The sequence below is a fragment of the Caldanaerobius fijiensis DSM 17918 genome, from assembly GCF_900129075.1.
Classification (GTDB): Bacteria; Bacillota; Thermoanaerobacteria; order Thermoanaerobacterales; family Caldanaerobiaceae; genus Caldanaerobius; species Caldanaerobius fijiensis.
Genome location: NZ_FQVH01000013.1, coordinates 1 through 57,671 on the forward strand (window position 1 = coordinate 1; position 57,671 = coordinate 57,671).

General features: G+C 38.6%; 56 protein-coding genes, 7 tRNA genes and 2 riboswitches (1 of these 65 running past the window's edge). Of the genes, 16 read left to right on the forward strand and 47 right to left on the reverse strand.

Features of this window, described 5'->3' with window-relative positions; genetic code table 11:
• Positions 1-177 precede the first annotated feature (177 nt).
• The 17 genes from BUB87_RS06740 to BUB87_RS06820 form a co-directional block, all read right to left on the reverse strand.
• Positions 178-1,065 carry an aminotransferase class III-fold pyridoxal phosphate-dependent enzyme gene (locus BUB87_RS06740; RefSeq protein ID WP_084110987.1) on the reverse strand — a complete coding sequence of 296 codons (888 nt, stop codon included), beginning with the start codon at positions 1,063-1,065 and terminating at the stop codon, positions 178-180.
• Between the two features lie 178 nt (positions 1,066-1,243).
• A complete protein-coding gene (locus BUB87_RS06745) occupies positions 1,244-2,464 on the reverse strand; it encodes a PucR family transcriptional regulator (protein WP_073343193.1) in 1,221 nt (406 codons plus the stop codon).
• A 57-nt stretch (positions 2,465-2,521) separates the two neighbouring features.
• Positions 2,522-3,634 (reverse strand): iron-containing alcohol dehydrogenase family protein, encoded by a 1,113-nt coding sequence (locus BUB87_RS06750; protein ID WP_073343196.1) that lies wholly within the window; start codon positions 3,632-3,634, stop codon positions 2,522-2,524.
• Between the two features lie 356 nt (positions 3,635-3,990).
• Positions 3,991-4,062: transfer RNA gene (locus BUB87_RS06755), tRNA-Gln, on the reverse strand.
• A gap of 20 nt (positions 4,063-4,082) precedes the next feature.
• A tRNA-Arg gene (locus BUB87_RS06760) sits at positions 4,083-4,156 on the reverse strand.
• A 39-nt stretch (positions 4,157-4,195) separates the two neighbouring features.
• Positions 4,196-4,269: transfer RNA gene (locus BUB87_RS06765), tRNA-Gly, on the reverse strand.
• An 8-nt stretch (positions 4,270-4,277) separates the two neighbouring features.
• A tRNA-Leu gene (locus tag BUB87_RS06770) sits at positions 4,278-4,361 on the reverse strand.
• 14 nt (positions 4,362-4,375) lie between these two features.
• Positions 4,376-4,449: transfer RNA gene (locus BUB87_RS06775), tRNA-His, on the reverse strand.
• Positions 4,450-4,456: 7 nt separating this feature from the next.
• Positions 4,457-4,530: transfer RNA gene (locus BUB87_RS06780), tRNA-Arg, on the reverse strand.
• Positions 4,531-4,535: 5 nt separating this feature from the next.
• Positions 4,536-4,606: transfer RNA gene (locus BUB87_RS06785), tRNA-Gly, on the reverse strand.
• A gap of 183 nt (positions 4,607-4,789) precedes the next feature.
• On the reverse strand, positions 4,790-5,302 hold the full coding sequence (locus BUB87_RS06790; protein WP_073343199.1) for a hypothetical protein: 513 nt from the start codon (positions 5,300-5,302) through the stop codon (positions 4,790-4,792).
• Between the two features lie 15 nt (positions 5,303-5,317).
• Entirely contained in the window at positions 5,318-5,965 is a 648-nt protein-coding gene (locus tag BUB87_RS14970) for a J domain-containing protein (protein WP_073343201.1), read from the reverse strand.
• A complete protein-coding gene (locus BUB87_RS06800) occupies positions 5,935-6,831 on the reverse strand; it encodes a DUF5685 family protein (protein ID WP_073343205.1) in 897 nt (298 codons plus the stop codon). Before BUB87_RS06800 ends, BUB87_RS14970 begins: the two co-directional genes overlap by 31 nt.
• 1 nt (position 6,832) lies before the next feature.
• Entirely contained in the window at positions 6,833-7,315 is a 483-nt protein-coding gene (locus BUB87_RS06805) for a metallophosphoesterase (RefSeq protein ID WP_073343208.1), read from the reverse strand.
• Complete coding sequence (locus tag BUB87_RS06810; RefSeq protein WP_234945984.1) at positions 7,312-7,911, reverse strand: XTP/dITP diphosphatase; 600 nt, start codon at positions 7,909-7,911, stop codon at positions 7,312-7,314. The genes BUB87_RS06805 and BUB87_RS06810 overlap by 4 nt, the downstream gene beginning before the upstream one ends.
• Positions 7,847-8,656, reverse strand: a complete 810-nt coding sequence (rph, locus tag BUB87_RS06815; RefSeq protein WP_073343340.1) for a ribonuclease PH — start codon at positions 8,654-8,656, stop codon at positions 7,847-7,849. Before rph ends, BUB87_RS06810 begins: the two co-directional genes overlap by 65 nt.
• Positions 8,657-8,729: 73 nt before the next feature.
• A complete protein-coding gene (locus tag BUB87_RS06820) occupies positions 8,730-10,487 on the reverse strand; it encodes an N-acetylmuramoyl-L-alanine amidase family protein (protein ID WP_159432374.1) in 1,758 nt (585 codons plus the stop codon).
• 225 nt (positions 10,488-10,712) lie between these two features.
• Here BUB87_RS06820 and BUB87_RS06825 point away from each other — a divergent pair, with 225 nt between their 5' ends.
• The 3 genes from BUB87_RS06825 to BUB87_RS06835 all read left to right on the forward strand — a co-directional run bounded on the left by BUB87_RS06825 (position 10,713) and on the right by BUB87_RS06835 (position 11,890).
• On the forward strand, positions 10,713-10,904 hold the full coding sequence (locus BUB87_RS06825; RefSeq protein ID WP_073343215.1) for a hypothetical protein: 192 nt from the start codon (positions 10,713-10,715) through the stop codon (positions 10,902-10,904).
• Between the two features lie 89 nt (positions 10,905-10,993).
• The gene (locus BUB87_RS06830; protein WP_073343218.1) at positions 10,994-11,584 is read left to right on the forward strand and encodes a thioredoxin family protein; all 591 of its coding nucleotides are present in this window, start codon (positions 10,994-10,996) and stop codon (positions 11,582-11,584) included.
• 24 nt (positions 11,585-11,608) lie between these two features.
• Positions 11,609-11,890, forward strand: a complete 282-nt coding sequence (locus tag BUB87_RS06835) for a co-chaperone GroES family protein (protein WP_073343221.1) — start codon at positions 11,609-11,611, stop codon at positions 11,888-11,890.
• Between the two features lie 23 nt (positions 11,891-11,913).
• Here BUB87_RS06835 and BUB87_RS06840 read toward each other — a convergent pair whose 3' ends face one another.
• The 4 genes from BUB87_RS06840 to BUB87_RS06855 form a co-directional block, all read right to left on the reverse strand.
• Positions 11,914-13,065 (reverse strand): MFS transporter, encoded by a 1,152-nt coding sequence (locus tag BUB87_RS06840; protein ID WP_073343223.1) that lies wholly within the window; start codon positions 13,063-13,065, stop codon positions 11,914-11,916.
• Between the two features lie 161 nt (positions 13,066-13,226).
• Positions 13,227-13,871 carry a corrinoid protein gene (locus BUB87_RS06845; protein ID WP_073343226.1) on the reverse strand — a complete coding sequence of 215 codons (645 nt, stop codon included), beginning with the start codon at positions 13,869-13,871 and terminating at the stop codon, positions 13,227-13,229.
• Positions 13,872-13,903: 32 nt separating this feature from the next.
• Positions 13,904-15,142, reverse strand: coding sequence for an AraC family transcriptional regulator (locus BUB87_RS06850; protein WP_073343229.1), 1,239 nt, complete (start codon positions 15,140-15,142; stop codon positions 13,904-13,906).
• 12 nt (positions 15,143-15,154) lie between these two features.
• A complete protein-coding gene (locus BUB87_RS06855) occupies positions 15,155-17,650 on the reverse strand; it encodes an ASKHA domain-containing protein (RefSeq protein WP_073343232.1) in 2,496 nt (831 codons plus the stop codon).
• Positions 17,651-18,117: 467 nt separating this feature from the next.
• On the opposite strand from BUB87_RS06855, the gene BUB87_RS06860 reads away from it, so the two are divergent.
• The 3 genes from BUB87_RS06860 (at position 18,118) to BUB87_RS06870 (ending at position 22,637) form a co-directional block, all read left to right on the forward strand.
• Positions 18,118-19,863, forward strand: a complete 1,746-nt coding sequence (locus BUB87_RS06860; protein WP_073343235.1) for an ABC transporter ATP-binding protein — start codon at positions 18,118-18,120, stop codon at positions 19,861-19,863.
• Position 19,864: 1 nt separating this feature from the next.
• The gene (locus tag BUB87_RS06865) at positions 19,865-21,652 is read left to right on the forward strand and encodes an ABC transporter ATP-binding protein (RefSeq protein WP_073343238.1); all 1,788 of its coding nucleotides are present in this window, start codon (positions 19,865-19,867) and stop codon (positions 21,650-21,652) included.
• A gap of 118 nt (positions 21,653-21,770) precedes the next feature.
• Positions 21,771-22,637 carry a sugar phosphate isomerase/epimerase family protein gene (locus BUB87_RS06870; RefSeq protein WP_073343241.1) on the forward strand — a complete coding sequence of 289 codons (867 nt, stop codon included), beginning with the start codon at positions 21,771-21,773 and terminating at the stop codon, positions 22,635-22,637.
• 80 nt (positions 22,638-22,717) lie between these two features.
• Here the strand turns inward: BUB87_RS06870 and BUB87_RS06875 are convergent, their stop codons facing one another.
• From BUB87_RS06875 to crcB, 7 genes are all read right to left on the reverse strand, one after another.
• Positions 22,718-23,902 (reverse strand): MFS transporter, encoded by a 1,185-nt coding sequence (locus BUB87_RS06875; protein ID WP_143156634.1) that lies wholly within the window; start codon positions 23,900-23,902, stop codon positions 22,718-22,720.
• Positions 23,903-24,048: 146 nt separating this feature from the next.
• The gene (locus BUB87_RS06880) at positions 24,049-24,492 is read right to left on the reverse strand and encodes an OsmC family protein (protein ID WP_073343247.1); all 444 of its coding nucleotides are present in this window, start codon (positions 24,490-24,492) and stop codon (positions 24,049-24,051) included.
• Complete coding sequence (gene lipA, locus BUB87_RS06885; RefSeq protein WP_073343250.1) at positions 24,473-25,333, reverse strand: lipoyl synthase; 861 nt, start codon at positions 25,331-25,333, stop codon at positions 24,473-24,475. Before lipA ends, BUB87_RS06880 begins: the two co-directional genes overlap by 20 nt.
• Positions 25,333-25,980 carry a lipoyl(octanoyl) transferase LipB gene (gene lipB, locus BUB87_RS06890; protein ID WP_073343252.1) on the reverse strand — a complete coding sequence of 216 codons (648 nt, stop codon included), beginning with the start codon at positions 25,978-25,980 and terminating at the stop codon, positions 25,333-25,335. The genes lipA and lipB overlap by 1 nt, the downstream gene beginning before the upstream one ends.
• A 19-nt stretch (positions 25,981-25,999) precedes the next feature.
• Positions 26,000-27,655, reverse strand: a complete 1,656-nt coding sequence (gene lpdA, locus BUB87_RS06895) for a dihydrolipoyl dehydrogenase (RefSeq protein WP_073343255.1) — start codon at positions 27,653-27,655, stop codon at positions 26,000-26,002.
• Positions 27,656-27,764: 109 nt separating this feature from the next.
• Positions 27,765-28,133 (reverse strand): DUF190 domain-containing protein, encoded by a 369-nt coding sequence (locus tag BUB87_RS06900; RefSeq protein WP_234945985.1) that lies wholly within the window; start codon positions 28,131-28,133, stop codon positions 27,765-27,767.
• Positions 28,134-28,149: 16 nt separating this feature from the next.
• Positions 28,150-28,527 (reverse strand): fluoride efflux transporter CrcB, encoded by a 378-nt coding sequence (crcB, locus tag BUB87_RS06905; RefSeq protein ID WP_073343261.1) that lies wholly within the window; start codon positions 28,525-28,527, stop codon positions 28,150-28,152.
• A 51-nt stretch (positions 28,528-28,578) separates the two neighbouring features.
• Positions 28,579-28,639: riboswitch (Fluoride riboswitch) on the reverse strand.
• 154 nt (positions 28,640-28,793) lie between these two features.
• Here crcB and BUB87_RS06910 point away from each other — a divergent pair.
• The 3 genes from BUB87_RS06910 to dmpI all read left to right on the forward strand — a co-directional run bounded on the left by BUB87_RS06910 (position 28,794) and on the right by dmpI (position 30,872).
• The gene (locus BUB87_RS06910; protein WP_073343264.1) at positions 28,794-29,570 is read left to right on the forward strand and encodes an alpha/beta hydrolase; all 777 of its coding nucleotides are present in this window, start codon (positions 28,794-28,796) and stop codon (positions 29,568-29,570) included.
• A gap of 21 nt (positions 29,571-29,591) precedes the next feature.
• Positions 29,592-30,542 carry an AEC family transporter gene (locus BUB87_RS06915; protein ID WP_073343267.1) on the forward strand — a complete coding sequence of 317 codons (951 nt, stop codon included), beginning with the start codon at positions 29,592-29,594 and terminating at the stop codon, positions 30,540-30,542.
• A 135-nt stretch (positions 30,543-30,677) separates the two neighbouring features.
• Positions 30,678-30,872: a 4-oxalocrotonate tautomerase DmpI gene (gene dmpI, locus BUB87_RS06920; RefSeq protein ID WP_073343270.1), complete on the forward strand. Its 195-nt coding sequence runs from the start codon at positions 30,678-30,680 to the stop codon at positions 30,870-30,872.
• A gap of 89 nt (positions 30,873-30,961) precedes the next feature.
• On the opposite strand, the gene BUB87_RS06925 is transcribed toward dmpI, so the two are convergent.
• The 8 genes from BUB87_RS06925 to BUB87_RS06960 all read right to left on the reverse strand — a co-directional run bounded on the left by BUB87_RS06925 (position 30,962) and on the right by BUB87_RS06960 (position 39,165).
• A complete protein-coding gene (locus BUB87_RS06925) occupies positions 30,962-31,846 on the reverse strand; it encodes a nucleoside hydrolase (protein WP_073343273.1) in 885 nt (294 codons plus the stop codon).
• Between the two features lie 11 nt (positions 31,847-31,857).
• Positions 31,858-32,676 carry an MBL fold metallo-hydrolase gene (locus BUB87_RS06930; RefSeq protein ID WP_073343276.1) on the reverse strand — a complete coding sequence of 273 codons (819 nt, stop codon included), beginning with the start codon at positions 32,674-32,676 and terminating at the stop codon, positions 31,858-31,860.
• Positions 32,677-32,796: 120 nt separating this feature from the next.
• The gene (locus tag BUB87_RS06935; protein WP_073343278.1) at positions 32,797-33,186 is read right to left on the reverse strand and encodes a hypothetical protein; all 390 of its coding nucleotides are present in this window, start codon (positions 33,184-33,186) and stop codon (positions 32,797-32,799) included.
• A gap of 214 nt (positions 33,187-33,400) precedes the next feature.
• Positions 33,401-34,990, reverse strand: a complete 1,590-nt coding sequence (locus BUB87_RS06940; RefSeq protein ID WP_073343281.1) for a ClC family H(+)/Cl(-) exchange transporter — start codon at positions 34,988-34,990, stop codon at positions 33,401-33,403.
• A gap of 161 nt (positions 34,991-35,151) precedes the next feature.
• Positions 35,152-36,576: a [FeFe] hydrogenase H-cluster radical SAM maturase HydG gene (gene hydG / locus BUB87_RS06945; RefSeq protein WP_073343284.1), complete on the reverse strand. Its 1,425-nt coding sequence runs from the start codon at positions 36,574-36,576 to the stop codon at positions 35,152-35,154.
• Between the two features lie 22 nt (positions 36,577-36,598).
• Positions 36,599-37,642, reverse strand: a complete 1,044-nt coding sequence (gene hydE, locus BUB87_RS06950; protein ID WP_073343287.1) for a [FeFe] hydrogenase H-cluster radical SAM maturase HydE — start codon at positions 37,640-37,642, stop codon at positions 36,599-36,601.
• Positions 37,643-37,646: 4 nt separating this feature from the next.
• On the reverse strand, positions 37,647-37,892 hold the full coding sequence (locus BUB87_RS06955; protein ID WP_073343289.1) for a TM1266 family iron-only hydrogenase system putative regulator: 246 nt from the start codon (positions 37,890-37,892) through the stop codon (positions 37,647-37,649).
• Between the two features lie 160 nt (positions 37,893-38,052).
• Positions 38,053-39,165 carry a GerAB/ArcD/ProY family transporter gene (locus BUB87_RS06960; RefSeq protein WP_073343292.1) on the reverse strand — a complete coding sequence of 371 codons (1,113 nt, stop codon included), beginning with the start codon at positions 39,163-39,165 and terminating at the stop codon, positions 38,053-38,055.
• A gap of 85 nt (positions 39,166-39,250) precedes the next feature.
• On the opposite strand from BUB87_RS06960, the gene BUB87_RS06965 reads away from it, so the two are divergent.
• The 3 genes from BUB87_RS06965 to BUB87_RS06975 all read left to right on the forward strand — a co-directional run bounded on the left by BUB87_RS06965 (position 39,251) and on the right by BUB87_RS06975 (position 42,240).
• Positions 39,251-40,828 (forward strand): spore germination protein, encoded by a 1,578-nt coding sequence (locus BUB87_RS06965; protein WP_084110996.1) that lies wholly within the window; start codon positions 39,251-39,253, stop codon positions 40,826-40,828.
• Positions 40,825-42,015 (forward strand): Ger(x)C family spore germination protein, encoded by a 1,191-nt coding sequence (locus BUB87_RS06970; RefSeq protein ID WP_073343295.1) that lies wholly within the window; start codon positions 40,825-40,827, stop codon positions 42,013-42,015. The genes BUB87_RS06965 and BUB87_RS06970 overlap by 4 nt, the downstream gene beginning before the upstream one ends.
• A 15-nt stretch (positions 42,016-42,030) precedes the next feature.
• Positions 42,031-42,240, forward strand: coding sequence for a hypothetical protein (locus BUB87_RS06975; protein WP_073343299.1), 210 nt, complete (start codon positions 42,031-42,033; stop codon positions 42,238-42,240).
• Positions 42,238-42,321, reverse strand: a riboswitch (cyclic di-GMP riboswitch). Its footprint overlaps the gene before it by 3 nt.
• Before the next feature lie 37 nt (positions 42,322-42,358).
• Here the strand turns inward: BUB87_RS06975 and BUB87_RS06980 are convergent.
• From BUB87_RS06980 to BUB87_RS07015, 8 genes are all read right to left on the reverse strand, one after another.
• The gene (locus BUB87_RS06980) at positions 42,359-43,390 is read right to left on the reverse strand and encodes a DUF4129 domain-containing transglutaminase family protein (protein WP_073343301.1); all 1,032 of its coding nucleotides are present in this window, start codon (positions 43,388-43,390) and stop codon (positions 42,359-42,361) included.
• Positions 43,377-44,495, reverse strand: a complete 1,119-nt coding sequence (locus tag BUB87_RS06985; RefSeq protein WP_073343303.1) for a TgpA N-terminal domain-containing protein — start codon at positions 44,493-44,495, stop codon at positions 43,377-43,379. Before BUB87_RS06985 ends, BUB87_RS06980 begins: the two co-directional genes overlap by 14 nt.
• Before the next feature lie 15 nt (positions 44,496-44,510).
• Positions 44,511-45,470 carry a DUF58 domain-containing protein gene (locus BUB87_RS06990; protein WP_159432375.1) on the reverse strand — a complete coding sequence of 320 codons (960 nt, stop codon included), beginning with the start codon at positions 45,468-45,470 and terminating at the stop codon, positions 44,511-44,513.
• A 181-nt stretch (positions 45,471-45,651) separates the two neighbouring features.
• Positions 45,652-46,599: an AAA family ATPase gene (locus BUB87_RS06995; protein ID WP_073343308.1), complete on the reverse strand. Its 948-nt coding sequence runs from the start codon at positions 46,597-46,599 to the stop codon at positions 45,652-45,654.
• A gap of 101 nt (positions 46,600-46,700) precedes the next feature.
• Positions 46,701-47,243: an inorganic diphosphatase gene (locus BUB87_RS07000; protein ID WP_073343311.1), complete on the reverse strand. Its 543-nt coding sequence runs from the start codon at positions 47,241-47,243 to the stop codon at positions 46,701-46,703.
• Between the two features lie 56 nt (positions 47,244-47,299).
• Positions 47,300-48,328: a bifunctional heptose 7-phosphate kinase/heptose 1-phosphate adenyltransferase gene (locus BUB87_RS07005; protein WP_073343314.1), complete on the reverse strand. Its 1,029-nt coding sequence runs from the start codon at positions 48,326-48,328 to the stop codon at positions 47,300-47,302.
• A complete protein-coding gene (locus BUB87_RS07010) occupies positions 48,325-49,308 on the reverse strand; it encodes a GSU2086 family protein (RefSeq protein WP_073343316.1) in 984 nt (327 codons plus the stop codon). The genes BUB87_RS07005 and BUB87_RS07010 overlap by 4 nt, the downstream gene beginning before the upstream one ends.
• Positions 49,309-49,384: 76 nt before the next feature.
• Positions 49,385-50,215 (reverse strand): HAD family hydrolase, encoded by an 831-nt coding sequence (locus BUB87_RS07015; protein ID WP_200792775.1) that lies wholly within the window; start codon positions 50,213-50,215, stop codon positions 49,385-49,387.
• A 217-nt stretch (positions 50,216-50,432) separates the two neighbouring features.
• On the opposite strand from BUB87_RS07015, the gene BUB87_RS07020 reads away from it, so the two are divergent.
• From BUB87_RS07020 to tlp, 3 genes are all read left to right on the forward strand, one after another.
• Entirely contained in the window at positions 50,433-51,320 is an 888-nt protein-coding gene (locus BUB87_RS07020; protein ID WP_073343319.1) for a DMT family transporter, read from the forward strand.
• Between the two features lie 253 nt (positions 51,321-51,573).
• Positions 51,574-52,569, forward strand: a complete 996-nt coding sequence (locus BUB87_RS07025; RefSeq protein ID WP_073343322.1) for a Gfo/Idh/MocA family protein — start codon at positions 51,574-51,576, stop codon at positions 52,567-52,569.
• Between the two features lie 133 nt (positions 52,570-52,702).
• Positions 52,703-52,990 (forward strand): small acid-soluble spore protein Tlp, encoded by a 288-nt coding sequence (tlp, locus tag BUB87_RS07030; protein WP_073343324.1) that lies wholly within the window; start codon positions 52,703-52,705, stop codon positions 52,988-52,990.
• Between the two features lie 45 nt (positions 52,991-53,035).
• Here tlp and pepF read toward each other — a convergent pair whose 3' ends face one another.
• Genes pepF through BUB87_RS07045 form a run of 3 tightly spaced genes read right to left on the reverse strand, consistent with a single transcriptional unit; the run spans position 53,036 to position 56,300 of the window.
• Complete coding sequence (gene pepF, locus BUB87_RS07035) at positions 53,036-54,829, reverse strand: oligoendopeptidase F (RefSeq protein ID WP_073343327.1); 1,794 nt, start codon at positions 54,827-54,829, stop codon at positions 53,036-53,038.
• A 24-nt stretch (positions 54,830-54,853) separates the two neighbouring features.
• A complete protein-coding gene (locus BUB87_RS07040) occupies positions 54,854-55,288 on the reverse strand; it encodes a hypothetical protein (RefSeq protein ID WP_073343330.1) in 435 nt (144 codons plus the stop codon).
• A 10-nt stretch (positions 55,289-55,298) separates the two neighbouring features.
• Positions 55,299-56,300, reverse strand: coding sequence for a helix-turn-helix transcriptional regulator (locus BUB87_RS07045; RefSeq protein ID WP_073343333.1), 1,002 nt, complete (start codon positions 56,298-56,300; stop codon positions 55,299-55,301).
• A 154-nt stretch (positions 56,301-56,454) separates the two neighbouring features.
• Here BUB87_RS07045 and nifJ point away from each other — a divergent pair, with 154 nt between their 5' ends.
• Positions 56,455-57,671, forward strand: partial view of a pyruvate:ferredoxin (flavodoxin) oxidoreductase gene (nifJ, locus tag BUB87_RS07050; protein WP_073343335.1) — the 5' end (the start) only. 2,308 nt of this gene lie beyond the right edge of the window; the window shows 1,217 of its 3,525 coding nt (coding positions 1-1,217); its start codon is at positions 56,455-56,457; its stop codon lies beyond the right edge, outside the window.

Consider the following 57,671-nt stretch of genomic DNA (forward strand, 5'->3'; position numbering starts at 1 on the left):
TTTTATCAGGATTTAATTCAAATTGTATAACCCTTTGTTTAAAATCAGGGTTGTTTTTCTTTAGTTTCACTTTTTCACCCCCTCGTCTTTCGCTTTTTTAAGCTTATTTTTTTCATACATATAGTATATACCAATGCAAACTACAATTAAATAGCTGGATTTCATCTCTCTAATAAATTAGAGAGGATTCCCGCCGGTTTTTCCTAAAGGAGCATAACCACAAGTTATTCCCTTAGCAAAAGTAATCATATCAGGCTTTACATTCCAGTTATTGATTGCAAAATATTCACCTGTTCTTCCCCAACCCACCATTACCTCGTCGCAGATCATCATTATTCCAAACTCATCACAAATTTTTCTTACCCCTTCTAAATAACCCTTAGGCGGTATTATTACTCCATTGCTCCCCGTCACTGTTTCCAGAACTATTGCTGCAATGCTGCTTGGATCTTCGTAAATTATCTGTTCTCTCAATTTATCTACATAGTACCTGGACGCCTCTTCTTCGCTGGAAAAATCAATTCCAGATCTATAAAGATATGGATCAAAAAACTTTACATAACCCACCAACCCCGGCTCACAAGCAAATCTCCTGGGCTCTCCAGTGATATTTCCCGCTCCCATGGTCGAACCATGATAGGATCTGTACCTTGAAAACACCTTATATCTCCCCGTATACATCCTCGCCATCTTTACAGCATTTTCATTGGCATCTGCGCCACCAAGGGTAAAAAATACTTTTCCCATATTATCTGGTGCTATTTCTACTATTCTCCTGGCGAGTTCAGACCTTACATCTACGGCGTAACTTGGGGCTATATAAGCTAATCTTTCTGCTTGAGCCTTTATAGCCTCAATAACTTTTTTGTTTCCATGGCCTATATTGGAATTTACAAGCTGTGAAGACATATCAAAATACCTTTTGCCATCGGCATCCCAGAAATATATCCCCTCTGCCTTAGTTATCACCAATGGATCCAGATTTCCATTGGCTGACCAAGAATGAAGATTGTATTTCCTGTCATAATCTTTAATTTGTTCCTTTGTCAATTCATAAGCTCTCATAATTTCAGCCCTCCTATTATAAATAATGGCGCTAATTTGAGAGAAAACCTCAAAATTAGCGCCATCGCTATGTGGAACTACACTGTTCTCTACGCTTTTCTAATTTTGTTTCAATTATAGCATTATATATTCATATTGTCTTCCTACAAAAAGTATTAACATTTCTTTCTCTTTTCCTCTAATTCGCCGAATCCAAAAACTTGCCTATCATCAACGCCACCTTTAAATTAAACCTATTGTCACCATCGGAAAGGTCTACTTTAAGTATCTCCTCAATCCTCTGCAATCTGTAATTTAACGTACTCCTGTGTATAAACAACTCCCCTGCGGTCTTAACCATATTGCCATTCTCCCGCAAAAACACCTCCAGCGTGTTTAACAATCCCGTTCCGTTTCTTTCGTCATAATCCCTTAGCGGCCCCAGTATATCATCATAAAACGCCTTTAATTCTCCATGGTCCTGTACTTCAAAGAGCAATCTAAACAAACCCATTTCATTGTAATGGGAAACCGCATCTTTGCCCATTACTCTATTTACAAATTTTATAGCCCTTTCAGCTTCCTTTAAACTTTTGCCCATTTCTTTTAAATCTCTATAGCATCTACCTATACCTACACTGACAGTTAAAGGAGCTAACTCGTGCGCTACACGCTGTCTTATATCTTCTGCAACATTTTTTATCATATATTTATCTTTCGTGGTTTTACATGGCCATATAAATATAACAGAATCCCGCATTAACATAGAAAGAACCTTTTTACCGTATTTTTCAAAAATGTTAAGTATTATTTGATGAAGATGTGATTTTATCTCTACGATATTTTTTTCGTCTCTTATATTTTCCCTTTTTAAATATTCTCCAAACCCGTCTATATCCACAATGCAGGCACAATGGGGACAATTGAGATTATAACCGTAATACTCCGCCTCTTTTAATATAACCTCTGTAGATTTAAAATTGCCAAACAGTATATTATTTAGCAGTTCACTTACAGACTTTTCCTCTGCCTGTTTTTTTATAATATAATTACAGATAGACTGGGTTACATCCACCAATTTTATTTCCCATGGGAGCTCGAAAACCGGGAAATCGAGAGAATCTGCAAAATCTCTTACTTCATGGGGTATATGGCTTATATACGGTCCTACCTTGATAACCAGCCCTGCCAGGTTTTTTTCATTTAAATCCTTTATCAACTGTAACCACAACCACACATCTTCTCTTATGCTCATCCCCGTTGTAAACAGTAATTCTCCTCCATGAACCCATTGGGTAATTTTCGGCACATCGGATACATGTACCCACCTTAAAATCCTATCCAGTCCACCCATTCCCGCGACGATCTTCATATCCTTTAAAGCAGGCAACGCCAGTATATCCCTGCATCTAATACTCATAATATTTGCCCCCTATAAAAGCAGAAAACCAAAAACCCCACCCTTTTAAAGCTTTGATCATATCCACATCAAACTGCTCTTATAAATCTTAAAGAGATCCTCCTGTGTAACAACTTTTTTATTGTTAGCGATATTGGGAGCTTGTATGGCAATTGATGCGTAATGAGCCATCTCGCTCTCAGATATATCCGGTCTTTTGTCAACCCTTTGGAGAAGGCCACTTACAATGCTCCGCAATTCCTCAATATCTCCTATATTAAGTAAACTCAAAATGTGCTCTACCTTATCCCCATCGGTTTCGCAGTTGAACTTAAGGTAATCTGCTAAAAGCATACCGTTAGCCCTGCCGTGAGGTATGTCCTTGTAGTAAGTTAAAGAATAGCCCATGGCGTGAACTATAGAGGTACCGGTATGTGCTATCAACATCCCGCCTAACAGCGATGAATTTAATAATACCTCTCTTGTTTTCAGGTCCAGCTGGCCATCCATAACACTTTTGTAATTTTTGCTAAGCCCTTTAAGGCCTTTTTCCACCATCCAAAAGTAAAAGTCACTGTATTTCACCGATAAATATCCCTCAATTAGATGGGATAGTGCGTCAAGCATGGTATCTACAGTGACACTATATGGAAGGTTTATGGTGTATCTGGCATCGAGATAAGCCACCTGAGGGAAAATATACGGGCTTACAAAATTCTTTTTAGAGCCTATCCTGTCGTATGTCAATATAGAATAGGGAGTAACCTCACTTCCCGTGCCGGCCGTAGTGGGAACAGCTATAATTGGCAAGGGTTTATTTTTAAACGCATTGCTAAAAAGTTCTTCGGCATCCATCATGGGATTTGCAGCTAATACAGCAATGGCCTTTGAGGCATCCAGAGGCGACCCGCCTCCTATACCGATTACAAAATCTACATCCGCTCTCCTTGCTACGTCAGCGCCTTCCGACACATTTTCCAGATCTGGATTAGACCTCACTCTGTCAAAGATCTCGTATTTTATCCCGTGGCTCTCCAGTGCTGATATCACATCGTCAAGGGATCCATTATTTCTGGAACTCTTTCCTGTGACGATAAGGGCTTTATGACCTATAGTCATATAATTGCTGTTCTCTTTTATACAATTTTCTCCAAAAATAATCCTGGTAGGTATAAAATAATTATATTTCATACTGGTCACTCCTTTTGTTTTATAATTATAAAAATAAAAGGCGCTATTATAAATAATAGCACCTTTGCTATGTTATAAAAATTATATCAAATCCTAAATGCTTATGACAAGTCTCCCGCTCCAAAATATGGATCGTTATATTATTTTTATTTTTGTATAGATATTATTTTGCTTTTAATGCGCCAAAAATAAAAGAGATAATCATAAAAAAGCCGGAGTATATCGTTTCCAGATGCAAAATTAAAAACCTCCGATATAACACATCAGAGGTCTGCGGTTTCACAAATTCTGATTAACCTCTCCTGAACTACCCCTCACCACAATAGACGAAATCCCCATTTAAACATATAAAATAGCTGGGATGGCAGGATTCGAACCTACGAATGCCAGAGTCAAAGTCTGGTGCCTTACCGCTTGGCTACATCCCAATCTTTTTATCTCTTCCATGTGCGCCCTGTAGGATTCGAACCTACGACCTCCAGATTCGAAGTCTGTCACTCTATCCAACTGAGCTAAGGGCGCCCATTTTCTTATATCGTATATTTTAGTTTATAATAAAAGAGCGGACAACGAGGTTCGAACTCGCGACCTCCACCTTGGCAAGGTGGCGCTCTAGCCAGCTGAGCTATGTCCGCATAAACAGTGCGGAAGAAGGGACTTGAACCCCCATGGCCTTGCGGCCACTAGAACCTGAATCTAGCGCGTCTGCCAATTCCGCCACTTCCGCATACTTTATAACAGGGTGGATAGTGGGACTTGAACCCACGGCCTCCAGAGCCACAATCTGGCGCTCTAGCCAACTGAACTATATCCACCATAGAGTGCGCCTAGAGAGAGTCGAACTCCCGACACACGGATTAGAAGTCCGTTGCTCTATCCAACTGAGCTATAGGCGCATGGGAGCGGGTGAAGGGAATCGAACCCTCGCGACCAGCTTGGAAGGCTGGGGCTCTACCATTGAGCTACACCCGCATCACAATAATTAACTATATCACTTTTTATTTTCTCTGTCAACTGTATCTTATTATATCCAGCTGACGAATTATAGTATACTAAATAAAATGATGTTTGTCAATATTTTTTTACCGTTTTATGTTGCTATTCTGTTGGTTGCCAACAATGAAAAATAAATTTAAATACGGTCTAAAAAGTTTTTCATATTTTCCCTTTAATATGTTTATAATAATATGAGATAAAAGCCGTAAGCGCATAGTCATAGACTATAAACGCAGCTAAAAGGAATAGATAAACAATCCACCATGCATAGTGAAATACGTTATTATAAATATTCCCGGCAAATGCGGTTGCTAAATAGTAAAGTATTAATAAGTCACAATTAAAAAACAACAGCTTTAATATGTACTGTATATAGAGATTTTTAATAACACCCTCAATATAAGCTTTAAGTATTCCATAAAGCCCAAAGAACAACGCGTATAAAGTCACAATGGATTTATTTTGTGCAAAATATAATGCCAATAAAAAGGTTGTACCTAAAGATAACCATCCGGCTTTTATCCCTACTTCAATAATAATTACTGCCAGAATAATAGAACATATCATAAGCAAAAACAATCGACTTGTTGGCAGTATAGATGCTAGATAAAGTATTATTAAAATCGATGCCGAAAGAATTCCTCCTATTGCTATATTTCTGGTATTTGACACAACACTCCCTCCATATCAAAAGCAAGAACACATATCCCCACCTATGCATTCACAACACGTGTCACAAGCCCACAGCGTGCACAGAGCGCGGCAACAATCGTCTTCGCGACCTATAGTATTGTACACATTCCGTTGGTAATTACTTCTCATACTCATCATATTATTTAATGCTTCTCTATATTCGGGGTTTCCCGGTTCCATATCTACGGCCATCCTGAAGCAGCTGTAGGCATCTCCATAACGGCCTAAATAATAGTTGACATAGCCATAAAGATAATACCATCGAGCGTTTCTATCCCTTATACTCTGCAGTATGCTCTCGGCTCTATAAAAATCCTTCCGGTTTATAGCATCAATAACCATTGAAAATCTATCATTTTCACCACTGCTGTATGAATTACTGTAAGATGATCTACCATATGAATCATTCCCGCTGTATCTTTGTTCATAATGCATATTATTTTGAGTAGTACCGGTACGGCCTTCCATAATCATATTGTATGCTTCATTGATTTCTTTTAGTTTTTCCTCAGCCAGTTCTTTTAATGGATTATCTCCATACTGATCAGGATGATACTTTTTTACCAATTCCCTATATGCCTTTTTTACTTCATCAATAGAAGCTCCTTCCCTTAATCCCAATACTTCATATGGGCTCCGCATTTCTTCTTATCCCCTTTCAAAACCATCTCTGCCTCTTTGTATAACCCTAAATAAATCACATTATCTACTATGCCTTTATTTTTCTTTAACTTTAACCTGCCATAGCACTGGCTTATGACACTCAATGTAAATGTCAAGTTAAACTCTACCCAGTCTAAAACTCGTTCTTTAAATTCATCAATTGGCTCACCACTATATTCAAATTGCAAAAGAAGAGGATTATAACTGTCTTTTTCTATATCCCGTTGAATATCATCAAAAGCATCAATAATGTATATAAACCTACCTATGTGATATGCCATTTCAGCTATATTTGCCAGTTCCTCATCCGATAGCTTTAAATCCGGGTATAAAAAAATATCCTTTAAAATACGTGCAAAAGGTTCAGCCACTACATCAACGCTCCTGCATCTATCCCGTTCCAATTTGTTCAATTCCTCAATATGCTTTCTAATGTCGCTCTCTTTATCAGGAAATTTTTCCTTTGCCTTTTTAAATATTTTATAAAAAAGTGTTGATGCTGTAAAGCCAAAGACAGACTTATCATCTCTTTTAGCATCTATAAACTTATAATAGGTGAGTATCGTGCTCATATCCGCAGCATAAGTAAGAAATGGGTTGTCCCTTAAAACAGGCCTTTTCTTTATTGGGCTTATAATACATCCTTCTTTGCTTATGACAATTTCTTCATCCGATAATGCTGACAGCAGGATTGCTAGGAAGGTAAACTCATAATTCAACGTAAACCTGCTTATCTGACCATAATTACGTCCTAACTCCTTACAAAGGCCACAATAATAAGCAGTAAAAACCTGGTATTCTTTTATCTTCATTTCAGGCTTATAAGGTTTTATATAGCCAAACATATCAATTCTCCAATACAATCATTCCATAATCAATCTTCTTCTCGTCGATAAATACAATCGCACATGTTCTTTGAACGCCACACCTTGGCATAGATACACTACCAGGATTAATTATGTGTACATTACCCAAACGCTCCATCATCGGACAATGGGTATGGCCAAACAAAGCTACTTCTGCTCCCAATTCCTTTGCTCTCTCATACAATTCCATATACCCAATTTTAACATTGTATCTATGCCCATGAGTCATAAAAACTTTTCTTCCACATATCTCCAATAGCTTTTCACTGGCATCGCCGTATCCAAAATCGCAATTTCCCATTACATATTCAAATTTTATATTCGGAAAGATCTTGGCCAGCTTTACAGCATCGGTAAAATTATCACCCAGATGCAAGACCATGTCCACAGGACCCATTTGCTCTATAGCCTTTTGTGCTAATACAATTGCCCTATGGGTATCACTTATTACACCGATTCTCATAACATCACATCCAACTTTTTTATATATTTTTTCATCTGCTCTAATGCTTTAGCCCTGTGACTTATGCGATTTTTAACCATATCATCCAGCTCCGCGAAAGTCATGTTATACTCGGGAACATAAAATACTGGATCATAACCAAATCCGTTACTGCCCCTCATCTCATGGGCTATTTTCCCATCACATACCCCTCTTGTTATAATAGCAGTACCATCAGCTAAGACAAACGCGATAGCGCATACAAATCGGGCATTTCTTTGATCTTCGGGTGCCGATTCCATCTCACGAAGCAACTTCATTATATTTTCCTGATCTGTAGCGCTATCTCCTGCATATCTGGCTGTATATACACCCGGCGCTCCTTTAAGGTAATCCACTTCCAGTCCCGAATCATCAGCAATACACGGAAGACCTGTGGCCTTGTGGTACGTATAGGCCTTTTTAAGCGCATTTTCTTCAAAGGTCTTGCCATCTTCAATCACATCTATATCTATGTCCAGGTCTGTAAGATCCATTAGTTCGAGATCCATGTCACTCATAATTTTTTTCATTTCTATTGCTTTGCCTTGATTTTTTGTCACCAGCAATACTTTCATTATTTTTCACCCCTATCTTATCCGCTATATCTCCAAGGCATTCCTTCTGTTTGTCTATCAATTGCATAATACCTTTTTCAGCCAGAACCAGCAGGTCTAACAAATCTCCTTGAGAAAAAGGACTATCCTCACCAGTCCCTTGTACCTCAACAAATTCCCCTTTATCCGTCATAACCACATTCATGTCCACCTTGGCCGATGCATCTTCTTGATAACATAAGTCCAACAACTGTTCACCGTTGACAATACCTACACTTACTGCCGCTACATAGCTGGTAAGTGGTATGTGATCGATCATATTTTTTTTTACCATTTTGTCAAAAGCCTCTGCGAGGGCTACGAAAGAACCTGTTATCGATGCCGTTCTGGTACCGCCATCAGCCTGTATCACGTCGCAGTCAATCCATATAGTCCTCTCTCCCAGCGCGTCCAAGTCCACCACCGACCTCAATGCTCTTCCAATCAACCTCTGAATTTCCTGTGTCCTGCCGCTAATCCTTCCTTTTGAGATTTCCCTTGCATTTCTCACTTCGGTAGCCCTGGGAATCATAGCATATTCGCTGGTAATCCAGCCTTTATTCTTCCCTTTTAAAAAAAGCGGGACTTTATCCTCAATCGTAGCTGTGCATATAACTTTTGTATTACCCATTTCTATTAAAACAGACCCTTCGGGATGTATAAGATAACTTCTAGTGATTTTTACTTCTCTTAACTGGTCTGCTAATCTCTTATCACGCCTCATCAGACGATTTACCCCTTTCAAATCCATATGCAAATATTATAGCATAATATTTTCTATAAAAAAAATAGGCATAAGCCTATTGATTTAAAAATTTAACTATCCCATTGTATATTCCCTGCGCAAACTTGAGTTGATAGTCATCAGAAGCCAATTTTTTTGCATCATCAGGATTGCTTATAAAAGCTGTCTCTACTAAAATTGAAGGCATATTAGTACTATTTAACACAACCAACTTTGGCCTTTCAACAAGTCCTCTATCCACCGTATCCACCTGCTTCATCAACTCATCGTGTACCACTTGAGCCAATTTCTTATTGTTAAAATAAAGTATCTCCGTACCCTTAGCAGAAGGATTTGAAAAAGAGTTAGCATGTATGCTGACAAAAACGTCAGCTTTAAGTTGATTAGCCAACGCAGGCCTATCATACAATCCTACATAACTATCATCAGTCCTCGTCATCACCACATTATATCCTGCTTGAGCCAATAGAGATTGAAGCTTCTTAGCTATCTGCAACACCACATCGGCTTCACGTAGATTATTACCTGTAGCACCAGGATCTGAACCACCATGTCCGGCATCAATCACAATGATCTTTTTGGAATTATCTATCGGTGTCAAAGATAATACTATAAAGCCATCCTGTTTCAATACTTGATAGGACGCATTTTTATTTAGATAAACAACCACTCGAACCGTATCCTGTGAATACTGACTGGCTTTTATAGTGTCTACTACGTCATCCTTTACATCTATGGTGCTGGCAAAATTGCCTAATTTCGCGCCATATAAATCCACATACACCCTTGTAGGATTGTCCAACTTATCTACTTTATAATCAGACGCGTTTGTAGCTATGGCAACATTGGCTGTATCTCCTGTGACTGTGTATTTAAGAGCATTCACCAAATATTGATTTGAAGATGGCTGCTGATCCTGCTGAGGTGGATTCATAGGATTGGGATTCTGCTTAGATGTATCAGAAGACCCCGGATCCTGTTGTGATGGGTTTGCAGGTTGTCCTGATGGAGGGTTGTCCTCTTTTAATTTATTGAACACCACCGATAGCACTTTTTTATCATCAGTAGTAGCTATTTCGTAAGGAACTAATTTATCAAACTCCACAACAACTCGAACCTTGTTGGGGTTTAAGCTAAACTGAGAATATCGTATCTGTTTTATCCCGTTGCTATTTATATTTATGTTGTTGGGTGAATCCAAAACAGCATTTTCCAGATCTAACACTAATCTGTCAGGCGATGGCAAATTGAATTTGTCAAAAGTTATTGTGCCGTCGGTCTGAACCAGTAGTTTGCCATCATTATATCGTATATCCTTTACCCTAACTACCTGTTGCTCCCTGTCAGTAATATAAACAGACCAGTTGTCCCACCTGACATTTTTATCAAATGCCTCTGCTAAAAACCTTATAGGTACATATGTATATCCACCGTTTATCAATTTAACAGTTGCATCTAGCTGTACTGGTTTATCATCTATATAAGCAGTATTTTTATTATAATACAAAACGATGTTCTTTCCGTTGTAATTTATAGATACCTTACTTTTGTCATAGCCTGTAACTTTTGCTCCAAACTGCTCTGCGACGTATCTGATATGTACAAACACGCGACTATTTAATAATAAAGGTTCAATAGTAGGAGTTTTTTTAACACCATTTATGTAAATATTTATCTGAGGATAATTATATGAAATCAGCTGTCCATCAACACTATATTGTTTTGCTCCAGCATATGCCGTGCTGTACATCAGAACAAATAGAACGGTTAAAATAAATAGATGCCCCAATTTATTCCTCATCTGTTCCTTCAACCCCCTCCTTTTCTCTTCCTATCCTGTTTCCACATTTACATAAGACAAGTTCCCGGGATTACTGCTTCCAAAGTCAAAAACAACTTTTCAGGTTCTCTGAATAAATTTTATAACATTTATTTTTATTTTATATCTCTTTTATTACACAAATATTTCAGATTTGTTACATTACCATTACTTATAGTTTTACGTACAATGGACATATTAAAACAGGAGGGACTTATAATGACAAATATAAATTGTACAGAAAACTGCATATATCAGGTTGAGGGCAAATGCACTTTAAACCACATAGGGCCGAGCAATTCTATAAATAATCCTACAAATTGTGCGTATTTTCTTGAGAAAAAAAAGACAACGACAAATCAAGGGCAAAATTTAACCCATCTAATATATGATCCCGATCAAAAAATATAGCTATTGATTTTTTAAAACAGATATGATAATATTGACTTACACCCCCTCTATATGGGGGTAGTAAATCTTGCGTTGAAGGTGATCTTATTATGATTGAACAGATCCAGGATTTAAAGCATTTTGAAGAGATTAAAAATAGTCAAAAAGACTACTTCTTATTGATATTTTATACAGATACATCCCAGAAAAGCATAGAAGCGCTTAAAAATCTCGAAGAGTTTAAGTCAAAAAATCCTGATGTTTCTGTATACGCAGTAAACGCGTCAAAAGTAAAAGATATCCATCCATTGTATAACATAAATGCAGTTCCGGCCGTCCTTCTGTTTAAAAAAGGTAAACCTGTTGATCAAGTCTATGGCGTACAAAGCAGCGATTTTTATGAAAGATTTACAGCTCAAATGCCTTCGAAAAATGCAGCAAGCAAAGACAACCAGAACAGAAAACTTCACAGGGTAATTGTATACACCTCTACGACATGTCCGTGGTGTGCAGCTGCCAAGGCATATCTTTCAAAAAATCATATCCCATATACAGAAATCAATGTTTCAGAAAATCCATCAGCAGCCGACGAATTGGTGAGAAAAACCGGCCACACAGGAGTTCCCCAGATCGATATCGATGGCACATTTGTAATAGGCTTTGATAAAGCTAAAATAAATAGACTTTTAGGTATAAATTAAAAATGAGAAAGGGAGGAATGCAGTATGAAAAAAATACAACCTATAAATAATTACGCACTCATCAAATTAAACAGCGAAGCAGAAAGAAACATTGGTGGTATCATAATTCCAAAAACAGCTCAAGATAACATTACGCAAGGTGAAATAGCAGCGTTATCTGCTGGTTCTACTGATGAATTAGCCGTAGGTGATAAGGTCATATACAAAGATATTTCTGGAACCAAAATATCTCATGAAGGGATAGATTATTTACTTATACCTGTATCTGATATAATCGCAAAGTTCGTTGAAGTTGATGAAATATAGTTCGGTAATGCCGAACTATATTTTTAACTTTGATCACTTAATCCTGCTTTCTCTCTAACAAAAATTAACAACAAAAATAGTGCGATTATTACCAATGCTGAAAAATATCTGTACATGATCTGTATGCCAAAGATATCATAAAGTCTACCACCCAAAAGATTTCCTGCTATGCTTGAAAAACTATAAGCTATGAGATTAAACAAGGTTTGTGCTGTCGTCTTGAGGTTTTCAGGAGCATGTTCGTTAACAAATGTGACAGCAGCCGCATAAAATGGTGCAAAATCTAAACCACTTAGCGACTGAACTATTAAAACGGCATAAGGATTCCTTAACACACTATACAAAAATATCCTGATAGCAAACACTGCCATAGCAAATGCTAATAACTTTTTAGAACCAAATTTTTCTAGCAAAACAGAAGAGTATATAAAAACCGGCAATTCGCACAAAGCTGCGATAAACCACGCTAACCCTATAAGGCCTTCGGGAGCTTTTATGGTATTCATATAAATTCCAAAAAAAGCCTCGGATATAACCACCGCCAATTGGCTTATAAAAACAATTCCCAGAAATATCATCAAATTATCGTTGCACAGTAACCCGCTTACATGCCCTTTTCCCCTATTTACATTAGCTCTTTGAACTTCTGGCATCTTAAATGAGTAAACGAATGTTATCAACATAAAAGCAGCATATGCATAAAACATATTGCTTATTCCTGCAATCTGTAGAAAATATCCTATTATCAATGTAGAAAAAGCATAACCTATTGAACCCCAAACCCTAAACTTCCCGTAATCATTACTATTTTCGCTCAAATATGTAAGTGTACTGCTGTCCAGTATCGGATTTATGGCACTTGAAAAAAAGTTAACAACAATAGCTATAACAATCATGGAATAAAAATTACGTGTAAGCAAGTAACTTAAATTTAAAATTGCAGATAAAAAAACAGCAATAAGTAATGCTTTTTTCCTGGCATTATAGCGATCACATATAAGTCCCCAAAAAGGTTGTGAAAATAGCATGACAATTGGACTCATAGAGCCAATTATACCTATTTCTGTACCGCTGAAACCGATTTTTTTTAGATACAGATTAAAAAATGGCGCTACGGCTCCCATGGCCAAAAAAATAAAAAAATATTGCAGCTTAAAAATCACGCTTTTACGCATAATATACCCCCGCATATGCATGCCAAGATTTATTTAAATGCTATCATATTTACAAAAAACGCACAAGGTTTACTTAAAGTTATTTTTTACCAGGCTATGTATGTGCAAAAAGGGTACAGTATATACTGTACCCCTATACATATTTATTGATGGCCTTATCATCAGCTGGCTTTGTTGAGTACAAATTCTCTTGCCATTTCAGCTGCTGATGCCGCATCTCTGGCATATCCATCTGCGCCGATTTCATCGGCATAATTCTGAGTAACAGGAGCTCCGCCGATCATAACCTTTACTTTATCCCTGATACCTGCCTCTTCTAAAGCAGCTATAACATTCTTCATGCCAGGCATCGTAGTTGTAAGCAGGGCAGATAATGCCACTATATCGGCATCATTTTCTTTAGCGGCATTTACAAATTTCTCAGGTGACACATCAACGCCTAGATCAATCACTTCAAGGCCCGCACCCTGCATCATCATTTTTACCAGGTTCTTACCTATATCGTGCAGGTCACCTTTAACCGTCCCTATAACCACTTTGCCAATAGGTTTTACCCCAGAAGCAGTGAGAAGTGGCTTTAATATATCCATGCCTGCCTGCATAGCCCTAGCTGCAATCAACACTTCAGGTACATAGATCTCGTTGTTTTTAAACTTAACACCTACAATGTTCATTCCATCAATAAGTCCATTGTTTAAAATATCCTTTGGCGATATGCCATCATCTAAGGCCTTTTGAACCAACTCTTTTACTTTTTTGGCATTTCCCACCTGTAATGCCTCTGAAATTTCCTTCAAAATTTCCATAAAACAAATCCCCCTCAATAAATTTAGTTTTTTTATATATTTCCCCAGCTCATTTTTCTAAATTGACCTGGGGATATTCCCTCATACTTTTTGAATACCCTGGTAAAATAACTCTGATCCTGAAATCCTACCATTAGTGCTACGTCGAGAATATTTAGATCCAACCGTACCAGGTATTTTTTACTTTCTTCTACCCTTAATTTGTTGAGATAGTCGGTATAGCTCATTCCCACTTCTTCTTTAAACAACTTTGAAAAGTAATTAGGACTTAAGTGCACATACCTGGCAACCTCTTCAAGAGTCAGATCCCTTTTATAATTCTTTTTTATATAATCAATAGCTTCATAAATCGTCGTATTTTTAGACTGACCGATATTATATATACTCTCTGTAAACCTATCCAGCACTTTTACAAGCCAGTAGCAGAGCTCATCAACATCAGATATGGCACCAACGTCTTGAAGATATTTTAAATTAAGGCCAAAAATCATCTCCAGGTCAGCACCACCTTCTACCGCTGCCCTTGACAGAATCACAACTAACTCTAAAACTCGGGCTTTCATGTATTCAAAATTGCCACCACTTTTAAAAAATATATGACCTAGCAGTTCATTTAATATGGCTTTCGCCGCAATCTTTTCGCCTGATTTTACCAGTCTTACCAGTTCCCTTTCTTTTTCAAAGGGGTAATAGGAAAATGTGTTTTCATCCTTTATCTCCTGTATTTCTTCGGCAATTCTGGCCTGTGCCTCATAAAATTCCCTTTTAGCTTTTAACTGAAGCATCTCTTCAGAACTTATGTGTTCTGACACCATAAGCAAAAGTTCTGATAGATAGCGTATGCGCTCTGGTATAACTACAGGTATATTTTTAAGAGATTGCCTTAACAAATCAAGCTGCTGGCTAGTTAAATCATACTTTTTTACCATATCATCCAACATGATGTCATCAGGTTGAATCATCAATACAGGTCCCGCCACTAAAATGGCAACCATCACCTTATTAATCACCACAGGCGCAGACCAGTGTACAAGACCACTAGGGCAGCAGAAAATATACGATTCTCCAAAGTTTTCGGCTCTATAACCTGACTCCACATGTATTCTTCTGCAATACTCATCACCTACAAATTTCTTAAAATAGCGGCAGAATTCATAGCTGTTATTAGTCTGGTACAGTACATCTCCCACAGGATTTATCGCGTATGCGTCTACGCCGGTTGAATTTCTGTACACGTCTATACTCTTCTGCAACACTTCCCTGGATATCATAGGAAACAGCTCCTAGAAATACATCTCATTCATAAATTCCATTTGAAATACAGGCATAGCAGAAAGTTCTACATATTTTACCTCATTTCTTATCTTTGCCGCCAATTCAAGGTAATCATCTGAAAGCAAAGCCATCTTGGCCCCGACTCCCGCTCCATTTCCTATCTGAACGATTCTATCTTTTAGTATCTTGGGAATGAGTCCAATGTTTACAGCACTTTCTATTCTTATATAGTTACCAAAACCTCCTGCAAAATAGACCTTCTGTATATCTTCAGCTTGAATACCCAGCTCCTTTATCAGGATGTTTACACCAGCTGCTATAGCACCCTTTGCTAACTGAAGTTCCCTTATATCCTTCTGGGTCAACACAATTCCCGTTGAATCATCAAGCACAAATGCGACCTGACCGTTATATTCCACCAACCTCTTTAAAAGCCGGGGTTCCAATAGACCTTTCAGCTCTTCAGCTCTGTGCATCTTGCCTGTCTCATCAATTATTCCTTTTCTAATGAGCTCAGAAACGGCATCCACGATGCCCGAACCACAAATCCCTATAGGTCTTTTGTCGCCTATGGTTTTATAAATACTATCGCTATCAAGATCTACATAGCTTATAGCGCCTGCAATACCTCCTGTTCCAAAAGTTATCTTAGCACCCTCAAAAGCAGGGCCTGCAGCCGCAGAGCAAGATATCATCTTATCTTTATTGCCCAACACTATCTCTCCATTGGTACCAATATCCAAAAGTAAGCTTATCTCTTCGCTCTCATACATGCCGCTTGCTATAATCGCTGCAATGGTATCTGCACCTATGTACCCAGATACCATGGGCAACATCACCACATAACCCTCAGGGTTTATTTTTATCTCCATTTCACTGGCTTTAAACTCTAATTCTTTGGTATATGCAGGTATATAAGGAGCGTTGGCGATATTGCCGCAGGGTATCCCTGCAAACATGTGCATCATGGTAGTGTTACCTACCACCACAATTTCATATATGTCATTGCTGTTTATGCCATTGTTTTGGCAAAAGTAAGACACGATGTCGTTCAACTCTTCTATTATTAAATCGTGAAGCTCACCTAATCCCCTTTGATTCATAATCGTATGGTTTATCCTCGTTATTACATCAGCTCCATAGCGTTTTTGAGGATTGAGAGCCGAATAGACGTCCAATTGTCTGCCTGTCTTTAAATCCAGAAAATACGCAGCAATTGTCGTCGTTCCTATATCCACTGCAATACCGTAAAGGTCTTCACGATCTCTTGACACCAAATCTAAAAGCTCGCCATTTCTTACTACCGCATTTACATTAAACGCGTTTTGTCTCAAGACATCGGGTAATTTGTATATAACGTTATGCCCTACCTTTACGCTTCCAATGTTATCTTCCAGCCTTTTAAGATCATCCCTTTGATCATCCAGTCCTGGCTCTTCCAGTGAAACATTGATTTTTTTTACTCTGGGTTTTAGCACAATTCCCTTTTCTTTACCTGAAGATAATACTACCGCATCCCTATCTATTTCTGGCACCAGGACTTCCATATCCTCATCAATGAGAACAGCACATGCCAATCTATAACCTTTTTGAGCTTCTTCTTTGGATATAAAACCTTTTTCAATCTGTGTTAACCTATCAAATGGTTTTACAGGATGTACAATAACCCTGCACTTGCCACACGTTCCATGGCCGTTACAAGAATTCTCCACAGGAACCTTGTGTTCAGCCAGGACATCCCAAAGGCGCTGATTCCGCTTCACTTCTACCATCAGCCTATTGCCACCATTTATTATGTTCACATTATAACTTTGTTTCGCCCTCGGCATAACCCTGAACGCGCAATTATCCAGCTCACAATCGATGCAATCATGGTCCACTCTAGACACGGGAATACCTTTACCCATTCCATAAACCACGGATAGAGATTTAATGGGCTTCATCATAAAGTTCTCAGATAATTCTACCCCTATAGAGCTGCCATCGAGTATGCTAAATATGACCTCTTGATCCTTTATGTCCCAGTCATTGTGCCCCGGACTCAATCTATGTGTTATTCCAATACCTTCATTTTTAGCCGTATTCACTAACTGAAGCCAGAATTTTCTGTTAAGGCTACCCAATGCTGCGGCACCTATAGCATCGTAAACCATTCCCTTGAAATAATCCCCTAAACTGAAATGTTTATCGCACAGTTCATCAATATCCGGGCCTATAGTGGTTATAGCTATGATCAGCGAATCAGCTCCTTTTATATTTCTTATGAGATAGTCACCTTTAAATTGATACTTTCCATCGACCAAGACAACCTTTTCTCGTTCATTTACTTCAAAAGGCAGCCTCTCATAGACTACCATAGGTTTTATAAGCGACATGGAATGAGATATGGCTTCATCCACTTCTTTTAATATATCCTGTGGTATACTGCTAATCTCTTTATATCCCATATTTTTGAGGACGATGCTTTTATTTATAAGGACTTCTATATTTTTTTCAATCGGCATACGAAAACTTCATCTCCCCTATATCATAGTACCAGACAAGCGTAAACATATCTTTTAATTTGCTATTATTTTTTTTAATTTTATATGGTATACTTTACAAAATCTTCGACAAAATAATGTGAAATCCTCTTGCACATCAGATAAAATCATGGTAGTATCTTTATATAGATTATATCATAAAACAAGGAGGTCGCAAAATGAGATATACAAATGCAAAAACCTTAAGTACAAGAGATGTATTTATATATGCAGAAAGCGTTATGATCTTTGACAACATTTCATATTGCAGTAAAAGCACCAACACCATTTTGCGGCCCGTATGCTGTGGTTTTCGTAAGAGGCCATTTCGTACTTAAAAACTATACTATAACTTATTAAAGACAGTGAAAAAAGCCACGGGAACGCATAGATGGATGTATTTCCGTGGCTTTTTTATGTCTAATCAAACGTCAAAGGGGGTTTATTCTATGTCATCATACAAGAGAATTCTGTCACATTTATACAAACAGCGATACCTGGCGTTGCTGCCTGTATTATCCATAGCCTTAACTGTTGGCCTCGACCTTTATAATCCATATTTTTCTAGAATTCTTATAGACAAGGTTATCATAGGAAAACAGACCAAACTTCTGACCGGTATACTCATAACGCTTATATCTATAAACGCCATAAGGGGTATACTGATGTATCTAAGGTCTTATTACCTAGAGATGGTGTCTGAAAATACCGTACTCGACTTAAAATACGATTTGTTCAGGCATATCCAATCCATGCCTTTCAAATTCTTTGACGACATGGAAACAGGTGAGTTGATGTCCAGGATGACCAATGACATTGACAACATCAAAGCTGTCATCGCTTATGGAGCCAGCATATTTATAGAGTGCATTGTGTACCTGATATCCGCGACTATCTTGCTGTTGAATATAAGCGTAAAGCTTACACTATTATCTATTGTGGCGTTGCCCTTTGTAGCGTACCTGGCATTTCGCTTTGAAAAACTTATAGACAGAATATACGGCAAGATAAGCGATCAGGCAGCCAAGCTCAACTCTACTGCTGAGCAGAACATCGCGGGTATGAGGGTCGTCCACGCTTTTGGCAGGTGGAATTACGAAAGAGAAAAGTTCCGAAAAGAAAATAAATCTTTTCTGGACTTGAATATAGAGGAAACAGAAATATGGGCTAAATATATACCTATGATGGACTTTTTAAGCGGTTTAAGCGTCATAATCATGTTATACGTAGGTGGCCTTATGGTCATAAAAAAGACCATAACCATAGGGGAATTGGTGGCTTTTAACGGCTATATCTGGATGCTTATATGGCCCGTTAGAAACATGGGATGGCTTGTCAATATGATGGCTCAAGCCAAAGCATCTGCCGGCAAGATAATGTCTATATTCAACGCAAAGCCTGAAGTTGCAGATGCCAAAGATTCTATTGCTGTAGAGAATATACGGGGACACGTGGTCTTCAAAGACGTCTCTTACAAAAGAGAAGGCCAAACCATACTTGAAAAGATAAATATCGATGCAAAGCCCGGCTCAAAAATCGCCATAATGGGTACTACAGGTTCAGGAAAAACTTCCATAGTAAACCTCATAGGCAGGTATTACGAACTAACTTCAGGTGAGATAACCATTGACGGCATAAACATAAAAGACATGAGCCTTCGCAACTTAAGAAGCTGCATTGGTATAGTTATGCAAGATACATTTCTCTTTTCTGATACCATCGCTGCAAATATCGCTTTCGGTAAGCCTGATGCTACCATGGAAGAAATCATAAAAGCCGCAAAAATAGCCAGAGCCCACGACTTTATTATGAGCATGCCTGAGGGCTATGATACCGTGGTCGGTGAGAGAGGGGTAGGTCTGTCAGGAGGACAAAAGCAGAGGATAGCCATTGCCAGAGCAATCCTCAAAGATCCTAAGATTTTGATACTGGACGACGCCACATCCGCTGTGGATATGCATACCGAAAAAGAGATCATTGAAGCACTGAGCAATGTAATGAAAGGTCGTACCACCTTTATAATCGCCCATAGAGTGTCATCAGTCAAAGATGCCGATGAGATTATCATGCTAGAAAATGGTAGAATTGTAGAGCGCGGCAATCATAGAGAACTTATTGATAAAAAGGGCAAGTATTTCTCTCTTTATACCCAGCAATACAAGGTATTCGAATTTATCGACGAGGAGGCAATATAAAATGGCAAAAAGCAAATTGCTAGATGATGAGGTACTGGAAAAACCTTTTAACAAGAACACCTTTTTGAGGATAGCGGGATATTTAAAACCTCATATAAAAGCCATCGCGCTGATCCTGACCCTCATTGGCATAACATCAGTCATAGGGCTTTTAAACCCATACCTCATGAAACAATCTATTGACAACTATATATCTAGAGGAGATATAAAAGGCCTAACGGTGCTTGTGTTGGTGTTCCTAACCTTGAATATCATCTCCATGATATGCTCAAGGTACAGGATAAGTATTATGTCAAAGGTGGCCAAAAATATCTTATATCAAATACGACAGGATTTGTTTTCCCACCTTCAAGAGCTTTCCATAGATTTCTTTGAGAGCAGGCCAATAGGTAAAATCCTCTCAAGGGTTATAGGCGATGTAAATTCGCTAAATGACGTCATTATAAACACAATCACCAGTATCGTACCTGACTCTATAACACTGATTGCCATCATCATAATCCTTTTTAAGCTCCATGCCCGCCTGGCAATCATAGGCCTCATTATCTTGCCATTCCTCGCCGTAAGTCTTTTTACTATCCAGGTCGTATCAAGGAAGAGATGGCAGCAGGTCAGGAAAAAATTTTCAACAGCCAATGCCTATATTCATGAGACTTTTGCAGGAGCAAAAGTCGTAAAAGCTTTTGTCATGGAAGATGACACCTGCAATACCTTCTTAGACCTTTCAAAGGACATAAGAAGGGTTTGGTTAAACGCCATAAGGATAAACAACGCGCTATGGCCGGTAATTGACGCTTCATGGGGTATAAGTATGGCTCTCGTCTACTGGTACGGAATAAAGCTATTAAATACTGGCGGAATTACCATTGGGCTCCTGGTTGCCTTTACAGGGTATATCGGTATGCTCTGGCAGCCCATAATAAACTTGAGCAATTTTTATAATTCCCTTATATCAGCTATGGCTGGAGCTGAGCGCATTTTTGAAATCATGGATATAAAGCCTGCCATCATAGAAAAACCAGATGCCGTTGAAATAAGTGAGATAAAAGGTGAAGTAGAATTTAGAAATGTAACCTTCAGTTACGACAAGGAGAGAGATGTACTTAAAAATGTAAGCTTTAAGGTAGAACCGGGTGAGACCATCGCTCTGGTAGGCCCTACAGGAGCCGGTAAAACCACCATAATAAATCTTATCGCCCGCTTTTATGACGCTACCGAAGGAAAGGTATTAATAGATGGGCGAGATATCAGGGATATAAAACTGAAATCCTTAAGATCCAAGATGGGAATAATGTTGCAAGATACGTATCTTTTTAATGGTACCATCGCTGATAATATAAGGTATGGAAAATTAGACGCCACTATGGATGAAATAGTAAACGCCGCAAAATTGGTCGGAGCCCATGATTTCATAATAAACATGGAAAAAGGTTATGACACGGAAATCAAAGAAATGGGCAACAGGCTATCAGTAGGACAGCGCCAGCTCATAGCCCTGGCCAGAACCATAATAGCCGATCCCCATATTCTCATACTGGATGAAGCTACATCCAGTATAGATACCCATACCGAGATAATGCTGCAAAAAGCGCTAGAAAAAGTCATGGAAAATCGTACATCTTTCGTAATAGCCCACAGGCTTTCAACCATAAGAAACGCTGACAGAATATTTGTAGTAGACGATGGTAGAATCATAGAAATGGGATCTCACAGCGAACTCATAAATCTTAAAGGACTTTATTACAATCTGTATAAGTCGCAGCATGAAGCCATGGAAAAGATCTCTTGATATATGTAAGCACACTACCTGGCCACATGTCTTGACTTATATAAATCAATGGTATACAATGAAAAATATAGAAAGGTAGACATTTGCCTGGTAATTAAAGAAGGGGGAGGTAAGGATTATGAAAATAGGTTTAAGTACCTATAGTTTAGTACAATTAATTTACAAAAATGAAATGACAGTACTGGACGCCATACAGTGGATAGCAGACAATGGAGGCGAACATGTAGAAATAGTGCCTTTTGGGTTTACTTTGGCTGATAACCCTCAGCTCGTAGAAGATATTAGAAAAAAAGCTGAAGATGTAGGTCTGGAAATCTCTATGTATTCAATACTGGCTAATTTATTACAAGAAACAGAAGAAGATTACGAAAGAGAAATCAAAAGATTAATGGATGCAGTCGATATCACTCACAATTTAGGCGCTAAGTTCATGAGGCATGATGTTGTCGCATTTAGAAATATGCCTGAAGACCCAGTAAAACAATTTGAAATAGATTTGCCAAAAATCGTAGAAGGGTGTAAAAGGATCGCTGATTATGCAGCTCAGTATGGTATAATAACGACAATAGAAAACCATGGGTTCTATGTAAATGGAAGTGAACGCGTGCAGAGAGTCTTAAATGCGGTGAACAAACCTAATTTTAAGACAACTGTTGACGTAGGAAATTTCTTATGCGTAGATCAAGACCCATTGATAGGTGTAAAGGATAATATGCGCTTTGCCGCCATGATACACCTAAAAGATTTTTACGTCAGAAAATATTATGATAATCCTGGTGAAGGCTGGTTTAGAACATCCCACGGGAATTATTTAAGAGGTGCAATAGTCGGCCAGGGAGACATGGATATACGCCATATAATTAAAATTATAAAAGACTCCGGTTATGATGGATATATATCAGTAGAATTTGAAGGCCTGGAAGACCCAAGAATTGGTTCGAAATATGGTATGGATAATGCAAAGCGCATCTGGAATGAGGTTTAAGAGGTAACAGAATCGTTCTTGTAAATAAGTAAAGGACCGATAAAACGGTCCTTTTTATAAATTATAAAAGGTATATTAGCCTATCCGGCAACGTTTTCGCTGACATTTACCCTTTTCACATTTATAAAAGACGTAGAAATCAGATTGAGCAAAGCGATAAATGCAGCCCCTAAGAACACATATTTATAACCGTAAAGAGTCCATATCAAACCTCCCAGCGTAGGAATGCTCATAGATACCATGTGATCTAGACTCACACCGGTCGATAAGGTAGCTGTAAGGTCTTCTGGATCTATTATTGTTTTCTTTATGTACGTAGACCTAGCCATGCCTACAGCCATAAGCATCTGATCTACGATATAGCATGCAAAAGCCATATATAGAGCAAAACTTTCTGCGCGAAATTTTCCTAAATAAGCGTATCCCAAACTTATAAATATGAGTATAAAGGCTTCTCCCATGAGTATGTATTTTTCCCCTATAATGTCGATCAATCTGCCTACCAACGGTTTAAAAAATATCCCTATTAAAGCACCCACGATACCCAGCACCGCAAAAACCTCTACCTTCTGGTTAAATACTTTAATAAGTACCCACGGAGCAAATGTTATAAATACCTGCTTTCTAGCTCCAAATAATATATTTAGCCAGTAAAAAAGGCTGTACTGTTTTCTAAATACAAACTTGGCTTTCTGTAACTTCGGTTTTTCTGAATGCATCCTTATAGTCAATACTGCCGCCGTTACGAAAGCGAAACCTGCTATGATAAACCCCAAATTGTAACTAATTTTAAAGATACCAAATCCCAGCAACACTGCAATACAACCTAGCACGTTACCCAAAGTATTTATAGAGTTTAACGTCCCCAACCGTTTACCCATATCCTCTTCTGTTGAAAGATTCATCCCGATACTGGAAGAAACAGGCATATACAGATGAAGACCCGTGCTATAAAGCACAAGCCATATCAACAGCACGTTAAAAGAATGGGCAAAAAGGCCTATGCCAAAAAGGCCCAAAGCTCCTACTAAATTGGCTACTACCGCAATCCTCACATCGCCCAAGAAGAATAAAAAGCCCGCTATAAAAACTACCAGAAGCCCGGGCAACTCCCTTGGAAATTCAATCCAGCCCCTCTGCAATGCTGAAATTTTAAACACTTCATTTAAATAATTGTTCAATGTAGAATCGGAAATGCCTGAAGCAAAACCCAAAAACGCACCCGCCAGAAGAAAAAGTATGAAATCCCTTTCCTTTCTAGACAAAAAAAATACCTCCCCCGCAAAAAATACATTACGATACTTTTTAATTATAGCATATTATAAATATCATGTAAAATAAAAGCCAGAGGAACGATCCTCCAGCTTTTGTTATATTTATTCCTTTTATTTAACAAGTTATTAAACAAGCTTTACTCAATAACCACACCTGACGAAACCAGTTTAACTCCATTTGCCAATGTATCGCCCACAGGGCATCTCTTTTCAATGAATTTAGCAAATTCCTTTACTTTATCTTCCGGCGAATCACTCTTTATGTGCATCTTAAATCTGACCTCCAGGAAACCTGGTCTGACATCAGAAAGACCCATAAACCCATCGGTATCCAGATCGCCTTCCAGCTCGACCCAGAATTCCTGCAGGTTTATGCCCTGCTGTTCAGCAAAAACTGCTGCAACAATGGACTGGCATGAACCCAATGCGCAGAGAAGGGCTTCTACAGGATTCATTCCCTTATTGGTACCGCCCAGATCCTCTGGTTCATCTAAAACCATTTTAAATCCTCTCACATCGCTCTCTACCGCCAAGCCTTCTGGCAACTTTCTAGAAGTGGCCTTAAAAGTCACTACTGCCATTTTCAATTCCTCCTTTTACTAAATTATATATTTCGAAAGCTCTATAAGAGCTTCGAACACGAGGTAAAGACAACACATATTTAATGCCTATATCATTGGCATAATTCTTATAATACTCAAATTCATCTAAAGGCACATATCTCACCACATCATGGTATCTATAATCAGGTTGCAAATACTGTCCTATAGTCAATATATCACAGCCGTATTTACACAAATCATCAATGGTTCTTTTTACTTCATCTTTGGTTTCTCCTAAACCCAGCATAATACCGCTTTTAGTTATAAAACCTTTTTGCTTTATATAGCAAAGTACTTCCAGTGACCTTTTGTATACAGCTTTTGGTCTCACTTCTCTATAAAGTCTTTCAACGGTCTCTATATTATGGCCTACCACATCAGGTCCGGATCTCAATACATTATCCAGCAAATCTTTCCTGCCATGAAAATCCGGTATCAATACCTCAACGGCGATATGTTTATCCATCTTCTTTATTTCATCGATCACTCTGGCAAATTGGTTGGAACCCTCATCAGGCAAATCATCCCTGGTAACAGATGTTATTACAGCATATTTAAGTCCTAATCTTTTTACATACTCAGCTATCTTTTTCGGTTCCTCTACATCCACTTTTTCGGGTATTCCTTTATCGATACAACAAAACGTACAATTTCTGGTACAAACTTTGCCCAAAATTAAAAACGTAGCTGTATTATTTGCATAACACTCACACATATTGGGGCAAAAAGCTTCACGACATACGGTATTGATCCCGTTTTTTAAGAGATAACTGTTTATCCCTTCCCATTTTTCTATGTCTTTTATATCGGCGTAAAACATCAAATACCTCCGCTTTTATATTCCAATGCTATTAAATGCTCAAAATTTTTGCTAAATACCTTTTTTATTTCATCCAGCTCAAATTTATGTCCCTTTTCAGCCATCATGGATGTGACGCCCCTACCCACTATACCACAAGGAATTATGAGTTTAAAATAATCGAGATCTGTATTGACATTTAATGCAAAGCCATGATAAGTTACCCATCTATCTACGGCTATGCCAATAGCTGCAATTTTATTGTTTCCTACCCATATCCCTGGATATTCCGGGTCTTTAGTTGAATTTATTTTAAAATGTTTCAAAGTGTTTATAAGAGCGTCCTCGATGGTATCCAGATACCAGTGAAGGTCCTTCTTATACCTCCTGAGATTTATAATAGGATATCCTACCAGCTGGCCATATCCATGGTATGTGACATCACCGCCTCGGTCTATTCTCTGTACCGAAACACCCATCTCATCCAAGGTAGAACGTTCAGCCAGGATATGGCTTGGGCTGCCGTCGATCCCTATTGTTATAATATGTGGATGCTCAACAAAAACCATAAAATCATCATCGCCATTGTACGCTTTTTTAACCAGATCCCTTTGTATATCAAAAGTTTCGTTAAATGGCATGGTGCCAAGGTCTATTATTTTTAGCATAATCTCATCTCCACAAACATCAAGCCTTATGGATAGATTGCCCAAAAATATCTTTGATAGCTTCCATAATGGTCTCGCTCCTGGTGGGATGAGAATATACTACACTTCTTAAAGCCTCCACATCCATACCTGCTTGACAGGCCGTTGAAAGCGTGTGGATAAGTTCAGAAGCTCCACTACCTATAATCCATGCGCCAACTACTTCTCCTGTTTTTGATGCGATTACCTTTACAAATCCCTCTGTTTCTCCATAGGTTTTTGCTCTTCCGTTGTGTTCAAAGTCAAATCTGCCAATCCTTATCTCGCCAAATTTTTCTCTCGCCTGTTCTTCCGTATAACCAAAATAACCAATCTCAGGTTCCGTAAATACCGCCGCAGGTATCTTTGTATAATCTAGAGTTTGCATTTCGCCAAATATATTATCCACCGCCACCTCACCTTGAGCCGAAGCTACATGAGCTAGCATCATCTTACCGGTAACATCGCCTATAGCGTAAACACCGTCTACATTTGTCCTCATATATTCATCGACTTTAATAGCCTTCCCATCAAATTCCAACAAATCCGCAATCGGCCCTATATCCGTATTGAGCTTTCTCCCTATAGACACAAACACTTTATCTACATAAAGATGTCTCGTATTCTCCCCTTTAATACATACGATGCTCCCGCCATTTTCCTCTTCTTCTATTTTGTCGACGGTAGAAGACGTATATATCCTTATACCTCTACTTTCGGCTATATTCTTAATGAGTAAACTCACTTCATGGTCTAGCGTTGGTAGGATATTGGGCATCATCTCTACAACAGATACCTTAACACCAAATCGATTCATGATAAAGGCAAACTCCATGCCAATTACCCCTCCGCCTATAATGCATAAGCTCTGGGGCAAAGACTTAATGTCAAGAATTATATCACTATTCATGACATTTTTAGAATCAATACCTTTAATCGGCAATTGCGCCGGCGATGATCCCGTAGCTATAATAATGTTTTTAGCTTTAAGCTTATTCTCACCAAATATTATGTTTTTTTCTTTATCCACTTTCGCTTCAGAATAGAACACATCAACACCATTTGATTTAAGCAAGGCATCTATACCTTCTCTAAGCTCTTCTACAATACTATCTTTTCTTTGAACAACTTTAAGATAGGCAAAAGAATTTATATTTACATCAAGGCCGAACTGACTGGCTTGCCTTACGATACCATATACTTCAGCGGCCCTAGCATAAGACTTTGTAGGTATACATCCCCTGTTTAAACAGGTTCCGCCCAATTTGTCTTTTTCAAACAGCGCGACCTTTGCACCCTTCTTTGCGGCCTTTATAGCAGCTACATATCCTCCAGGACCTGCGCCTATAATTGCCACATCATAATTCTTATATTCCTGTTTAGTCATTTCTCCGCTCACAGCAGTCGCCTGTACCTCATCAACTTGTGCAATAACCGCTACCACATCGCCAGGCTGAACCGTACTTCCCGTAGGACAAACGATTTTCGTTAGCATTCCCTGATAATCGCTATAAACTTTAAAATTCATTTTATTTACTGTTATGTCAAACAAATGTACACCTTTTTGTATGTACTGACCTTCTTCTACATGCCAACTTGCAATACGCCCCTTTTTCATCTTATCTGACAACATTGGCACTTTTACTTCTATATCCATTAAATAAACCCCCTAATTATGACAAAAAATAACGACAAATCTTTAGCAATAAAACCTATAAATATATTAACACTTTTGATTCCTTTTTTCTACACATCTTAGAAAATATTTAACCTTGCTTCTCATGCTTTGATTTATTATTGTTAGAACCTGCATATTTGTATATCTCCACATCTTGTATCACTATCATAAAACCTTCTTTTATCATATCATCTAATACGCTTAATATATTATTTATCTTGTCTTCAACATCAACTATTTCAATAACAATAGGTAAATCCTCCGAAAGCCTCAATATCCTGGCACTATGTACTCTGCTATTAGCCCCATAGCCTTCTATGCCTCGAATAACCGTGGCACCTGCCAGATTATTTTCTTTAATTTTCTTAACAATCGCATGGTATAATGGTTCACCGTGCCATTGATCAGATTCACCTATAAAAATTTTGAGCAGTTTTCCCTTCCCTTTTATATTCACTTTAAAAACCTCCATCCTATAACAATATCTGAGCTAAAAATTTTCCCATCCACACACCTACCAGTGACAATATCAAATTAAGGCCTATATTGACTGTTCCCAATAAATAGCTACCATCACTCAACATAGAAATGGTCTCGTAGCCAAACGTAGAAAAAGTGGTAAGACCACCCAACACGCCTGTCGTAAGGAAAATCCTCAAATTAGGCGGGATAGGCCATCCATTAATACTTGCCTCCATAATGAGCCCTATAAAAAATCCTCCTAAGACATTCACAAATAATGTGCCATAAGGATAGGTATCTCCAAACACTTTTACGCATAAACCAGAAATAATATACCTTATAGACGCTCCCAAAAATCCTCCAATTCCTACTAATATAATTCGATACAATCTTAGCTTCTCCTTTCAATAAAAATAAATAAAGCTCCTACTTTTAATTTTTTAAAAGCAGGAGCCATCAGCATCTCAGGCATTTAAGGCGAGCTCCATCGCCTTATTAAAGAAAGTCAAAATATAAATATATCTTTGAACCTTCTTTATTATATCAATTGTTCTTCACAAGCGCAAGTATTACCTGCTGTATTTTTATAACCACTTGCCTGTACCGTCAAAAAATTGTATACTATAGTAAAATCTTATAGAAGGAAGGTATACATATGGCTCTCATACATTGTGATTTTTTCTCTGAGGTACTGGGCGTTTCTACATCTATGTATGTGATTCTTCCTCAAGCGACTAAGAACCAGATAGGTATGGAAGGCCGTACCATACGTTCAAAACATCCTACCTTGTACCTATTGCATGGATTATCAGATGATCACACCATATGGCTGCGCAGAACTTCTATTGAGCGTTATGTAGCTCCATTAGGGCTTGCAGTAGTAATGCCCGCCGTCGGCCGAAGTTTTTACACAGACATGAAAAACGGTTACCGCTACTGGACCTTTATAAGTGAGGAACTTCCTGAAATAGCCAGATCCTTCTTCCCCCTGTCTGATAAAAGGGAGGACAATTTCGTCGCAGGTTTATCCATGGGAGGCTATGGAGCTTTTAAGCTAGCATTAAGATGTCCAGATAAATACGCCGCTGCTGCCAGCTTATCAGGTGCACTAGATATAGTAAATCTGGTTAAAAATGCTGCTGAACCTATGGCATCTGAATTTTATAACATATTTGGAGATCCTCAGACTGTAGAAGGTAGTGATAATGACCTGTATTATCTGGCCCAAAAGGTAGCACAATCCCAAGGACCTAAGCCTAAACTATACCAATGCTGTGGTACAGAAGATTTCCTCTATCAAGGCAACATAGCTTTTAGAGATTATTGCCAAAAACTAGGCCTCGATATTACCTATGAAGAAGGACCCGGCCAACATGAGTGGGGATTCTGGGACAAATACATACAAAATGTCTTAAAATGGCTACCCCTATAGTTGGCGATAAGGTGTCCTACAATGATATTCATAGATGCTGCCCAGGGCATACTCGCAATCCTCGTAATGATCTCAGTGGGATATGTACTGACTTCAAAGGGCTGGTTCAATGAGGAGATAGCGTCGCTTTTTTCAAAATTGGTCGTAAATATATCCCTCCCAGCCCTTATGATTTCAAACCTCATGGACACATTTACAAAGGATAAACTATTGCACTACGGAATGGGTTCATTAGCAGCATTTGCCAGCATATTAATAGCATACATCCTGGCAATAGGTTTAGCACGCCTTTTAAATATCGACAAAAATAGGCGGGGTGCTTTCGTAGCCTTATTTGCTTTTTCCAATACAATTTTCATAGGATTACCTGTAAACCAATGCCTGTTTGGCGATAAGGCTATACCTTATGTTCTCTTATATTATGTGGCAAACACCAGTCTTTTTTGGACCATAGGAATATATGGCATAGCCAGAGACGGAAATAACGGTGACAGATTACCAGTACTTTCACTGGAAACGATAAAAAAAATTTTTTCTCCAGCATTAATGGGATTTATAACAGGAATAGTTTTTATATTCCTGGGTATAAAGTTACCTCGGTTTGTCATGGACACATTTAAATATATAGGAAACCTAACAACACCTTTGTCCATGTTTTTCATAGGAATTGTAATACATGATATGACTGTAAAGGATATAAAATTTGACAATAAAGTTCTTGCATTGCTAATAGGTCGTTTTATCATATCTCCAATGGTAGCATTTGCTGTATTATACTTTTTACCTCTAGAAATTTTGATGAAAAAAGTATTTATAATACAATCATCCCTACCTGTAATGGCTCAAATCTCCATCGTATCTCGCACTTATGGCAGCGACCACAAATTCGCCGCTATGATGATCACAATCACTACCGTACTGAGTCTATTAGTCATACCTTTTTATATGTACATTATGAATGACATCTTGTAAAAGAAGGTAAATACATCAAACAAACAAAGTTCTGTTAATAAATTAACAATATTTGACTGTTCTCTATTTTAATACTATAATTGTGTTGAATTATTTATATTATAAAAATAAAGCAAAAGTAAAGGAGGAAATAACATGCCGGTTATCACTATAGACGGACCAGCAAATTTATCAAAGGAAACAAAGGCAAAACTTATTGTAAATCTGACAAATGCAGCATCGGAAACCCTAAATATTCCTAAACAGGCTTTCACTATTATTATAAGAGAAAACAATGCAGACAACATAGGAACAGGCGGTGTGCAACTCTCTGAATTACATAAGGCTTAGTAAAAACTTTACCATTTTATGGAGTAACCAAAAAAGCATAAAAGGTTATAAAAGGAGGGAATTTAGAAAAAACAGTTCCCTCCTTATTATTACAAAATATCAATATCGCTGGTAAATGCTACTCTTTTCATAAACATATCCATAAAACGTTTAACGTCCACGTCTACAGCCGCTTTTACACTATTCCCATCGCGTGGTATCGTCATCCCACGGGTATATTTACCTGCCAATTCTATTTCCACATCTATAGGTTTAACAGTAATAAGCGACGGATCTATAGCCGAGGCTACAGCCAATGGATCGTGCAATATAGGGTATTGAGAAGTATTTGAACCCTGCCACAGAGAAATCAGCTGTCGCAAAAACTTGACCCTTTTGTCGTTTGACTGGTCGAAGTATCTCATCTGCTCTTCATTTATTCTGCATTTCAATGTGACATCCAGGCCAACCATTGTGATGTCAGCACCGCTATTAAACACAATATGGGCAGCCTCCGGATCGCAGAGTATATTCCATTCTGGCTGAGGCGCACCTATATAACCACCCATGAGTACAATTCTTACTCTTTCAGCCAAATCCGGTTTTAATCGTAAAGCCACTGCTATATTGGTCAATGGTCCTATAGGGACTAACGTTATCTTTTCTTTAGAATTCATGCATACGTCTATAATAAATTCCACAGCATTTTTGCTTTCGATAACATCTATATTCCTATTTACTGCCTCGCATTGACATGGTATCTCCTCTACATCGACATAATTTATTAATGGTCTTCCTATCCCCTGACATACAGGTATATGCCTCTCAAAAACGTTTAACTCCGTCAAAGCCAGCCGTGCTCTTTCTTTCACATTACGAAAAACCGTGGTTATACCTTCCAGCTCAACCTCAGGCGAATTCAGCGCAAAAGCTATCGCCAGCGCATCGTCAATGTCGTCACCTATATCTGTATCAATTATCATCTTAATCGCCATTATATAACCTCCTATATCTCAATTTCCATGCCATCATAAGTCACTACAAAACCGTATGGCGAAAAGGCCTCTACCATCTCATCGTGCATAAGACCTCCATTGTGAGAAAAGTGATTTACTATAAATATCGTATTTTCTCTGGCAATTTTTTCATCCAATAATCGTTGTTTAACCTTTAAAACCGTGGGGAACCCCATATGGTACCTCATAGACTCCTGAGGCCCAGATGTGCAGTCTAATATAACACCATCAAAAGAGTATTTCTTAATGTATTCCCACGTCTGTTCTGGAAAATAACCCGTATCGTGACCATACAGCAACGTTTTACCATTTAGTTTAATAGCGTATATATAACATTGTTCGCCCGGAGCATGATCCGCCAGAAGTGGAGTCACCTCGGCATCTCCTGCAATAAACGTTTCAAATGGATTTACCTTATGAAAGCGCAAAGTCCCATCACTCTTTTCCTCACCTCCGGCCTGGTCAAAACGCTCTTTAACGTGATCATTGCCATAAACATGCAAAGGATCATTTGAAGTGAAATATGCAAAAGGTTTTTTCCTCATCTGTAAATCCTGTGGATAAAAATGGTCTTCATGGGAATGAGTAATAAATAAATGTTTAACGCGAGACAAATCCAAATGATCTCTTAAAACGTGATAATATGTATCTGCCGAAAAGTCAATCATATATAGGTCATCAATTATGCAAGACGAGCGGGTCCTTATGTTTTTCCCCCCTAATTCTCTTGCCTTACGGCAGGCATCACACTGGCAAAATAGGCCTGGCCAGCCCTCAGCGGCAGCCGTACCAAGAAACTTTACTCTCATTTTATCCACCATCTCCTAATTAAATAAAGTCAAGATCAATTATATCACAATACACAGTGGATACAATACAAAATCGCTTTCTTTATTTATATTGCTGCCATCGGATTTAATTCACTTTTATTATAGTTTAAAAGCCTTCAAAATAGTAGCTTTACTTTGTAGTAACTTCATATCTAGAGATTCTATTGTTTCATAGCCTTCAAAGTAATTAATTATATTATTGAATATGTCAATTTCCATCTTTTCCAATAATTTCATATTCTTATTCTGAATGATATCAAGACATCGCTCTTTTTGCTCTATTAATTCTTTCAATGATCTTATTTTCGTTGAAATATCAGCTTCTTCCATGACTTCACATTCAACATCTTTTAACAGAAATCTTTCTCCCGTCTCAGGATTGTATATATCATAATACCTATCGCCACCTAATGTGCATTCCTCTATAATTTCCAATATGGCACCCGGATTATACCCCTTACCTAAAGGGATCTTTATTTTCACTTTCACCGTTACCACCTCTCGATTTTTTCTGCCATGATTATACTATAAAATTTATTTAGTATCAAGTGCTAATAGTTGGTGCTATTATGCAGAAAATATAAAAAATTAATACAAAGTTTTGAGGAGATTTAAATTATTATCCCTATTCTAAGATTTCACCATCAAAACTTTGCTAATGCAGACATCTGCTATTCTATTGATTCTGGACACAAGATAAACCTCAAGATTTATTCAGATGAATGCCTTTTAGTTCTGTTGCCATTATTGATAACTTTTCATTTAAATCTGCAAATGTACTTTCATCAGTCAGAATCACCAGATAATCGCCTGGCAAAATTTTTGTATTGCCTCTCGGTATTAATTCCGAAGTACCTCTTTTAATACCTACCAGTAAGCAATGTGGCGGCCACTCTATATCTTTTATTCTTTTTCCATCCAGTAAAGAACCTACGCAAACAGCTATTTCAAATAAAACTTTATTCTCTTCATTAATGGTTATTTTTGCTCTTTTATTTTTGAGTATCCGTTCAAGCAAAGCCTCGTATATGGGCTTACTTTTAAACACATCTGTTACAAGATACGCCGTTATAGAAACAGTGCTTAATGCTAGTAAATGTCTAAAGGAACCGGTCATTTCTGTAACTAATAAAGCTCCTGTTATAGGCGCTTTAACTATAGCTGCAAAATTCCCTGCCATGGCCAAAATAGCAAAATCTTTAATAAAAGCTGGATTTAAATGGAAAATTCTACTCATACCGATTCCATAGGCATCCCCCAAAAGAGCACCAATTAAGAGTAATGGCATAAAAATACCCCCGGGTACACCCGAACCGTAGCTAACCATTGTAAATAGAAATTTCCCGAACAATAGAATCATGACGAATAATAGGCTGTAATTGGCATTATTAAGAGAATTAATTATTCCTTCTCCCCCACCCAAAGCACCGGGTAGATAAAGCCCCACTAATATAGACAATAACATCGGTATCAGAGGTTTTAATTCTGACTTGATTTTCATTTTCCCGTAAATATCCTGGGTTTTTAATAACACAGTGTTAAACATCACACCGGATATTCCGATTATTACGCCAAGTCCCAATAAATAAAAATACTTTTCTAGAGGTATAATTGTAAGGTAGCTAAAATCAAAAAGAGGTTTCAGGCCAAAAAAGCTTGAAGAGATAAAGTCAGCCGTAAGGGACGCTACCATTGTTGAAACCAGCACTAGGGGCGAAAAGTTCTTATGAAGTTCTTCTAAAGCAAATACAACACCAGCCAGGGGCGCGTTAAATGCTGCGGCAAGACCAGCACTGGCACCACATGTTATAAGATATTTCTCCTCAACCCTAAATCTCCTCAATAGCCTACTCAGCCCCTGCCCTATAGCAGCTCCTAACTGAATTGAAGGTCCTTCTCGGCCTAGAGAAAGCCCTGCACCTATGGACAGCACTCCCCCTAAAAACTTACACAAAGTTGTCCTCAACCAATTTACTTTAATATACCCTGTTATGATGCCTTCTACCTGAGGTATACCGCTACCGCTCACCATGGGTTCCTCTTTTAAAATCAACCCTACAATATAACCTATGAGTATTAGAAAAACCGCCCATGCAAAAATCCATACAGGATTTGCACGTAATATATGATATAAATTTTCAATCACATGTCCTAATATATCAAGAATATACCTGAATAAAGTAATAATACCTCCAGCTAAAACGCCCGCCACAAATGCTTCGATTATTATCTGTTTGCGAAAATTAATCCATTCATTTAAAGTCTTGTAAGTGATACTTCCCTTTGCCTTCAATACCTATTCCCCTCTCCCTTCACGCTTAGTCTGTCTTTTATTTTAACAAAGTAATGACGATTTGTTAAGTTTTTGTATACTTCTACTACAGAGAAAAATAATTGCAATAAACCTTCACAGATAATTTTATAAAAAGTCATAGAAAAAGGGATCCATATCCCTTAAAAATACAGATCCCTTTGTCCTTGTTCTATCATTTTCAATCGTTCTATTGTTATCTGCCGAACCTTGTCGCTTTTTATCTCTTTCAATCCATCCTCAATCACTTTTAATCCAACTTTCTTAGTTTCTTCAGAAGCATAATCCTCCAGATATTCCTTAAATGTAAGCAGTGCATTGGGCTGACAACAATTTTGTATATTGCCCGTCTTGGCCAATGCCATAAATCTATCTCCTGTTCTCCCTTTTCTATAGCACGCAGTACAATAACTGGGCACATAGCCGGATTGGCAAAGCATCCTTATAACTTCATCAGGGCTCCTGTGATCAGCCACCTCAAACTGAGCCGTTTTTTCTTCCTCCTTGTCTTTTTTATGCTCATATTCCTCTACATATCCTCCTACCCCTGTACAAGAACCTGCACTTATCTGAGATATCCCCACGGAAATCACCTCATCTCTAAACTCAGGAGCCTCCCGTGTAGACAATATCATGCCAGTATAAGGCACTGCCAGGCGTATAATAGCTACCAGCTTTTTAAAGTCGTGATCTGAAACCATATATGGGTAATTCTCAAAGGATACGCCTTCTGCAGGCCTCAATCTGGGAACCGATATGGTATGAGGGCCTACGCCAAAGGTTTCATCAAGGTGTTTTGCATGGAATATCAATCCCATTACTTCAAATTTGTAGTCGTATAACCCAAATAAAGCACCCAGTCCTACATCATCTATTCCCGCTTTCATTGCTCTATCCATGGCTGTCGTATGCCAATCATAATCAGACTTTGGCCCCATTGGATGCATTTTTTTATATGTTTCCCTGTGATATGTTTCCTGGAATAAGATATATGTCCCTATACCAGCTTCTTTAAGTTTTCTGAATTCATCAATAGTGGTTGCCGCTATATTTACATTTACCCTCCTTATATTTCCTTTATCTTTCTGCGTGGCGTATATAGTTTTTATAGCGTCTACCACATATTCAATAGGATTTTCTACAGGATCTTCTCCCAACTCAATAGCCAGTCTTTTATGCCCAAGGGATTCTAAGATTCGCACTTCTTCGGCTATTTCTTCCATTGTAAGTTTTCTTCTCTTTATTCGGGTATTAGATCTGTGATAAGCGCAATACACACAGTTATTAACACAATAATTGCTTATATATAGCGGCGCAAACAGTACTATCCGTTTGCCATATATCTTTTCTTTGATAATGCGGGCAGCCTTATATATCTTCTCCAGTTCATTATCATCTTCTACCTGCAGCAGGGTCGCTACCTCCAAAGGCGTAAGACCTTTAGCTTCAAGGGATTTGTCGATTATCCTATCCACGTCAAACTGACGCCTTTTACCTTCTTCTAAAAGCTCATTGATCAAATCCTCATTGATAAAATCTGCCTTTTCCCATTCTTCCTTTTTAATCATAAAAACATCTCCTCTCTAAAAATCACTGCCCAGCTTTATAGCTCCCATAATCCGTACCCACTTCTCTCCCCAGCGACCTTATAATCCCTTCAATGCACATACGGCAATTAGCTGGTTGTTCGCCTATGCATATCTTGGATGGATATATCTCATATCTAGGTCTGTACTGCGAAGGCATCACGTTAGGCATAACCACATTAGCACCCGCCATCAAAGCTTTTTGCCTGCCTTGCGGATGTATAGTCCCTACTGCTGTAGTTGCCGGTATGTTTGCATAGGGCAACATAAGTCGCACAATCGCCACCACACGTAACGTCATTTCCAGTGTCCCCATTGCCTCACCTCTAAACGGCGTATTACTGTGAGGTATGAACGGCCCTATCCCAGCCATTTCCACATCCAATTCTTTTAAAAGCATTATATCCTCCGCCAGGTGCGCGATCGTCTGACCAGGCAATCCTACGATATTGCCAGATCCCACTTCATATCCAAGATCTTTAAGCATCATAAGGCATCTTATCCTGTCGTCATAATTCATATCAGGGTGCATTGCAGCATAATGTTCTGGATTTGCCGTTTCAAACTTCAAAAGGTATCTATCAGCGCCAGCCTGCCGCATCAATTTATACTCTTCGTAGCTTCTCTCCCCTATGCATAAGGTTACCGCCACATCATCATTTTGTTTTATTCGCCTTATAATATCAGATATAATATCAGCTGTGTAAAATTCGTCTTCTCCTGATTGCAGTACAATAGTCTTATATCCCAACATGGCTGCATTATGAGCAATATCTACAATTTCATCAGGAGATAATCTGTATCGCAATAAAGAAGTATTATCGCGCCTCAAACCGCAGTAATTGCAATTTCGCCTGCAGTGACTAGAAAACTCTACAAGCCCTCTCAAATGTACAAAATCGCCTACCGTCTCATGTCTTAATTGATCTGCTTTTTTAAAGAGGTAAGCTTCATCTTCACTGTTTTCAGGCATTAGAAGGCGCTCTATCTCTTCCTTATCCAGGTTATGTTTCTCATATGCTTTATCCACCAATTGTTTATAATCCATGTTATCACCTCGTAAGCGCCGTCTTTACTCGGACACCAGGTAAATTTCCCAGTTTGCCCGTGAGGGCTCCTATATCGTCAGTCGTTCCATCAACGATAAGCGATATTACAGATAAGCCCCTATCTCTGTACGGTATCCCCATTCTGCCAACAATTATATCGCCGTATAGGCTCAATATCCTATTGAGTTCGTCAGCTACCTGCTCTCTGTGCTCTACCACAATACCTATAACCCCTATGCGCTTTTCCATAATTTCACCTCATTTAAAAAACCTACCTGTAAAGGTAGGCATAATTCAACCATATCTCTTTTACGCCTCCCTTCTTGTCAGGTGTTACCCCTTAAAGTCAGGATACATCTTCTATTTGTTAGAATATTAACATATATACTCCAAGAAGTCAAGTTTTATTTTAAACCCTGGTCATTTGACGCTTTATTAAAGATACTATAAATAAAAGCACAGGTATACCTATCGTCACAGATAATGTATAAGTAAAGTGATTCATAAGATAATAATAGACATCCGTCACATTATCAAAAAATAACTCAGATAAAGTAAGGATCAAAAGACCTATAGGTATTATAGTCGGCTTTGGATCTTTTAAACCCACTAGCTGACAAACACCGGTATTGGCTGTATTCATTATAAGCAAAAGCTTCAGAACAATGCCTGCTGTCCAGATAGCCAAAATCGTGGCATCAAGCCTCTGTAAAAAATTAGCATAATTTATCATCCTTACAAGTTCGAGAGCTGGATAGAGCATTCTTGATGTACCAATAACGCCAAAGACTGCAATGGCTATAGTGCCCATTTCCAGCACCACTCCTAAGCAAAAAATAGAGAATATACCAGCTTGCATAGTCCTGCTTTTATCCCTTATAGAGGGATATATCATAAGCGTAATTACGCTCTCCCCAAAATAAGACAAAAGCACTATAGCACCTTTTATTGAGGGCATTATACCATTCTCAAAAACAGGTAAGTACTCCGAAAAATCAGCCATAGGAACGGCAAGGATTATAACAATTTGCAAAAGACCTATTCCAAGGAAAAATAACCATTCATTAACCCTGGTTATCACCTCAAAGCCACAATAAACGCCATAGCATAACAAAGCAGTAGCTATAATTAAGACAGCTGTTATAGGCGTTGTAGGCAAAAAAGCCGACCGTAATATTTCTCCCAATTCTCGTAATACTATAGCTCCAATATATATGAAATAACCAATATATATCAGCCCTATCATTTTTCCCAGCACGCGCCCAAGAAGATATGTAGAATATTCCATAATGGTTTTATCCTGGTGCATAGTTCCTAGTGTTATATATAGACTCATAATCAAAGAAGCAGTAACTGTGGATAATATGACGGCTACCCATGCATCTTTTCCCGATAATGCTGCGATTATAGATGGAGGAAAAACGTCTGCAGTAGTAAGTACAAGCATTATTATTAAGTACACAAATTGTAAATTTGATATCTTCTCATCAACTATGCTGAACCGTTGCGTGTTTTTTGCCACAAAATGCACCTCATTTAATTTTAATGTGGTTTAAACATATTATTTCTAAATCTCACAAATAATATTTACGAGGTGATGCGATAATATGCCTAAAAAAACCATAAAACCCATTTCAGTTAAAGATTTTATTAGTAAAAAAGCTGGCGATACTGCTAACGACAACATCGCTCAGTATTTATCAAAGAATCTTAAAGTAAATATCGAATATCTTAAAAATTTATTTAACAGCGACACGGATATAGTATTCAGATATTTTACATTAGGCGATAAAAAAATAGATGCCGCTGTTATATTGATTGACGGATTTGTAGATAAAAAATCTATACAAAAAAATATACTCATACCTCTTATGAGTGCGGATTGCCATGGAGAAGATATTTTTAAAGCCATACAAAATCACCTGGTATCAATGGAAAACATAAAAGAAGAAAATGAGATAGAAAAACTAGAAGAAGCTCTTTTAAATGGAAATGTAATCCTGCTGATTGACGGCTATGATACCGCTATAGTCATAAGCGCGCAACAATGGGACATGAGAGGTATAGAAGAGCCTATAACTGAAGCTGTCGTAAGAGGACCAAGAGAGGGGTTGAACGAAAACTTAAAGACAAATATCACTCTCATAAGGCGAAGGCTAAGGACATCCAAATTGAGAATAGAAAGCTTCAAAATTGGCAGAGTCTCAAAAACAAATGTTGCGATAGTATATCTTGAAAATATCGCCACGGACGACCTCGTCAATGAAGTCAAAAACAGATTAAAGCGTATTGAAATCGATGGAATTCTTGAAAGCAGTTACATTGAAGAATTGATAACTGACGCCCCCTACTCACCTTTTCCCACCATCGAGCACACTGAAAGACCTGACAAAGTAGCAGCATGCCTTCTAGAAGGAAGAGTTGCTATATTGACAGATAACACACCTTTTGCCCTCATGGTTCCAGCCACATTCTTCCAGTTTCTTCAAGCGTCGGAGGATTATTATGGTTCATACGTAATATCGACTCCGATAAGGTGGATAAGATTTCTGGCTTTATTTATAAGCCTTTTTTTGCCATCTATATATATTGCCGCTACCACTTTTCATCCTGAAATGATTCCAACACAGCTAGCCGTTGCCATAGCAGCTCAAAGGGAAGGTGTACCTTTTCCTGCTATGGTAGAAGCGCTACTTATGGAAATAAGTTTCGAACTTTTAAGAGAAGCAGGTATAAGGCTTCCAAAAACCGTAGGGCAAACTATTTCCATTGTGGGAGCCCTCGTCATAGGAAATGCGGCCGTATCTGCAGGAATTGTATCACCTGCTATGGTTATCATCGTGGCGTTTACAGGCATTGCATCGTTTATGATTCCATCATATGCTTTTGAATTCACATTTCGTCTCCTGCGATTTCCATTAATGGTTGTCGCAAGTATGTTCGGGTTTTACGGCATCATCCTGGTTGCGATGGCCATATTGCTCCACCTAACATCGCTCAGGTCTTTTGGTGTACCTTACATGTCTCCATTAGCACCTACCGATATAGGAGATATTAAGGATACCCTTGTCAGAGCGCCTCGGTGGGCAATGAAGCGAAGGCCAACCCACATAGGCAAGAAAAATGAGAAACGAGAAGCGGACAATATCAAGCCACAAGCTGATAAAAGCGGTGATAAACAATGAAGAAAAATATGACCATAAGCATCATACTTGCAATCGCCCTTATGCTCTCAGGTTGCTGGGATAAAAGAGAGATAAACGAACTAGCCTTCGTTCAAGGTATCATCATAGACAAAGGACAGGATAACAACATAAAGTTAACACTGCATATTTTAAAACCGGCCGTTCTGGCACAATCGAAAGGCGGAAGCGAGAGCGGCGGCATGGGAGGGGGTGGAGGAAGCGCTGCTAAACCTTACCTGATAGTGTCGGAAGAGGGAGCTACTGTTTCAAAAGTCTTGTCTAAATTTAACCACGACCTATCCAGAGAATTATTTATACAACAAAATGAAGTATTGCTTATATCAGAAAAATTGGCTCGAAGCGGCTTAAAAGATATATTAGATGTTCTCACAAGAAAAAACGAATTCAGGAGGACCAGCTATCTCCTGATCTTAAAAGGCAATCCCGAAGACATTATAAAGCTTCCAGCAAACCTTGAAAAAATCCCTTATGGCGATATACTCGGTGCTGTAAAGAGATCTGCAAAGACATCAACAGCTTACGTAGTAAACGTAAACGACTTTTTTAAAGCTCTTACAGGAGGTGAAGGGATACAACCGATCATGGGTGTATTAAATATCCTCAAAAAAAGTGGTAAACCTAACGGTATATCAGTAAAAGACGCCGCAATATTTGACAAAGATAAATTTATAGGATATACCAACCCACTAGAAACATCAGGACTTCTTTTTATAAACAACAAGATACAAGGCGGTACTATAGAAGTGGAGCAAAGTTTAGAAGGCCACAAGTGCAAGATTACGTTAGGAATTGTCCGTTCAAAAACAGAGGTTAAACCTGTATTAAAAGGTAACAGGCTTTATATGGAAATATCGGTTACCACTGAAACAACCCTTGATGAACAGGAGACCACCGTGGATTTTACCAATTCCAAGATGATAAATAAGCTGGAACAGTTAGCAAACGATGCAATAAAGCATCGCATAGAGCTGGCTCTCAATAAAATTCAAAAAGACTATAAATCTGACGTTTTTGGTTTTGGTGAAAAGATACATAAGCGGTATCCATACATCTGGAAAAAGATAAAAAACAACTGGAAAGACCTTTACCCACATCTACCTGTAGAAATAAAGGTACACTCATGGCTTGCGCGAACAGGTATAACCAGTAAGCCACCAAAATTTTAAGGAGGTTGTTTTTATATGATATTAAATGCCATTTTAATTACCCTGCTCTATCTTATAGTTGCAGCGATCCAGGTCCCTCCTCTTGTAAAAAACAAAAAAATTAGAGAACTGGTGGCATACACACTAGTTCTCTCCCTGGCATACGTTTTGAGCATCATCCAGGTATTTGGAATAAGAATCAAAAACCCGGATCAGCTCATCACCTGGATCTCCAGGATTTTTTAATGCGTAGGTCGGTTGCACTATTGACTCCATATGGCTCAAGTGCCCATATACAAGCCATACTTCATCATCCCCTACACTTATAAAATATACCAGATATGCCAATATGTCAAGAGAAGATTCATTTTTTAACCATGCAATAAAATTTATGCACTATTTCTATATCTCCGGCTCGCAAATCTTTCGCATATCTTATCCTGTTAAATGCCGAAGCCACATCGCGAAAGTTTATCTCGTATTCCAGATGCTTTGAAACCCTATCAGCAAATTCCAAAACCGTTTCGCCCGTACGCTTTACAAAGCCTTTTTTTGCTAGTGCATGTAATATCCCTTCAAATTGCCATATAGCCCTTTCCCTTGGATCCATATGCGCTATAAGTTTCTTTTTCTTTATTATAATGCTTGATACTATTGAAACTATCAGTATAAAAAACAGGAAGATAAATATATACATGGCTTTAAGATTTGTTTTCCCGTTGTATTCGCTTTTACTTTTCAAGCGTGCAAAATCTTTTTTGTTTGCTGCTATATCGGTTTTGTTATCTTTCACATTGTGTTCACTATTATTATCTATCACAGAAGTCGATGGTGTAACGCTATTATTAGCATAAATATTCATGTACCAATCGGTCATACCATTAGGTCCTACCATCCATGGTGAATTGCTACTCGAGTAACTAGCCTCAAAATACAAAGGCAGGTAAAAGGGTGTGGGTTCGAAGTTTATCCAACCATAACCCGGGAAATATGCCTCAACCCATGCATGAGCTGATGCGTTGGTAACCGGTTTATAATCTTCTTTTATATTTTCATCACCAGTTGATTGGTACACAAAACCAGTCACATATCTCGCTGGAATACCTATACTTCTAAGCATGACAGTCATGGCTGACGCATAGTAAGTGCAGTAGCCCTTTTTTAAATCAAACAAAAAGTAATCGGTAAAATCCCTATTGGAAGGCGCCGCCGGAACATTTAAGTCATAACTAAATTGTCTGAGGTAAGTTTGTATAGCCATGGCCTTTTCAAAAGGCGAATCATATATACCAGTTAGCTGACGCGCTAAATCCTTTACTCTTTGCGGCAACTCCTCCGGGAGCTGTAGATATTTCTTCATGTCACTGGGTACTTTTAGAGATTTATAAGTTTTCATCTCCTTTGGATCTACTATAGGTTGAAAAAAATGTAACGGTATATTTAAAGCCGCTACTCACCTGGCCGTTATAGCGTAATTGCATGTCCTCATCGTTTATAAAAGTGCCATCAGGTATTTTTACATATATAGGTTGTAAAGCGCTAAAAAGCACGTTTGTCTTTATTTGACCCTCCATTATTTCAATAGAGATATTCCTACCTCTGACATTTTTACTATAGGTCAATGGTATGATTCCATCTCTGTTTACTGTCCATTTTTCATGGCTATTCTTCCATGTTTTTCCGTCATATGTATCGTAGACCGCACCTCTTAAATAAAGGCTTTCCGCGGTTGTCTTTACATAAAACACTACCCGATCGTCAGCAACAGCAGGCCCACCTAAGCGTTGAGGCCCCTCAGAAAAACCCGTAGTCGCAGGTCCTGCAATATCACCGCCGCGCCATGTCCTCACTATTGGAAACGTATCTTGAACCCATTGGTCAAGCGGTTGCCAGGAAACAGGCTTCACATTCACAGGCATAATGTGAAATGTACCCATTATTACCACAGACGCTATAAGTCCCCAACCGATTATACCTGTATCCACCACCTGATCAGGACACTTTGCTACCGCATAATATATCAGGCTCACGGCGATAAAATATAACATGTACGTATACGCATGGTCTACAAAACCATACCATTGAATAGCAAAAATACATATACCTGTGCCAACAGCTATATAAAATGCCTTCAATTTAACCACAAAAGCATATATCGTGAAAGATATCACAGCATACATAAATATAGAAAGCGGTATTATATAACTATTTATTTGTTCATTCCCAGATGCATAAGCAATAGACCAGTTTATGAAATTTTTTACATATTTTGATTTTTCCCCATACAAGTATGGATATGCCGTAAAAGCAAACACATAACCAGCTAAAGCAAGGCTATACCACGGGTATTTTAAAATACCCACGGCCAGCAGCACAAAGATTATTGTAAAAAACAACACGGCAACCGGTGCATAAGGCGATGCAAGGCCTTTAGATATAGACATATTTATTATAAATGCCATAGAAATCGATAAAATAAACATAATCCATTTCTTTGCCAATTTGTTACAACCCCTTTAGGTTTTTACATACAAAGTTTTTACATTTATGCCGCTGCTGTTTAAAAAAGTTATATCATTTAAATTCTTAGGTATTTTTTCTGTCCGGCATATTAAGAAAAGCATAACGCCAAAACCCTTGGCCTTTAGAAACATAAGTCTATTGATCAGATCTGTATCCAAATTTGGCGTAATTATCGATATAGAATTGCCTGTGTATGAAACACCCTCATGACTTTTTATAACATCTGAAATTTTTACATCCTCTTTGGGTTCTAGCAATATTATCTGATCCATCACATCTGTAAACTGGTAGAAACCTTTGGCTTCAATGACGTTCCTGGAAGTTATAACCTGTACCGGTATTCCCATATCAAAACAATACCTTATAAGCGATGCACAACATTCCATGGCCATCTCGTCAATCTTTTCATCAAGATAATGGTGCTCATATCTATCAAAAAAAATACTCATGGCATTGTCTGCTAATTGATCAAATTTTTTAACATATAGTTCAGCTTTTTTTGCAGATGTCCTCCAATGGATTTTTTTTAAACTGTCCCCGGATACATATTTTCTAATATCTGCTATACTGGTATAATCTTCATACATCTGGTCATTTACTGTAATTCTGCCAAACTGCTGATGGGCTTTCAATGGCAAGTTCTTCAGAGGTATAAGCCCTGGATATACCTTTATTTTTACGTACTCCTTTATATTTTGGGAATATGTGAAGATTCTAAAACCATCTTTCACATCCACTTTTATTGGCCCTAACCTATACACCCCATAACGAACGGGCACAAATTTTTTATCCACCACTCTGTTTTCCAGAGGATGTAAAGTAGAATCAAGCATCAAACCTAAAAAACTTTCGCTTATCGTCACATATGGATAAAAGACAGGATAAGTGTTCTTTACAGTCAATCTTATAATAGTCTCTTCACCAACAGTCAAGCGGTCTTTTTCAATTTCCAAACGACAGGTAATACCTCTGTACGACGTTATACACCATACTCCTGAAATCAAGATCGTAAACACATATATATAAAATAAGGAATAAGTAAAAGGCCCTCCTGTAAAAAGAGCTATCAAAAAAAGACATGCCATCAAGCAAAAGACATAAATATATCTTTTACGGAGAGGACGCCATAAGTTTTTAAGCATAATCTCTCACCACAGGAACACTAACTTCGTTTAACAATTCTTTTAAGAGCTCTTCATTATTCATACCTTTTAATCTGTATTCCGGCTTTAGTACTATCCTATGAGATAGTAGAGATATTGCCAGCAATTTTACGTCATCTGGTATCACATAGTCGCGATCGTTTATAAGAGCATTGGCTTGAGCTGCTTTCGCCAGCATAAGGGACGCCCTGGGACTTGCTCCTAGATAAACGTATTGATTATCTCTCGTCCTCTGCACGATATTCACAATATATGTGAGAATACTATCATGCACGTAAACCTGGCTCACGCTTTTTTTTAGCTCCCTAAGCTCTTCTACAGTCATGACCGGGGTAATTTCTTTTAGCACATCCTGTTCTATGAATCTTTTGATAATCGCCTTCTCTTCCCAGTGATCGGGATAGCCCATAGATATCTTCATCATAAACCTGTCCAGCTGAGACTCTGGCAAAGGATATGTACCTTCGTATTCTATAGGATTCTGTGTGGCCAATACCATAAAAGGATCGTCAACAGAATATGTATTGCCGTCCACCGTAACCTGCCCTTCTTCCATAACTTCCAACAAACTAGACTGGGTTTTAGGCGATGCCCTGTTTATTTCATCAGCTAATATTATCTGACTAAAAATAGGACCTTTTTTAAACTCAAAATCATGCGTTTTTTGATTAAATACTGACGCTCCTGTTATATCCGACGGAAGAATGTCCGGCGTAAACTGAATTCTGCTAAAAGAGCAGTTGAGCGATTTAGCAAGCGCTTTCACCAATGTGGTCTTACCCACCCCTGGCATGTCCTCTATCAATACGTGCCCACCGGATAAAAGAGCAATGATCATGAGCCTTATCGTTGATTCTTTTCCGACAATGACTTTCTGGATGTTGTTAATCAGTTTCGCTACATCAAATTTGTAACTTATAGTTCTCCCCCCTGTGTGACGATTTAAAAGCTACTGCTTTTACAAAATTATAGCACATTCGCCTGTAAAAAGCAAAAGGGCAACTATAACAGTTACCCTTGTTACGACTTATAATTATCTCCAAATTCTTTTTTATATCGCTCAATGGCCTTTCTTATAATCTCAATGGCTTCTTTTTTCCCATAAACCTCTTTGACGCTGGTTTCCTTATGCTCTAGTTCCTTATAAACCTCAAAAAAGTGGGATATTTCTTGCATGATATGGGGAGGCAAATCGTATATATCCTCATATACATTAAAAGCAGGATCTTTTACCGGCACAGCTATGATCTTTTCGTCTATATCCTCATCGTCTATCATCTTGATTGCACCAATAGGATAGCACTCAACCAGAATCAATGGATCCAGCTCTTCCTGACACAGTACCAGGACATCCAGTGGGTCTCCATCTTCAGAATATGTCCTGGGAATGAACCCGTAGTTAGCAGGATAATGGGTTGAGGTATACAAAATCCTATCCAGTTTTATATACCCTGTTTCTTTATCCAGTTCGTATTTTTTCTTGCTGCCCGCGGATATCTCTATAACAGCTATAAATCTTTCTGGTGCTATTCTATCGCTGCGTATGTCATGCCAGATGCTCATATCTAACCTCCTATGATTATTTTAACCATCCACGATTAATTTTATCATATTTCTTGCTAAATATCGACGAGTACGCTCCTGGCCCTTTCTAAAACCTGCTCAGGCGTAGCTACACCTGTAGTACCTATCTGCTGTATAGTTATTGACGCGACGATATTGCCTATTAAAGCCGCATCTTGAGGAAGCAAACCTGCACACATAGCTGCTACCGTGCCGGCAGTAGTACTATCACCGGCACCTACGATATCTATGGGGCCTTCTACTTTTATAGCAGGAACTTTTACAGTTTTTTCACCGCTGACGACCATCTGGCCTTTTTCACCCATTGTGATAAAAACTGTCCTGCCCGTTTTGTTCCCAAGCTTTTTAGCGTATTCTTCAACCTCATTTTCACTAATGTCATCAGCATTTTTGCCAAATACCTTCATGAGTTCATGGACATTACACTTAACCATTATGTCAGTAAAATCACCGATATACGCCCTGGAATCCGCATATATGATAAAGTCTTTTTTGTTACGTCCCAGCTCGGAAATTGCCTTTTTCACCCTAGCCGTTACCACGCCACAATCCTTTTCGGTCACCTGATCCAGCACTATCACGGCATCTACCAGAGGCGATAGATCGTAAAGCCTCTCTATCACCTGATCCTCCAATTCTTTAGGAGTCGGCGTCCAGTTCTTTATATCCAGCCTGTTCATTTCTGTTTCTACTCCATTTTCAAGGCTCATGGGTTTAGTATAAGTGGGCGTAACCCTATATGGAGTTTTAATAAGCCCACTGGTATCTGCTTTAATTGCTTTTAATCCCTTTTCCAGGTCGTACCCCTCGCCATCTTCGCCGATAATACCCAGTGTTATAACTCTTCCCACTCCCAATGCTTTCAAATTGTTAACCACCGTACCTGCAGCTCCAGGACTCAACCTCTTATTGACTACCTGGTACGCCGTAAGACCTGTTTCCAGGGACGGTTCATCCTTTGCTCTATCTACTATCAGGTATTTATCTAAGAAGTAATCTCCTACGACTAAAATAGAAATTTCGGGAAATTTTGATACCGTTTTTTCCACATCCTCATAAATCAATTGACTTCACCACTTTCTGCTTTTACTAATAATTTGCACGCCAGATTGCTAATTGTGGCCCTATGATCTCCTTGAATGTAATAGCTTTCTCCTCCATCACTGACAGTCCTGACCAGGATGGTCTTCCATGGTCTGAAATAATAGCGGGGATCAGATTTCGGCGGCTGTTCCCTATAATTCGTCTGTTCCAAAGGTAAAAGATCAAAGACCGCTGTGGTAAAATGAGCTATAGTACGCCCTTCCTGTAACGCTACATTCCGCGCCATAGACAATGCCTTTAAATACACTTCGGGCCCTGTAACCGCTGACCCAAAATCTATAAAAACCCCGCCTTCCAGATTAGTGATGGATTGAGCAAAAATGAGAAAATCGCGATAAGATGCTTCCCCCAGAGCAGCCCCATCGCAGTTAGGATGCTCGTGGATGATATCAAGACCTATACCCACATGGACTGTGACAGGAACCTGCATGCGATAGCCCGCTGCCAGAAGGCTTATATCTTTATAAGGGAAATTTCCGATTTCTATCATCTTTCCGATGGCTTCCCCCAGCCCAATCTTTTCTCTTACAGCCATCTTCGCCGCTTCGTTTATCTGTCCTGTTTCTTTCCAAAGGCCAAATTGCCCTTCCCTTATATACCTTGCCACGCTTTCTGTAGTGGCTCCGATCAAGCTGAATTCAAAATCATGTATAGCTCCAGCTCCATTCAGTGCAAAATGGGTTACAAGCCCTTTTTTCATCAACTCTATCAAAAAACGTGAAACCCCTGACCGTATAACATGGGCTCCCATCATAAATATCACAGCAGAACCCCTATCTCTGGCCTTCAATATGCGATCAACCAAAACGTCTATATGAGGATGATTGAATGCAGGTATCTCTCCATCTAGCTGAAGCATGCAGTTTAAATCCAGGTCATGTTCTCTCTCTGATAACGGTTTCAGTCTTAACTTGCTCCTATCAAACTCTTTATACGGCATTAGCCCTCCCCTTCTTTCTAAAAATTTTAATTGCGAATTAATCGTGCAGCGACTGCACAATAAACTTTAGCTGAGATCACGTAGGAAATAAATAATCGATAATATCCTGAGTCTTCCTGTAATCAGGTATTATTATATCGGCGCCTGCGTTTATCAACCTATTTCTTTTCCACTGATTAATACCTGCTCTGCGCACTTCGTCGGAGGCAACTCCCACTGCCAATCCTCCTGCGCTTTTTACATTTTCTATCTCCACAAAACCATCGCCAAATCCCAACAACTCATCGCCTGATAGATGATGCTTTTCTATCATATGCTGAATAACTTTAGCCTTTGAAAATAATTTATACTGATCTTGTGCGCCATATATACCGTCAAAGAACACATCGATGCCCAGGCTTCTGGCTTCATCCAGTACATAGGGCTCATCAGTACCACTGGCCAAATAAAGTACAAGTCCTCTTTCCTTTAATGCAGTTAACAGCTCAAAAGTACCAGGAACCACCATATCTTCAGGGGCAATCTTCCCGGATTTAAGGCCTTCTATCCTGTGGCGAATCCTCTCCATCAAACGCCTGTTATATTCCCTTTTATACTCTAAGGGATCCAGGGGCACCCCACCCCTTTTCTTCACCTCTTCTGCCAATTGTATCGCCTGATAAATGGTCTGTTTGCCTGTAAGCAAATCTACAAAATCTGTAACACACTTTTCTATGCTTTCTTCATCTTCAGCCAGAGGTGTTTCCTTTAAAACCTCCACAAAATAAGGGATCATAACACCCTGCCATCCTTCTCTTATAAGGCTTAACGTGCCGTCAAAATCAAAAATCGCCGATTTAAACTTTCCTCTTTTAACGTCATCATGAATAACCTCAATCTTCCAGTAAGGGTCCGGTGGATATGCCACTATAATCCTCCTTTTTATCGTTGATATGTAAACTACAAAATATATATAAATAATTTAATTAATACCCTATTTATTATACACCTTTAATATAATCCTGTCAATAATAACGTTTAACGAAAGGTTAATAAATGGAAAAGTTTTTTAAAATGGTGTATAATGAATGTTGTTGTATACAATCTCAGAAAATACAAAACAGACTTACAGGAAGGGGTTAACAATGAATAAAGGTTTTATTTATCTAACAATTACACTAATATTTTTTAGCTCTTATGAAGTGGTAGGAAGAATGCTTACGAACCTCGTAAATCCATATCAGTTAAACTTTATAAGATTTCTGATAGGAGGATTACTTCTTCTGCCTCTCGCTGTATATCATATAAAAAACAAAAAGATAAAGTTAGCCATAAAAGATATGCTCTATATATCTCTTATAGGCCTGGTAAATGTAGTTCTTAGCATGTCTTTCTTCCAAATAGGCATAAATGCCACGAAAGCTAGCCTTGCAGCTGTAATATTTAGCTCTAATCCTCTCTTTGTAATAATTTCAGCTCACTTTATCCTAAAAGAAAATCTAAATCTCGAAAAGATCTTAGGGTTAATCATAGGCATTGCAGGGCTTGTCATTGTCTTTTACAAAGACTTAAATATTAGTAAATCCTATACCTATGGGATTATCATGTTGATACTCGCTGCAATAACTTATGGAATTTATACAACTATGGGCAAAAAATTTTCTCAAAAAACCGACAGTGTAATAATGAATTCTCTGTCATTTATAATAGGAAGCTTGCTTTTACTGCCGATACTTTTAATAAAACATTATCCTATATTCTACGTGCCGTATAAGGCATTACTTCCTATGGCTTATCTCACATTTTTCGTAACAGGCATAGCCTATTACACTTATTTCGTGGGACTTATGTATATGGATGCAGGAGTGGGTTCCATGATATTTCTTATAAAACCTATCCTAGCCAGTCTACTAGCATGGATGCTTCTTTCAGAAAAAATATCCATGCAGTTTGCTATTGGAACACTAGTAATTTTGGCAGGCATTGCGATTGTTCAACACACAGATAAAAAAACAGTACAAGAGGATTACTGATGATGTGACTTCTCCTATCCCCTGAAGAAGATAGGTTTCTTTACAGTGTCCTGACATTAAAGCCGTTTGCTATTACAATTCCGCTTCCAATCTTTGCTGCAGTTTGGTTTGAAGGTATCGGCGGCGGTGTAGTGTTTCTTCTGTCGTAATCGGAATCTCAAAAATTAATTTGTCAAAATTAATTTGCTGCAGGAATTTTTCAATAAAAGTAGAATAATAGAGTGTAAACGATTAAACAGCGAGGAGGTATACCATGTTAAGAGTTGCTATGTTAAGCGGATGGCATGTTCATGCCAGAGGATATGCCAACGAGTTGCGTTCATTAGAAAACGTTAAGATTACTGCTGTTTGGGATGAAGAACCCGCCAGAGGCCAACTGTGGGCAGAGGAGCTGGGGGCTGATTTTGTTGCTGATCTGGAAACGCTTTTAAAGCGCGATGACGTAGATGCTGTTGCGGTTTGTACACCCACCAATATGCACAGAGATGTAATGGTAGCAGCAGCCAATGCCGGAAAGCACATCTTTACGGAAAAGGTCATGGCTTTGACAGTAAAAGAATGCCAGGATATCGCCGATGCTGTTAAAAGAGCCGGTGTAAAGTTCTGCATATCTTTCCCTCATAGAACAAGACCAGATCTTCTCTTCGCCAAAAAGGTCGTAGACGAAAAGATCATCGGAGACATAACGCTGTTGAGGATTAGAAATGCACACAATGGTGCCATAGCCAACTGGCTCCCCGATTACTTCTACGACCCTGTACTCTGCGGCGGCGGTGCTATGATTGACCTGGGAGCACACGGCATGTATCTCTCCAGGTGGTTAATGGGCACGCCCAAGAGGATTACATCTATGTTCAACAGCTTTACAGGTAAACCCGTTGAGGATAATGCCATATCCGTCATTGAGTTTGAAAATAAAGGTATAGCTGTTACAGAAACCGGGTTTGTTTCTACCAACAGCCCATTTTACATGGAGCTTAACGGCACAGAAGGTCATCTGTTTATAGGAGGACCTGACAACACTATAAAGCTCTTTTCCACTAAACTCAACGGTGGCGTACCGGGCTGGATAAAGCCAATACAATTACCTGCACCTCTTCCATCGCCTATCAAGCAATGGGTCAACGGTATATTAAACAATACCCCCATTGAATTTGGCCTGGAAGAAGGCATACAGCTTACAGAACTCATGGAAGGTGCGTACAAGTCATATAAAGAGGGTCGCACCGTAGAATTTCCAATTAAATAATTAAAGCATTTAGCACTTTAGGCTATTGGATACTCTCCAATAGCCTTTATATTTTTTTTATTTTGTGCATATTAATCATGTTTATGAACAATATAAATTTGGACCATTTAATTAATAAAGGAGTGTAATGGTTATGGCAAAACAAAGTAACCATATATCAAACCCACCAAAACCGGACGACCGCAGCGATAATGTAGAGAAATTACAGGATATGATTCACGACACAATAGAAAACTACAGAGAAGCAGAAGATTATTTAAAATTACACGCTGAAGAATTATCTCCCGAAGAAATAGCCAGAATAAAAGAAAAAAATCGCCGTAGACTAGAGAGCATCCATGGAATGCGGGACGAAATAATCGACGAAGTAGAAAGCGGTAATAGCATAGATGGAGAAAGGAAATCCAGAGGAGGTAGATAATTGTTTTATCTACCCTCCTTTTAGTGAAACTTACTCAAAAATAACCTATATCTCAATCTGTTCCATCTTATCAACCAATTCTCCAAATACCTTCAACGCATCGTGTACAGGCTGGGGTGTAGTCATATCTACTCCTGCTTTCTTTAAAAGCTCAATAGGATAATCGGTGCTTCCACTCTTGAGAAATTCTATATACCTATCCACAGCTGGCTTGCCCTCTTGCAGGATGTGTTGAGATATGGCTATGGCTGCGGAGAAACTGGTGGCGTACTTGTATACGTAAAAACTCCTGTAAAAATGCGGTATCCTGGCCCATTCCAGCGCAATTCTATCGTCTGTAATCACATCCGGACCAAAGTATCTGGCATTAAGATCTTTATATATGCTGCATAGTAAATCAGGGGTCAGAGGAATACCTGATTCAGCCTTTTCGTGGACTATCTTTTCAAACTCAGCAAACATGGTCTGTCTGAAAACAGTGCCTCTGAACTCTTCTAAATAATGGTTTATCAAGTACAACTTTTCATTTTTATCACTGGTTTTTTCCAGCAAATAATGAATCAAAAGGGCTTCGTTCAACGTTGATGCTACTTCAGCCACAAATATCCTGTAATTAGCGTATATATACGGCTGAGAACTGTTGGAATAATAAGTATGAAGGGCATGCCCCATCTCATGAGCCAATGTAAAAACGTCGTCAAGAGCTCCCTGGTAATTTAAAAGCACATATGGATGAACGCCGTAACAGCCCCATGAATAAGCGCCGCTAGTCTTGCCCTGATTTTCGAATACATCTATCCATTTACTATTAAAACCTTTTTCCAGCAATCCAATGTACTCACTGCCCAAAGGTGTAAGACCATTTTTCACTATATTTGTGGCTTCCTCATAAGGTATCTCTTTCTTCACGTCCTTTACCAGTGGCACATACACATCATACATGGCCAGCTGGTCGAGCTTTAAAATCTTCTTTCTCAATGACATATACCTGTGTAAAAGCCCCAGATTACTATTGACCGCATCAATGAGACCATCGTAGACACTTACAGGAACATTGTCATCATCCAGAGATGCCTCCAGTGACGAATTGTACTTTCTTACCCTGGCATAAAATATATCCTTTTTCACACTGTAACTATAAGTGGTCGCCAGGGTGTTTTTCAGCTTACCATATGTATCATAAAGGGCTTCATAGGCATCCTTTCTAACTCTCCTATCATGGCTCTTTAAAAGCTGTATATATCTGCCCTTGGTTAGTTCTATATCCTCACCGGTCTCATCTTTTATCACAGGGAATCTTATATCAGCATCGTTTATCATGGTAAATATAGTATCAGGGGCTTCGGTTACCTCTCCTGCCATAGCGAGGAGCCTTTCTTCTTCTGCTGATAGAATGTGGTCCTTCTGCCTTATAAGTTCGTCAATATATCTTTTGTAAAGTTTCAATTCTTCTTTTTCTTCAATATACTTATAGAGTACCTCAGTTGGTTTTGAAAGCAGCTCAGGAACTACAAAAGATAGCTCACTCTGCACTTCAGCGATCATAGCCATGGCCCTGTCGGCCAGCGCCTGGTAAACCGTATTGTCGTTATTTTCATCTCTCCTCATTCGAGCATATGTAAACAACTTCTCAGCTATCATGCTTATATCGTCTTTTAACTTCAATACATCATATACCGCTTGAGCAGAATCTATCTTGCCCTTGTATTTTTGGATGTCCGGCAGCATCGCCTTTAACTTTTTAAAGTCACTCTCCCACAACTCGTCGGTAGCATAAATATCCTCCAATTGCCACTTATACTTAGCATCAATCTCCTCTCTCGTTGGTAACCTCTTCAATTGAATCACCTCTCTACAAAATTTTTAAACCAGCCTTATCTTGATTTTAGTTTTACCCTGTGCACATATGTCTACCATATCAAATTTCCCAGCATGCCTGAGATGCCACAATATGGCTCTAAGATCCCGCGGATCTATGTCCTCTAATATCTTTCTGGCATCATCGGGCATATACCTTTGAAATATACACATAAGCTTAAAGCCTACCAAAAACAATGCATTTAATAAAAATAACGGAATTGGAGGCAGATTTAACCTGAACTTAGAATCAACATCTTCTATATATAATTTCAAGCCATGGCTTTTTTGCCCCAACCACTGCCGCCGGCGCGCAGGCAATATCTCTCTCTTGCTGATAAGAACCCGTTTGCTGTCAATCAACCTCTTTATAGCCGCAATACCTTCCTCAGGCTTTATCTTGCCTCTTTCAATGAGTTTGAGGACATCATAGACTTCCATAACCATCCCCCTATTTACAATATACCTCTTTCATAGCACTGATCTCCTTCTGTATAGCATCAATCAACGCTGGAGGCTCTAAAACCTTGGCCTGACTGCCATAACCCAATATCCATCGCATGATCTCCTCATATGAAGATACCTTTTTCTCAAATATTATATTTCCATCTCCATTGTCTACAATTCTATCAGCTCTATGCCTTTCATATTCCTTTACAAGCCTGGCCGCATCTCCTTTGAATAGCACCTTTACAGTAACCACTTCCTCCCCTTTTAATATATTCCATACATAATTATTATACTTATTTCTATCAAATTTCTCTGAGACCTCAAAATTTTTATCAAGGATCTCTATTTCCAATATCCTCGATATCCTGAAGTCCCTTATATCGTTATGTACTTTGCAAAAACCTGCAAGGTAGAAATAACCATCCTTATGATAAATAATATAAGGGTCAACCTCTCTATAGCTAATCCTATTAGAACTAAAGGAATAATACTTCATCTTTACACTTCTTTTCTCGCTTATAGCCCTATATAGCGTATTTATTAAATCCATAGAAACCTCATTGTCAATATTCTTGTCCTCTTCTACCACAAATCCTTTATAGAGTCTTTCAATAAAATCCTGATAGACCGAAGGCAGTGATCTTATCATCCTATCAATAAGCTGATATGCCGTTTTCCCCAGGTCATCGCGGAAATTTTTTACACTCTCCCTTATGAAATACAAAGACAGTAATTCATCGAAATTTAATATGACGTTCTCCATCTTAAATCCATCTAACATGTAAACAGTTCCCTTTGAAGGGTTCTCATCTTCACAAATTGGAAAGATGAGAGATAGGTTATCAATATCTCTTTTTATAGTACGCTTGTTGACTATTTCACCAAATTGAACCGCTAGCTTTTCACTGATATCTGAAACCGATAACCAATCCTTTTCCCAGGAAAGGATTGTCAATATCTTCCATTGCCTTTCTATTTGAGTACTTTCAATGGCCTTTGCCAACCCCTTCACCCCTGGAATGCAATTTACAATTATATTTTACCATTAGCAAAAATATTTTACAATAATACCTTCATCCATGTATTATTTTTCATAAAATAAAAAACAATAAGTACTGAACTTGAACAAGTACGTTAGGCATGAGGAGGATGAACTAATGCCAAATAACATGAAAGCAATGGATGGAAACACCGCTGCAGCTTATGTGGCCTATGCTTTTACAGAAGTTGCAGCTATATACCCCATCACCCCATCGTCACCCATGGCGGAGCTAGTAGATGAATGGAGCGCCAAAGGCTTAAAAAACATTTTTGGACAGGCCGTAAAGGTAGTGGAAATGCAATCAGAAGCAGGTGCTGCTGGAGCCATGCACGGTTCATTGCAGGCAGGAGCATTAACGACCACTTTTACTGCGTCACAGGGCCTTTTGCTCATGATACCCAACATGTATAAAATGGCTGGCGAATTGCTACCGGGCGTATTCCACGTCAGCGCCAGGTCAGTAGCGACTCACGCCTTATCAATTTTCGGCGATCACTCCGATGTCATGGCATGCAGACAAACAGGCTTTGCCATGCTATGTTCATCCAATGTACAGGAAGTAATGGATTTAGGAGGCGTTGCTCACCTAGCCGCTATCAAGAGCAGAATCCCATTTCTTCACTTCTTCGATGGATTCAGGACATCCCATGAAATACAGAAAATCCACGTAATTGATTACCACGACTTTGCAACATTGGTGGATTACAATGCGGTCAATGAGTTCAGAAACAGGTCTTTAAACCCCGACCGTCCTGTAATAAGGGGATCGGCTCAAAACCCTGATATATTCTTCCAAGGGCGCGAGGCATCCAATAGGTTCTATGATGCCGTGCCTGATATCGTGGACTGCTATATGAACGAAATTGCAAAAATCACAGGGCGCACATACAAGCCTTTTGACTACTACGGTGCCCCTGATGCCGAAAATATAATAATCGCTATGGGTTCTGTATGCGATACTATCGAAGAAGCCGTAGACTACCTTATGGGTAAAGGTGAAAAAGTGGGAATTGTAAAAGTAAGGCTATACAGGCCGTTCTCTTTAAAGCATTTCTTTAATGTTATACCTCAAACAGTAAAGAAGATAGCCGTACTTGATAGGACAAAAGAACCCGGTTCACCAGGAGAACCCTTGTACCAGGATATAGTTAATGCTTACAACAATGTACCCAACAAACCCCTTATCATAGGCGGCAGATACGGTCTTGGCTCCAAGGATACACGTCCTTCCCACATCATAGCCGTTTTCGACAACCTAAAAGCGCCAAGCCCTAAAGACCGCTTTACCATAGGTATAGTAGACGATGTAACCCACACCTCACTGCCAGAAGC

Coding starts and splice junctions, on each gene's coding strand:
- BUB87_RS06740 (WP_084110987.1), bottom strand. CDS start 1,065: ATGAGAGCTTATGAATTGACAAAGGAACAAATTAAAGATTATGACAGG.
- BUB87_RS06745 (WP_073343193.1), bottom strand. CDS start 2,464: ATGAGTATTAGATGCAGGGATATACTGGCGTTGCCTGCTTTAAAGGAT.
- BUB87_RS06750 (WP_073343196.1), bottom strand. CDS start 3,634: ATGAAATATAATTATTTTATACCTACCAGGATTATTTTTGGAGAAAAT.
- BUB87_RS14970 (WP_073343201.1), bottom strand. CDS start 5,965: ATGCGGAGCCCATATGAAGTATTGGGATTAAGGGAAGGAGCTTCTATT.
- BUB87_RS06800 (WP_073343205.1), bottom strand. CDS start 6,831: ATGTTTGGCTATATAAAACCTTATAAGCCTGAAATGAAGATAAAAGAA.
- BUB87_RS06805 (WP_073343208.1), bottom strand. CDS start 7,315: ATGAGAATCGGTGTAATAAGTGATACCCATAGGGCAATTGTATTAGCA.
- BUB87_RS06810 (WP_234945984.1), bottom strand. CDS start 7,911: ATGAAAGTATTGCTGGTGACAAAAAATCAAGGCAAAGCAATAGAAATG.
- BUB87_RS06825 (WP_073343215.1), top strand. CDS start 10,713: ATGACAAATATAAATTGTACAGAAAACTGCATATATCAGGTTGAGGGC.
- BUB87_RS06830 (WP_073343218.1), top strand. CDS start 10,994: ATGATTGAACAGATCCAGGATTTAAAGCATTTTGAAGAGATTAAAAAT.
- BUB87_RS06835 (WP_073343221.1), top strand. CDS start 11,609: ATGAAAAAAATACAACCTATAAATAATTACGCACTCATCAAATTAAAC.
- BUB87_RS06840 (WP_073343223.1), bottom strand. CDS start 13,065: ATGCGTAAAAGCGTGATTTTTAAGCTGCAATATTTTTTTATTTTTTTG.
- BUB87_RS06845 (WP_073343226.1), bottom strand. CDS start 13,871: ATGGAAATTTTGAAGGAAATTTCAGAGGCATTACAGGTGGGAAATGCC.
- BUB87_RS06850 (WP_073343229.1), bottom strand. CDS start 15,142: ATGATATCCAGGGAAGTGTTGCAGAAGAGTATAGACGTGTACAGAAAT.
- BUB87_RS06855 (WP_073343232.1), bottom strand. CDS start 17,650: ATGCCGATTGAAAAAAATATAGAAGTCCTTATAAATAAAAGCATCGTC.
- BUB87_RS06860 (WP_073343235.1), top strand. CDS start 18,118: ATGTCATCATACAAGAGAATTCTGTCACATTTATACAAACAGCGATAC.
- BUB87_RS06865 (WP_073343238.1), top strand. CDS start 19,865: ATGGCAAAAAGCAAATTGCTAGATGATGAGGTACTGGAAAAACCTTTT.
- BUB87_RS06870 (WP_073343241.1), top strand. CDS start 21,771: ATGAAAATAGGTTTAAGTACCTATAGTTTAGTACAATTAATTTACAAA.
- BUB87_RS06880 (WP_073343247.1), bottom strand. CDS start 24,492: ATGGCAGTAGTGACTTTTAAGGCCACTTCTAGAAAGTTGCCAGAAGGC.
- lipA (WP_073343250.1), bottom strand. CDS start 25,333: ATGTTTTACGCCGATATAAAAGACATAGAAAAATGGGAAGGGATAAAC.
- lipB (WP_073343252.1), bottom strand. CDS start 25,980: ATGCTAAAAATAATAGACCTTGGCACCATGCCATTTAACGAAACTTTT.
- lpdA (WP_073343255.1), bottom strand. CDS start 27,655: ATGGATATAGAAGTAAAAGTGCCAATGTTGTCAGATAAGATGAAAAAG.
- BUB87_RS06910 (WP_073343264.1), top strand. CDS start 28,794: ATGGCTCTCATACATTGTGATTTTTTCTCTGAGGTACTGGGCGTTTCT.
- BUB87_RS06915 (WP_073343267.1), top strand. CDS start 29,592: ATGATATTCATAGATGCTGCCCAGGGCATACTCGCAATCCTCGTAATG.
- dmpI (WP_073343270.1), top strand. CDS start 30,678: ATGCCGGTTATCACTATAGACGGACCAGCAAATTTATCAAAGGAAACA.
- BUB87_RS06925 (WP_073343273.1), bottom strand. CDS start 31,846: ATGGCGATTAAGATGATAATTGATACAGATATAGGTGACGACATTGAC.
- BUB87_RS06930 (WP_073343276.1), bottom strand. CDS start 32,676: ATGAGAGTAAAGTTTCTTGGTACGGCTGCCGCTGAGGGCTGGCCAGGC.
- hydG (WP_073343284.1), bottom strand. CDS start 36,576: ATGATTAAAAAGGAAGAATGGGAAAAGGCAGATTTTATCAATGAGGAT.
- hydE (WP_073343287.1), bottom strand. CDS start 37,642: ATGGATTATAAACAATTGGTGGATAAAGCATATGAGAAACATAACCTG.
- BUB87_RS06955 (WP_073343289.1), bottom strand. CDS start 37,892: ATGGAAAAGCGCATAGGGGTTATAGGTATTGTGGTAGAGCACAGAGAG.
- BUB87_RS06965 (WP_084110996.1), top strand. CDS start 39,251: ATGCCTAAAAAAACCATAAAACCCATTTCAGTTAAAGATTTTATTAGT.
- BUB87_RS06970 (WP_073343295.1), top strand. CDS start 40,825: ATGAAGAAAAATATGACCATAAGCATCATACTTGCAATCGCCCTTATG.
- BUB87_RS06975 (WP_073343299.1), top strand. CDS start 42,031: ATGATATTAAATGCCATTTTAATTACCCTGCTCTATCTTATAGTTGCA.
- BUB87_RS06980 (WP_073343301.1), bottom strand. CDS start 43,390: ATGAAAACTTATAAATCTCTAAAAGTACCCAGTGACATGAAGAAATAT.
- BUB87_RS07000 (WP_073343311.1), bottom strand. CDS start 47,243: ATGAGCATCTGGCATGACATACGCAGCGATAGAATAGCACCAGAAAGA.
- BUB87_RS07010 (WP_073343316.1), bottom strand. CDS start 49,308: ATGCCGTATAAAGAGTTTGATAGGAGCAAGTTAAGACTGAAACCGTTA.
- BUB87_RS07020 (WP_073343319.1), top strand. CDS start 50,433: ATGAATAAAGGTTTTATTTATCTAACAATTACACTAATATTTTTTAGC.
- BUB87_RS07025 (WP_073343322.1), top strand. CDS start 51,574: ATGTTAAGAGTTGCTATGTTAAGCGGATGGCATGTTCATGCCAGAGGA.
- tlp (WP_073343324.1), top strand. CDS start 52,703: ATGGCAAAACAAAGTAACCATATATCAAACCCACCAAAACCGGACGAC.
- BUB87_RS07040 (WP_073343330.1), bottom strand. CDS start 55,288: ATGGAAGTCTATGATGTCCTCAAACTCATTGAAAGAGGCAAGATAAAG.